The organism is Ruegeria sp. BG5, from assembly GCF_056538425.1.
The window spans coordinates 225010-275071 of record NZ_JBQFTC010000004.1; the positions used below are offsets into that span (position 1 = coordinate 225010).

Annotated in this window: 55 protein-coding genes, 2 tRNA genes and 1 pseudogene (1 of these 58 cut by a window edge); 31 read left to right on the plus strand and 27 right to left on the minus strand. The window is 58.2% G+C overall.

Annotated features, from left to right (window positions below):
• Nucleotides 1–940: the 3' portion of a pirin family protein gene (locus tag ACR0KX_RS14575; protein ID WP_170623686.1), read on the plus strand. The gene continues 29 nt to the left of window position 1, outside the view; only the last 940 of its 969 coding nucleotides appear in the window; its start codon lies beyond the left edge, outside the window; its stop codon occupies nucleotides 938–940.
• Nucleotides 941–1008: 68 nt separating this feature from the next.
• Nucleotides 1009–1983 carry a 2-dehydropantoate 2-reductase gene (locus tag ACR0KX_RS14580; protein WP_480708546.1) on the plus strand — a complete coding sequence of 325 codons (975 nt, stop codon included), beginning with the start codon at nucleotides 1009–1011 and terminating at the stop codon, nucleotides 1981–1983.
• A gap of 11 nt (nucleotides 1984–1994) precedes the next feature.
• Here ACR0KX_RS14580 and ACR0KX_RS14585 read toward each other — a convergent pair whose 3' ends face one another.
• The 3 genes from ACR0KX_RS14585 to hrpB all read right to left on the minus strand — a co-directional run bounded on the left by ACR0KX_RS14585 (nucleotide 1995) and on the right by hrpB (nucleotide 6639).
• A complete protein-coding gene (locus tag ACR0KX_RS14585) occupies nucleotides 1995–3473 on the minus strand; it encodes an inorganic phosphate transporter (RefSeq protein ID WP_170623682.1) in 1479 nt (492 codons plus the stop codon).
• 72 nt (nucleotides 3474–3545) lie between these two features.
• Nucleotides 3546–4022 (minus strand): NUDIX hydrolase, encoded by a 477-nt coding sequence (locus tag ACR0KX_RS14590; protein WP_170454141.1) that lies wholly within the window; start codon nucleotides 4020–4022, stop codon nucleotides 3546–3548.
• Nucleotides 4023–4176: 154 nt separating this feature from the next.
• Complete coding sequence (gene hrpB / locus ACR0KX_RS14595; RefSeq protein WP_170623680.1) at nucleotides 4177–6639, minus strand: ATP-dependent helicase HrpB; 2463 nt, start codon at nucleotides 6637–6639, stop codon at nucleotides 4177–4179.
• Nucleotides 6640–6762: 123 nt separating this feature from the next.
• Here hrpB and meaB point away from each other — a divergent pair, with 123 nt between their 5' ends.
• From meaB to ACR0KX_RS14620, 5 genes are all read left to right on the plus strand, one after another.
• The gene (gene meaB, locus ACR0KX_RS14600) at nucleotides 6763–7740 is read left to right on the plus strand and encodes a methylmalonyl Co-A mutase-associated GTPase MeaB (RefSeq protein WP_170454137.1); all 978 of its coding nucleotides are present in this window, start codon (nucleotides 6763–6765) and stop codon (nucleotides 7738–7740) included.
• Between the two features lie 155 nt (nucleotides 7741–7895).
• The gene (locus ACR0KX_RS14605; RefSeq protein ID WP_170623678.1) at nucleotides 7896–9029 is read left to right on the plus strand and encodes a Hint domain-containing protein; all 1134 of its coding nucleotides are present in this window, start codon (nucleotides 7896–7898) and stop codon (nucleotides 9027–9029) included.
• A 191-nt stretch (nucleotides 9030–9220) separates the two neighbouring features.
• Nucleotides 9221–9508 (plus strand): 50S ribosomal protein L28, encoded by a 288-nt coding sequence (gene rpmB, locus ACR0KX_RS14610; protein WP_170454133.1) that lies wholly within the window; start codon nucleotides 9221–9223, stop codon nucleotides 9506–9508.
• A 406-nt stretch (nucleotides 9509–9914) separates the two neighbouring features.
• A complete protein-coding gene (locus tag ACR0KX_RS14615) occupies nucleotides 9915–10265 on the plus strand; it encodes a hypothetical protein (RefSeq protein ID WP_170454131.1) in 351 nt (116 codons plus the stop codon).
• Nucleotides 10266–10308: 43 nt separating this feature from the next.
• On the plus strand, nucleotides 10309–10800 hold the full coding sequence (locus ACR0KX_RS14620) for a copper chaperone PCu(A)C (protein WP_170454129.1): 492 nt from the start codon (nucleotides 10309–10311) through the stop codon (nucleotides 10798–10800).
• Nucleotides 10801–10902: 102 nt separating this feature from the next.
• Here the strand turns inward: ACR0KX_RS14620 and ACR0KX_RS14625 are convergent, their stop codons facing one another.
• On the minus strand, nucleotides 10903–11511 hold the full coding sequence (locus ACR0KX_RS14625) for a DUF308 domain-containing protein (protein ID WP_170623676.1): 609 nt from the start codon (nucleotides 11509–11511) through the stop codon (nucleotides 10903–10905).
• 45 nt (nucleotides 11512–11556) lie between these two features.
• A complete protein-coding gene (locus tag ACR0KX_RS14630) occupies nucleotides 11557–12249 on the minus strand; it encodes an NAD-dependent deacylase (RefSeq protein WP_170520679.1) in 693 nt (230 codons plus the stop codon).
• Nucleotides 12250–12277: 28 nt separating this feature from the next.
• Here ACR0KX_RS14630 and ACR0KX_RS14635 point away from each other — a divergent pair, with 28 nt between their 5' ends.
• Nucleotides 12278–12721 (plus strand): low molecular weight protein-tyrosine-phosphatase, encoded by a 444-nt coding sequence (locus tag ACR0KX_RS14635; RefSeq protein WP_170520681.1) that lies wholly within the window; start codon nucleotides 12278–12280, stop codon nucleotides 12719–12721.
• Here ACR0KX_RS14635 and ACR0KX_RS14640 read toward each other — a convergent pair.
• The 4 genes from ACR0KX_RS14640 to ACR0KX_RS14655 form a co-directional block, all read right to left on the minus strand.
• Nucleotides 12718–13671 carry a LysR family transcriptional regulator gene (locus ACR0KX_RS14640; RefSeq protein ID WP_170454121.1) on the minus strand — a complete coding sequence of 318 codons (954 nt, stop codon included), beginning with the start codon at nucleotides 13669–13671 and terminating at the stop codon, nucleotides 12718–12720. The two genes, ACR0KX_RS14635 and ACR0KX_RS14640, sit on opposite strands and share 4 nt — an antisense overlap.
• A gap of 64 nt (nucleotides 13672–13735) precedes the next feature.
• Nucleotides 13736–14044, minus strand: a complete 309-nt coding sequence (locus tag ACR0KX_RS14645) for a hypothetical protein (RefSeq protein WP_170454119.1) — start codon at nucleotides 14042–14044, stop codon at nucleotides 13736–13738.
• A gap of 164 nt (nucleotides 14045–14208) precedes the next feature.
• The gene (locus ACR0KX_RS14650; protein ID WP_170454117.1) at nucleotides 14209–14502 is read right to left on the minus strand and encodes a hypothetical protein; all 294 of its coding nucleotides are present in this window, start codon (nucleotides 14500–14502) and stop codon (nucleotides 14209–14211) included.
• Between the two features lie 89 nt (nucleotides 14503–14591).
• On the minus strand, nucleotides 14592–15347 hold the full coding sequence (locus tag ACR0KX_RS14655) for a hypothetical protein (RefSeq protein ID WP_170623674.1): 756 nt from the start codon (nucleotides 15345–15347) through the stop codon (nucleotides 14592–14594).
• Between the two features lie 88 nt (nucleotides 15348–15435).
• Here ACR0KX_RS14655 and lepA point away from each other — a divergent pair, with 88 nt between their 5' ends.
• The 4 genes from lepA to ACR0KX_RS14675 all read left to right on the plus strand — a co-directional run bounded on the left by lepA (nucleotide 15436) and on the right by ACR0KX_RS14675 (nucleotide 19647).
• Nucleotides 15436–17235, plus strand: a complete 1800-nt coding sequence (lepA, locus tag ACR0KX_RS14660; protein ID WP_170623672.1) for a translation elongation factor 4 — start codon at nucleotides 15436–15438, stop codon at nucleotides 17233–17235.
• 3 nt (nucleotides 17236–17238) lie between these two features.
• The gene (locus ACR0KX_RS14665) at nucleotides 17239–18636 is read left to right on the plus strand and encodes a hypothetical protein (RefSeq protein WP_170623670.1); all 1398 of its coding nucleotides are present in this window, start codon (nucleotides 17239–17241) and stop codon (nucleotides 18634–18636) included.
• A gap of 111 nt (nucleotides 18637–18747) precedes the next feature.
• Entirely contained in the window at nucleotides 18748–19068 is a 321-nt protein-coding gene (locus tag ACR0KX_RS14670; protein WP_170623668.1) for a hypothetical protein, read from the plus strand.
• A 129-nt stretch (nucleotides 19069–19197) separates the two neighbouring features.
• Nucleotides 19198–19647 (plus strand): hypothetical protein, encoded by a 450-nt coding sequence (locus tag ACR0KX_RS14675; protein WP_170623666.1) that lies wholly within the window; start codon nucleotides 19198–19200, stop codon nucleotides 19645–19647.
• A 908-nt stretch (nucleotides 19648–20555) separates the two neighbouring features.
• On the opposite strand, the gene ACR0KX_RS14680 is transcribed toward ACR0KX_RS14675, so the two are convergent.
• Both ACR0KX_RS14680 and ACR0KX_RS14685 read right to left on the minus strand, forming a co-directional pair.
• A complete protein-coding gene (locus tag ACR0KX_RS14680) occupies nucleotides 20556–20693 on the minus strand; it encodes an entericidin A/B family lipoprotein (protein ID WP_170623664.1) in 138 nt (45 codons plus the stop codon).
• A 61-nt stretch (nucleotides 20694–20754) separates the two neighbouring features.
• Nucleotides 20755–21096, minus strand: coding sequence for a metalloregulator ArsR/SmtB family transcription factor (locus ACR0KX_RS14685; protein ID WP_170623662.1), 342 nt, complete (start codon nucleotides 21094–21096; stop codon nucleotides 20755–20757).
• A gap of 348 nt (nucleotides 21097–21444) precedes the next feature.
• Here ACR0KX_RS14685 and ACR0KX_RS14690 point away from each other — a divergent pair, with 348 nt between their 5' ends.
• The 6 genes from ACR0KX_RS14690 (at nucleotide 21445) to ACR0KX_RS14715 (ending at nucleotide 25322) form a co-directional block, all read left to right on the plus strand.
• The gene (locus tag ACR0KX_RS14690; protein ID WP_170454101.1) at nucleotides 21445–22077 is read left to right on the plus strand and encodes an ATP-dependent Clp protease proteolytic subunit; all 633 of its coding nucleotides are present in this window, start codon (nucleotides 21445–21447) and stop codon (nucleotides 22075–22077) included.
• A gap of 135 nt (nucleotides 22078–22212) precedes the next feature.
• On the plus strand, nucleotides 22213–23481 hold the full coding sequence (gene clpX, locus ACR0KX_RS14695) for an ATP-dependent Clp protease ATP-binding subunit ClpX (RefSeq protein ID WP_170454099.1): 1269 nt from the start codon (nucleotides 22213–22215) through the stop codon (nucleotides 23479–23481).
• Nucleotides 23482–23667: 186 nt separating this feature from the next.
• Nucleotides 23668–24030 (plus strand): RidA family protein, encoded by a 363-nt coding sequence (locus tag ACR0KX_RS14700; protein WP_170454567.1) that lies wholly within the window; start codon nucleotides 23668–23670, stop codon nucleotides 24028–24030.
• A 78-nt stretch (nucleotides 24031–24108) separates the two neighbouring features.
• The gene (locus tag ACR0KX_RS14705) at nucleotides 24109–24492 is read left to right on the plus strand and encodes an NADH:ubiquinone oxidoreductase subunit NDUFA12 (RefSeq protein WP_170454097.1); all 384 of its coding nucleotides are present in this window, start codon (nucleotides 24109–24111) and stop codon (nucleotides 24490–24492) included.
• A 12-nt stretch (nucleotides 24493–24504) separates the two neighbouring features.
• Nucleotides 24505–24957, plus strand: a complete 453-nt coding sequence (gene mlaD / locus ACR0KX_RS14710; RefSeq protein WP_170454095.1) for an outer membrane lipid asymmetry maintenance protein MlaD — start codon at nucleotides 24505–24507, stop codon at nucleotides 24955–24957.
• A complete protein-coding gene (locus ACR0KX_RS14715) occupies nucleotides 24954–25322 on the plus strand; it encodes a DUF2155 domain-containing protein (RefSeq protein WP_170520694.1) in 369 nt (122 codons plus the stop codon). The genes mlaD and ACR0KX_RS14715 overlap by 4 nt, the downstream gene beginning before the upstream one ends.
• Here ACR0KX_RS14715 and aat read toward each other — a convergent pair.
• The 4 genes from aat to ACR0KX_RS14735 form a co-directional block, all read right to left on the minus strand.
• Nucleotides 25277–25909 carry a leucyl/phenylalanyl-tRNA--protein transferase gene (gene aat, locus ACR0KX_RS14720; protein WP_170623660.1) on the minus strand — a complete coding sequence of 211 codons (633 nt, stop codon included), beginning with the start codon at nucleotides 25907–25909 and terminating at the stop codon, nucleotides 25277–25279. The two genes, ACR0KX_RS14715 and aat, sit on opposite strands and share 46 nt — an antisense overlap.
• A gap of 48 nt (nucleotides 25910–25957) precedes the next feature.
• Nucleotides 25958–27307: an acetyl-CoA carboxylase biotin carboxylase subunit gene (gene accC / locus ACR0KX_RS14725; protein WP_170520698.1), complete on the minus strand. Its 1350-nt coding sequence runs from the start codon at nucleotides 27305–27307 to the stop codon at nucleotides 25958–25960.
• Between the two features lie 9 nt (nucleotides 27308–27316).
• Nucleotides 27317–27814: an acetyl-CoA carboxylase biotin carboxyl carrier protein gene (accB, locus tag ACR0KX_RS14730; protein ID WP_170520700.1), complete on the minus strand. Its 498-nt coding sequence runs from the start codon at nucleotides 27812–27814 to the stop codon at nucleotides 27317–27319.
• A gap of 150 nt (nucleotides 27815–27964) precedes the next feature.
• Entirely contained in the window at nucleotides 27965–28501 is a 537-nt protein-coding gene (locus ACR0KX_RS14735; RefSeq protein WP_170454086.1) for a LuxR C-terminal-related transcriptional regulator, read from the minus strand.
• Between the two features lie 193 nt (nucleotides 28502–28694).
• Here ACR0KX_RS14735 and ACR0KX_RS14740 point away from each other — a divergent pair, with 193 nt between their 5' ends.
• The 5 genes from ACR0KX_RS14740 (at nucleotide 28695) to ACR0KX_RS14760 (ending at nucleotide 34590) form a co-directional block, all read left to right on the plus strand.
• Nucleotides 28695–29984, plus strand: a complete 1290-nt coding sequence (locus ACR0KX_RS14740; protein WP_170623659.1) for a helix-turn-helix transcriptional regulator — start codon at nucleotides 28695–28697, stop codon at nucleotides 29982–29984.
• A 78-nt stretch (nucleotides 29985–30062) separates the two neighbouring features.
• A complete protein-coding gene (locus ACR0KX_RS14745) occupies nucleotides 30063–30443 on the plus strand; it encodes a response regulator (RefSeq protein WP_170623657.1) in 381 nt (126 codons plus the stop codon).
• The gene (locus tag ACR0KX_RS14750) at nucleotides 30440–30748 is read left to right on the plus strand and encodes a hypothetical protein (protein WP_170623655.1); all 309 of its coding nucleotides are present in this window, start codon (nucleotides 30440–30442) and stop codon (nucleotides 30746–30748) included. The genes ACR0KX_RS14745 and ACR0KX_RS14750 overlap by 4 nt, the downstream gene beginning before the upstream one ends.
• A complete protein-coding gene (locus tag ACR0KX_RS14755; protein WP_170623652.1) occupies nucleotides 30748–33426 on the plus strand; it encodes a sensor histidine kinase in 2679 nt (892 codons plus the stop codon). Before ACR0KX_RS14750 ends, ACR0KX_RS14755 begins: the two co-directional genes overlap by 1 nt.
• 78 nt (nucleotides 33427–33504) lie before the next feature.
• The gene (locus tag ACR0KX_RS14760) at nucleotides 33505–34590 is read left to right on the plus strand and encodes a FliM/FliN family flagellar motor C-terminal domain-containing protein (RefSeq protein WP_170623651.1); all 1086 of its coding nucleotides are present in this window, start codon (nucleotides 33505–33507) and stop codon (nucleotides 34588–34590) included.
• Nucleotides 34591–34606: 16 nt separating this feature from the next.
• On the opposite strand, the gene ACR0KX_RS14765 is transcribed toward ACR0KX_RS14760, so the two are convergent.
• From ACR0KX_RS14765 to ACR0KX_RS14780, 4 genes are read right to left on the minus strand one after another with little or no spacing between them, the layout of a single operon-like run.
• Complete coding sequence (locus ACR0KX_RS14765) at nucleotides 34607–35038, minus strand: TIGR01244 family sulfur transferase (protein ID WP_170520708.1); 432 nt, start codon at nucleotides 35036–35038, stop codon at nucleotides 34607–34609.
• 9 nt (nucleotides 35039–35047) lie between these two features.
• Nucleotides 35048–35479: a DUF6691 family protein gene (locus ACR0KX_RS14770; RefSeq protein ID WP_170623890.1), complete on the minus strand. Its 432-nt coding sequence runs from the start codon at nucleotides 35477–35479 to the stop codon at nucleotides 35048–35050.
• A complete protein-coding gene (locus ACR0KX_RS14775; RefSeq protein ID WP_170623649.1) occupies nucleotides 35479–35907 on the minus strand; it encodes a YeeE/YedE thiosulfate transporter family protein in 429 nt (142 codons plus the stop codon). Before ACR0KX_RS14775 ends, ACR0KX_RS14770 begins: the two co-directional genes overlap by 1 nt.
• A gap of 18 nt (nucleotides 35908–35925) precedes the next feature.
• Complete coding sequence (locus tag ACR0KX_RS14780; RefSeq protein WP_170623647.1) at nucleotides 35926–36789, minus strand: MBL fold metallo-hydrolase; 864 nt, start codon at nucleotides 36787–36789, stop codon at nucleotides 35926–35928.
• A 244-nt stretch (nucleotides 36790–37033) separates the two neighbouring features.
• Between ACR0KX_RS14780 and ACR0KX_RS14785 the strand changes: the two genes are divergently transcribed.
• Nucleotides 37034–37249, plus strand: coding sequence for a hypothetical protein (locus ACR0KX_RS14785; RefSeq protein WP_170454068.1), 216 nt, complete (start codon nucleotides 37034–37036; stop codon nucleotides 37247–37249).
• 10 nt (nucleotides 37250–37259) lie between these two features.
• On the opposite strand, the gene ACR0KX_RS14790 is transcribed toward ACR0KX_RS14785, so the two are convergent.
• The gene (locus ACR0KX_RS14790; RefSeq protein WP_170454066.1) at nucleotides 37260–37478 is read right to left on the minus strand and encodes a hypothetical protein; all 219 of its coding nucleotides are present in this window, start codon (nucleotides 37476–37478) and stop codon (nucleotides 37260–37262) included.
• Between the two features lie 154 nt (nucleotides 37479–37632).
• On the opposite strand from ACR0KX_RS14790, the gene ACR0KX_RS14795 reads away from it, so the two are divergent.
• Nucleotides 37633–37899 (plus strand): DUF2312 domain-containing protein, encoded by a 267-nt coding sequence (locus ACR0KX_RS14795; RefSeq protein WP_170454064.1) that lies wholly within the window; start codon nucleotides 37633–37635, stop codon nucleotides 37897–37899.
• Nucleotides 37900–37905: 6 nt separating this feature from the next.
• Here ACR0KX_RS14795 and ACR0KX_RS14800 read toward each other — a convergent pair whose 3' ends face one another.
• Nucleotides 37906–38781: a hypothetical protein gene (locus ACR0KX_RS14800; protein WP_170454062.1), complete on the minus strand. Its 876-nt coding sequence runs from the start codon at nucleotides 38779–38781 to the stop codon at nucleotides 37906–37908.
• A gap of 176 nt (nucleotides 38782–38957) precedes the next feature.
• Here ACR0KX_RS14800 and ACR0KX_RS14805 point away from each other — a divergent pair.
• Both ACR0KX_RS14805 and ACR0KX_RS14810 read left to right on the plus strand, forming a co-directional pair.
• Nucleotides 38958–39033: transfer RNA gene (locus ACR0KX_RS14805), tRNA-Thr, on the plus strand.
• 295 nt (nucleotides 39034–39328) lie between these two features.
• Entirely contained in the window at nucleotides 39329–40813 is a 1485-nt protein-coding gene (locus ACR0KX_RS14810; RefSeq protein WP_170623645.1) for a BCCT family transporter, read from the plus strand.
• 110 nt (nucleotides 40814–40923) lie between these two features.
• On the opposite strand, the gene ACR0KX_RS14815 is transcribed toward ACR0KX_RS14810, so the two are convergent.
• The 4 genes from ACR0KX_RS14815 to ACR0KX_RS14830 form a co-directional block, all read right to left on the minus strand.
• Nucleotides 40924–41940 (minus strand): DUF2955 domain-containing protein, encoded by a 1017-nt coding sequence (locus tag ACR0KX_RS14815; protein ID WP_170623644.1) that lies wholly within the window; start codon nucleotides 41938–41940, stop codon nucleotides 40924–40926.
• Complete coding sequence (locus ACR0KX_RS14820; protein WP_170623642.1) at nucleotides 41930–42994, minus strand: HlyD family secretion protein; 1065 nt, start codon at nucleotides 42992–42994, stop codon at nucleotides 41930–41932. The genes ACR0KX_RS14815 and ACR0KX_RS14820 overlap by 11 nt, the downstream gene beginning before the upstream one ends.
• Nucleotides 42991–44070 carry an AI-2E family transporter gene (locus tag ACR0KX_RS14825; RefSeq protein ID WP_170623640.1) on the minus strand — a complete coding sequence of 360 codons (1080 nt, stop codon included), beginning with the start codon at nucleotides 44068–44070 and terminating at the stop codon, nucleotides 42991–42993. Before ACR0KX_RS14825 ends, ACR0KX_RS14820 begins: the two co-directional genes overlap by 4 nt.
• A 185-nt stretch (nucleotides 44071–44255) precedes the next feature.
• Nucleotides 44256–44570, minus strand: coding sequence for a potassium channel family protein (locus ACR0KX_RS14830; RefSeq protein ID WP_170525133.1), 315 nt, complete (start codon nucleotides 44568–44570; stop codon nucleotides 44256–44258).
• A gap of 354 nt (nucleotides 44571–44924) precedes the next feature.
• On the opposite strand from ACR0KX_RS14830, the gene ACR0KX_RS14835 reads away from it, so the two are divergent.
• The 3 genes from ACR0KX_RS14835 to ACR0KX_RS14845 all read left to right on the plus strand — a co-directional run bounded on the left by ACR0KX_RS14835 (nucleotide 44925) and on the right by ACR0KX_RS14845 (nucleotide 48303).
• A complete protein-coding gene (locus ACR0KX_RS14835; RefSeq protein ID WP_170623638.1) occupies nucleotides 44925–47567 on the plus strand; it encodes an AsmA family protein in 2643 nt (880 codons plus the stop codon).
• Between the two features lie 139 nt (nucleotides 47568–47706).
• A tRNA-Leu gene (locus ACR0KX_RS14840) sits at nucleotides 47707–47792 on the plus strand.
• 133 nt (nucleotides 47793–47925) lie between these two features.
• Entirely contained in the window at nucleotides 47926–48303 is a 378-nt protein-coding gene (locus ACR0KX_RS14845) for a rhodanese-like domain-containing protein (RefSeq protein WP_170454048.1), read from the plus strand.
• Nucleotides 48304–48338: 35 nt separating this feature from the next.
• Here the strand turns inward: ACR0KX_RS14845 and ACR0KX_RS14850 are convergent, their stop codons facing one another.
• On the minus strand, nucleotides 48339–49097 hold the full coding sequence (locus ACR0KX_RS14850; protein WP_170623636.1) for an alpha/beta fold hydrolase: 759 nt from the start codon (nucleotides 49095–49097) through the stop codon (nucleotides 48339–48341).
• Nucleotides 49098–49185: 88 nt separating this feature from the next.
• Between ACR0KX_RS14850 and ACR0KX_RS14855 the strand changes: the two genes are divergently transcribed.
• Entirely contained in the window at nucleotides 49186–49560 is a 375-nt protein-coding gene (locus ACR0KX_RS14855; protein WP_170454046.1) for a hypothetical protein, read from the plus strand.
• 140 nt (nucleotides 49561–49700) lie between these two features.
• Here ACR0KX_RS14855 and glyA read toward each other — a convergent pair.
• Nucleotides 49701–50062, minus strand: a pseudogene (glyA, locus tag ACR0KX_RS14860) (serine hydroxymethyltransferase); the annotation flags it as partial.

Sequence of the window (50062 nt, forward strand, 5' to 3'; positions counted from 1 at the left end):
ATGCGTGTCCGAAAACCCGGCGCTGGATACTCTGATCATCCCGCGCGCGCGCGATCTGGGCGGGTTCGAGGTGCGTCGCGCCCTGCCATCGGTTCAGCGACAGCTTGTAGGCCCGTTTATCTTCTTCGACCAGATGGGCCCGGCGGAATTCATCACCGAAGGCGGCATCGACGTGCGGCCGCATCCGCATATCGGTCTGGGCACTGTCACCTACCTGTATAAGGGCGAGTTCGAACACCGCGACAGCCTTGGCACCCATCAGATGATCTACCCCGGCGAGGTTAACTGGATGGTCGCCGGGCGCGGGGTGACGCATTCCGAGCGCACAAGCGACGAAACGCGCGGCAAAAGAAACAGCCTGTTTGGCATTCAGACCTGGATCGCGCTGCCGGAACAGCATGAGGATATGGCCCCGGATTTCGAACATCACAAACAGGGTGCGCTGCCTTATATTCAAGATACCGGCGTCACCGCGCGGCTGATCCTTGGCTCGGCCTACGGCGAAACAAGCCCGGTGACCATGATGTCCGAGACCTTCTATCTGGATGTCCAGCTTGATCCCGGCGCGTCCTTCCCTCTGCCCGACGACCACGAGGACCGCGGCGTCTATGTCACCGAAGGTTCGGTTGAGATCGCGGGCGATGCGTTCGAGGCCGGGCGCATGATGGTCTTTCGCCCCGGTGACAAGCTGTCCGTCAAGGCAGGGCCTTTGGGCGCGCGGCTGATGCTTCTGGGTGGCGCGACATTGAATGAAGATCGTTACATCTGGTGGAATTTCGTCTCTTCTTCGAAGGAAAAGATCGAAACAGCGACGCGGGAATGGAAGACGGCTGATTGGGCCAACGGCGCCTTTCACCTGCCGCCCGGTGACGATCAGGAGTTCATTCCGATTTCCGAGGATCTGCAACGCACAAAACCAAGGCTCGCGCGTCGAACGTGACGTCATACGGCGGCAGGGTTGTCCTGCCCCCGCAACGCTGTGATCTTTCCCTGAACGGAGGGATCGCCATGAAAATTGTCGTCGCAGGCGCTGGCAGTATCGGGTGCTATTGCGGGGCTTTGCTTGCCGCCTCGGGGCATGAGGTCACTTTGCTGGGGCGCGCGCGCGTGCTGGACCCGATCCGGAAGGACGGTCTGACAGTCACCGATTTCACCGGGCTGCGCCGCACTGTGTCGGCTGAGGCCCTTGTGTTGAGTGAAGACCCCGCATGTCTGGGCGAGGCCGAGCTTGTCATCGTGACCGTGAAATCCGGAGCCACGTCCCAAATGGCCGAGTTGATTGCGTCGAACGCTGCACAATACATCCCCGTCCTGTCCTGGCAAAACGGGATGGAGAACGCTCGGGTCATGAAAGACATCCTGCCCGGTTTTGACGTTCGCGCCGGGATGGTGCCCTTCAACGTGGTGCCGACCGATCCGGGGGCCTATCACCGGGCAACCTCGGGCGACATTGTTATCGAAGACGGCCCCGGCGGTTTGGCCACACGGCTGAGCAGCCCGGACCTGCCCGTCTCGGAAAGCGACCGGATCGAGGCGGTTCAGTGGGGCAAACTGGTTATCAACCTCAACAACGCCCTGAATGCGCTGTCAGGTTTGACGCTGGTGGATCAATTGACGGATCGCAACTGGCGGTGTCTGATGGCCGACCAGATGGCCGAGGCTTTGGCCGTTCTGAAAGCGGCGGGCCAGCCAGTTGCCTCGACCACCCCGTTGCCTGCCGGGATGACGCCGCACGTTCTGCGCCTGCCGACGCCTCTGTTCACCCGCATCGCGTCAAAAATGCTGACCATCGATCCGGCGGCGCGAACCTCGATGGCCTATGACCTGATGGAGGGTCGGGCGACGGAAATCGACTCGCTGCAGGGTGAGATCATGCGTCTGGGTCAGAAAACCGGGGTGCCGACACCGATTTGCACGCGCGTTTCAGACCTGATCCTGCAACAGCCTTCGACCCGGCTGACACCGGATCAAATCCGGCCCTGACGGCTCTGGCCTCACGCGAAGGCTGTCAAGACCCAGAAGATCAACGCAGACATGGTCGCCGCTGCCGGTACGGTGACGACCCACGCGGCAACAATGGTCATGAAATGCGACCGCCGCACCAGCTTGCGCCTTTGGTGTTCTTCGCGCGCCAGTCGCTTTTCGCTGGGGCGTTGCAGGTTCGACTGTTTCCAGCGTCGGTCCGAGTGCCATTCGCGGTAGAACCCAACACCGAACACGGCACCCACCGCGATGTGGGTCGAACTGACCGGTAAGCCCAGCCAGCTTGCAACGATAACCGTGATCGCGGCAGAGAGGGCCACGCAAAAGGCGCGCATCGGGTTCAGCTTGGTGATTTGGCTGCCAACCATCCGGATCAGTTTCGGGCCGAACAGGAACAGACCAAAGGAAATCCCGAACGCGCCGATGACCATGACCCAGATCGGGATAGAGACCTTGGCGGCGAAATCACCGAACTCTGCCGCGTGTACAATCGCGGCCAAGGGGCCAACAGCGTTGGCCACGTCATTTGCCCCATGCGCAAAGCTCAGAAACGTGGCAGAGATCACTAGCGGCAGGCCGAACAGGGTTTTCAGGGACCGCGTGCGGTTCTCAAGCCCTTCGGATTTTCGTTTGACCCATGGCACGGTGACCGACCAGGCCAGCGCACCAGTGGCCAAGCCGATCAGCAAGGCGGTCTCCGGTTCGATCTTGATGATCCGTTTCAGGCCCTTGACGGCCAGATAGGTGGCAAACGCACCGGCCATCAGCGCCACAAGGATAGGTACCCAGCGGCGGGCGGCGGCGATCTTGTCGTCCTGATATTGGATTTTGGCTTTGATCAGCGCCAGAAAGGCGGCCGCGATCAACCCGCCCAGAACCGGAGAGATCACCCAGCTTGCGGCAATCGCGCTCATGGTGCTCCAGTTCACGGCGCTCATCCCTGCGGCTGCGATACCGGCGCCCATCACCCCGCCGACAACCGAATGGGTGGTCGAAACCGGCGCACCGACCCATGTGGCCAGATTGACCCACATCGCAGATGAGATCAGCGCGGCCATCATGGCCCAGATAAAGACATTGCTGTTCTGCACCGACATCGGGTCGATGATGCCCTTGGATATGGTCGAGACCACATCGCCCCCTGCCAGCAGCGCGCCAGCGCTTTCGGCGATAGCGGCGATGGCAATTGCTCCGCCCATGGTCAGCGCGTTGGCCCCGACCGCAGGCCCCATGTTGTTGGCCACGTCGTTTGCGCCGATATTGATCGCCATATACGCGCCAAAGGCTGCCGCAGCGACGACGATCAAGCCCCCGTCGAAGCGCCCGAAAAAGACTGCGGCGGTCAGTCCGGCCAATGCCATGAAGGCCAATGCCAGACCAGGTCCCAGCAGCGGGCGCGCGACATGAGAGTTCGCGGTTTCGACGCGCGAAATACGGTGGAGGTCAGTGTCCAGCGACTGCCAGCGGGCTTTGGATTGTGTATTCGACATGGGCTCGATCAGATCATCTATGCGATCACAGGCCGCTATCGGTTTACGGACAGCAGGGCAACGTGTCTGTCATCAAATTTTTGCAATCTCGTTACATTTGGCAAGCAATGACTGCAATTCCGGCTCGGCAACCAACGTAGCCGCCGTTTCGGGCGAGACCCAGTTGCGGGTGCGCTGATCGGCTTCGGGGAAATCCTCGGACAATTCTGCGACGGTGACATGGTAGACCGTGGTCAGAACCGGTTGTGCAGACCCGTCTTTGAGGATCTTGTCATAGGTGTAGTGACCGACCGGCTCTTTCCGGACCGCCTCGGACCGGACACCAGCCTCTTCCCACGCTTCCTGCGCAGCCGTTTCCGCCCCGTCCAGCCCATCGATGGGCCAGCCTTTGGGGATGACCCAGCGACCGGTGTCGCGGCTGGTGATCAGCAAAATTTCCATCCCGGTTTCGGTCTGACGTGTGCACATGGCTGCGAACTGCACCCGACGCGGGCGCAGGAACAGGGGTCTTGCGACCTCTTCCCAGATGTTTCGAAACCAGTGTGTCATTGGCACAGTCTAAAAAAGCCCCGGTCTTTCAGAGCGGCTGAGGTAACAATTACGTCAGGTAATTTCAATGAAATCGTAAAGTTTCGGTGAATTTTAGCCTGTTTTGGCGGAAATATGTGACTTTTTGTGGGGTATAGCCGTGCATCGGGCTGGTTCAGCCTTTCGACTGACCCTGCCTGCGTTTGGCGCGCAGGGTCGGATCGGCCTGCGTTGGGTCTTCGGGCCAGGGGTGTTTCGGGTATTGCGCGCGCATGTCCTTGCGCACGTCCGCGTAGGACCCGGCCCAGAAACCGGGCAGGTCGCGGGTGATCTGAATGGGCCGCTGTGCCGGAGACAGCAGGGTGATCTTCAACGGTGTGCCCCCAACTACCGGGTGCTGAGTAACCCCAAAAAGCTCCTGAAGGCGCACCGCAATTTCCGGGGCTGCGCCACTGTAATCAATGGGAACTTTACGACCCAAAGGCGTGACAAATGAACCCGGCGCGCGCCGGTCCAGTTCCTGCGTTTGCGTCCAGTCCAGACGGGCGCGCAGGGCGGGCAACAGGTCAAACCGTTTCCAGTCTTCGGCCGAGCGGACGCCGGTGAGCATCGGCAGCAGCCAATCCTCAAGCGCGTTCATCAAGCCGTCCACCGAGAAATCGGGCAAATCGACCCCGTCCGCGCGCACCAGTTCCACCCGCGCGGCAAGGCGCGCGGCGGCTCCGTCCAGGCGCAGCCCCAGATCACGCACGCCGTCCAGCATGGCCTCAGCTACCGCGTCCTCAGGCACGTCCTTCCAGATACGATCCCCAAGCGTGATCGCGCCGAATTGCTCCTGCCGTCTGGCGACGACGCGACGATCCCGTTTGGACCAGACGCAACTGTCGACCCAACGGATCTGATCGCCGAATTGATCGCGAATCTCACGTTCCGAGATCTGAACTGCCATCCGAACCCGTGCCTCGCGCGGGTTTCCGTCGGTGTCTAGCGCAACTAGATAGGGGGCTTCGGCCAGTGTGTCGTCGTTTTCCAGAATAACCCCTTTGCCTCCTGACAACACATATCGCGGCGCATCGCCCTTGCGTCGCTGTCCAATCCTGTCGGGATAGGCCAAGGCCGCCATCGCGGCGGGGCTTTGGGTTTCGGTCTGGGGTGGGGCGACGGCCCGCAGGCGTTTTGCCTCGGCCTTGATCCGGTCCAGCGCACTCACGTTCACCTGCCAGGGCTTCCCCCTTTGAAATGCGCGCAGGTCTTTCATTGCATCCAGCCGCAACGCCAAATCGACCGGAGCGCCACGCAGCGGGTCCCGCTCGGCCAGCAAGGCAGCAAGCGGCGCGGCCTGAGCCCCGGCGCTTACCAGCATATGCCCCAGACGCGGATGCAAAGGCAGAGCCGCCAGATGACGCCCGTGATCGGTGATCCGTCCTTTGCCGTCGATGGCATTCAACATACCAAGCAGGGCTCTGGCCTCGGTCAACGCGCCTTCGGGCGGCGGCGTCAGAAAGGCCAGATCGCCAGGGTCCGCACCCCAAAGGGACAGCTCCAAAGCCAATCCCGTCAGGTCTGCCGACTCGATTTCGGCAGGTGGGTAGGCGGCCAGCGCGCCCTCTTCCCCCTTGGACCACAGCCGGTAGCAGACGCCTTCGGTCACACGCCCGGCGCGGCCCATGCGTTGGGTTGTTTCGGCCCGCGTGACCCGCTCGGTTACCAGACGCGACATGCCCGAGCCCGGATCGAACCGTGCCCGGCGCGCCTGTCCCATGTCCACGACCACGCGAATATCGGGAATCGTCAGCGATGTTTCGGCGATTGAGGTGGCCAGTACGATTTTGCGCCCGTTTTCAACCGGAGCGATGGCCGCGCGCTGGGCGGCAAAGGGCAGGGCACCGAACAGGGGTCTCAGAACACAATCCTTCGGCAAGCGTCGCGCCAGCGTTGCCTCGGCCCGCCGGATTTCCCCCTCGCCGGGTAAAAAGACCAGCACGCCGCCGCCTATTGAGCGAGTCTCGTGCACTGCGGTTTCAACCAGATCGCACAGCGCATCCAAACGGCGGGCTTGGGTGCCCAAAGGCCGATCCAGCCACCGAGTTTCGACCGGATAGCTGCGCCCTTCGGATGTGACCAGCGGGGCGTCCATCAACTGCCCGACGGGCTCGGCATCCAGTGTTGCGGACATGGCCACCAGTATAAGATCGTCACGCAGCGCCCCTGCAACCTCAAGACACAGCGCCAGACCCAGATCGGCATTCAACGAGCGTTCGTGGAACTCATCGAAGATCACGGCTCCGACCCCGGGCAGGTCCGGGTCGGATTGCAGCATCCGGGTCAGAATGCCTTCGGTAACGACCTCGATCCGCGTCTGTTTTGAGACCTTGGCATCGCCGCGCACGCGGTAACCGACGGTTTGGCCCGCGCGCTCGCCCAGCGTTTCGGCCATCCGTTCGGCGGCGGCACGCGCGGCCAGTCGGCGGGGTTCCAGCATCACGATCCTGCCGTCGCACAGCCCGGCCTGCAGCATGGCCAGCGGCACGCGCGTGGTTTTCCCCTCGCCCGGTGGAGCCTGCAACACCGCACGGCGATGGTCGGTCAGGGCCGAGAGCAGTTCGGGCAGGGCGTCATCGATAGGCAGTCGGGTCATGTCGCCTTATCGCCAAAGCTTGCGGCAAGGTCCAGAAGGCCCGGCGGGAACCACGCATAAGTGCTCTGGACAAACAGGGTTCCGACCCTTCATTTAGGGCAAAATTCCAAAAGGGTCGCACGCATGGATATTGCTGAACTGGGTGAGAGGATTTTGCAGGGCGAACGCCGTGCTTTGGCGCGTGCGATTACTCTGGTCGAAAGCATCCGGGCCGATCACCGGGCACAGGCGTCCGAGCTTTTGGCCTACCTCGCCAAATCTGGCCGCCAATCGCTGCGGATTGGTCTGTCAGGCACACCGGGTGTCGGCAAATCCACGTTTATCGAAAGCTTCGGCATGATGCTGATCAGTCAGGGTCTGCGCGTCGCGGTTCTGGCGGTAGATCCCAGTTCGGCCCGGTCGGGTGGCTCGATTCTGGGCGACAAGACCCGGATGGAACGCCTGAGCCGCGAGCCAAACGCGTTCATCCGCCCCTCACCCAGTCAAAGTCATCTGGGCGGCGTCGCGCGTCGCACCCGCGAAGCCATTGCGCTGTGCGAGGCGGCAGGGAATGACGTTGTGCTGATCGAAACCGTCGGCGTCGGTCAGTCCGAGACGGTGGTCTCCGAACTGTCTGATCTGTTCCTGCTGCTGCTGGCCCCGGCTGGCGGGGACGAGTTGCAGGGCGTCAAGCGCGGCATCATGGAGATGGCGGATATCATTCTGGTCAACAAGGCGGATGGCGATCTGAAGGCCACGGCAACGCGCACCTGCGCCGATTATGCAGGGGCCCTGCGGCTGCTGCGAAAACGACCTCAGGACCCCGAGGGGTTTCCCAAGGCCATGACCGTTTCTGCGGTTGAAGAACATGGGCTGGATCAGGCTTGGGACGAGATGCAGGCCCTTAGCCAATGGCGACGCGACAAGGGGTATTGGGCCGCAAGCCGGGCAACGCAAGCGCGGTACTGGTTCGATCAGGAGGTTCGGCATGCCCTGCTGGCCCGGCTGGACACGCCCTCGGCCCGCGCCGAAATGGACCGGCTGAGCACTGAGGTCGGCGCAGGCACGCTCAGCCCCTCGGTTGCGGCGCGGCAGATGCTGACCGCCCTGGCGGCGGACTGACCCGGCCGCCCTTGCGCGCAACGCTTGGCTAGGGACCGGTTGTCGGTGTAGTCTGAACGCAATGTGTTGATACGTTGCTTTTTACATTGATTTTAAACGGTCTTGGCCCCGGCGGTTTTGTCTGGTGCTAAGCTGACAGACGGGAACTGCCGACCATGCCCAATATTCGCGGCACCAATGGCAATGACATAATCGACGTCACCGATGACAACGGGACGTTGAACGGCACGCCGCAGGGAACGCCGATTGACAACGTTCGCGGCCGACGCGGTGATGACGAGATAACGGTCACCAACAGCACGGTTGTTGGCATCGTAGGCGGTGGGGGCGGTGATGACGACATCACAGTCACCGGCAGTACCGTGGGAACCGTGGGCGGCGGAGGCGGGGCCGATACCGTCGTTGTGCGCGGATCGGACATCTCGAACATCAATCTGGGCAATGGCAACGACACGCTGGACTTTCAAAGTTCAACCGTCTCGGGTTCGATTGATGGCGGCGGGGGCACCGATACGCTGAACCTGCCGGAAGGCACGGTGATCAATGACAGCACATTCGGGACGATCACGGTTGTGGCGGGGACCAGTTACTCCCTGTCCAGCGGATCGTTTACGCTGCCATCGGGCACGACGGTCACCTATACGGCGTTCGAAAACGGGGCCGGGTTTCCCTGTTTCACTCGCGATACCCTGATCCGGACGGATCAGGGGAACCGCCCCATTCAAACCCTGACGACCAGTGACATGGTTCTTACCATTGGCAATGGTCTGCAGGCTATCCGCTGGGCGGGCAGAAGGCGGTTCGACCTGGCGGCGATGGAGCGTGACCCCAAGCTGCGTCCGGTTCGGATATTGGCCGGTGCCTTGGGGCAAGGGGTGCCGGACCGGGACCTTTTGGTGTCGCGGCAACACAGGATGCTGGTGCAGTCCGAGATCGCCCAACGGATGTTTGGCGCGGCCGAGGTTTTGATCCCCGCGATCAAACTGACTGCGCTGCCCGGTATTTTTGTGGACCAAGAGGTGCAGGAGGTTGAGTATTTTCACCTTCTCTTCGACCGGCATGAAATCATCGAAGCCGAAGGCGCACCGACCGAAAGCCTTTTCACCGGCCCCGAGGCGCTGAAATCCCTCAGCCGCGACGCGCGGGCCGAGATTTTCGGGATATTCCCGGAACTGGCGGACATAAACCACCAGTCGGATCTGGCGCGCTTTGTGCCCAAGGGGCGGCATCAGATGAAACTGGTGGCACGGCATCTGAAAAACAACAAACCCCTGTTGCAGCGCCCTTGATCCCGATACAGGTTCTTGGGGCCGGGCAATGCCTGCCGACATAGTGCAAAGAATTCGTGCTGGCTGTCTTGACCCTTCCTGCGATTCCCACTACACGCATCCAACCAGTTTTCGGGCGCGACTTCGGGTTGCGCCCCTTGTGATTTGGCCGCAGGCATTTTGCCCGGCCTCCAGAAACAAAGGAAGAAACCATGTCGCGCCGTTGCGAACTGACCGGAAAAGGCCCGATGACTGGCAACAATGTCAGCCACGCCAACAACAAAACCAAGCGTCGTTTCCTGCCGAACCTGAACGACGTCACCCTGCAGTCCGAAGCTCTGGGCCGTGGCGTCAAGCTGCGCATCTCGGCTGCTGCTCTGCGTTCGGTTGACCACCGCGGTGGTCTGGACGCGTTCCTGGCCAAAGCCAAGGACGAAGATCTGTCGGCGAACGCGCTGAAAGTGAAGAAGGAAATCGCCAAGGCACAAGCCTCGGCCTGATTGCTTCCACTGCCAAGCATTCTTGACCCCGTACCAGTCTGGTGCGGGGTTTTTCTGTGTTAGGGGTGCTCTGGCGTGGTGCTATTGTTGACGATTTGGAAATAAAATCACCAAACCGTGAACTAGTTCACATACAGTCAGGCGGGCGCGACGTACCGTTGATGTATTCTTCTGGCGGGGGCCGTCCGATGTCATTTAAAAGTTTCTATATTTTTCTGTTGCTTACCAGTGTTTTCAAAAAGGCATACTTGGCTTGTACCCGTATGCAACGCCGGGTGAATCATTCCCACACCAGCCTGACCAAGGGCACCGTCAAACGGCCCGGGCTGGACTACTAAAATCCGCTTCAAGCGCGACCCTTTGGCGCTTGAAGCGTTTTCGTTCTGTGAATTATATGCGGATCAGGATGAGATCTGCTGTTCATAGCCTGTTCCCCATTGTGCTTTCCCTGTTTGTGGTTCTGACCGGGCAGGGTGTCGCCGTCTCGCGCGGCGTGGACAAGGCTGTGGGTCAGATGGTGCTGTGCACCGGAAACGGGCCGGTTGTCGTTTACATGGACGAGAACGGGCAACCGACGGCCCCCCCGCACTATTGTCCCGACTATGCGCTGACGCTGCTGGGGGCGGTTGCGATTGCGCAACCGTCATTGCCCCAAGCCCCGTTGCCCGAAATGCCGCCCCTTTTGCGGGCCTCAGAAAGCCTGATTGCACCGCCTGTTCCGCAAACACCGGCGCGCGCGCCTCCTTCGATCGTCTGACTTTTTCCAAAAAACTCAAATCGCGAGAAAAAGGAGACGTAAGATGTCCCTCAAAACCACTCTGTTTGCTGCCCTTGCAACCGCCATTCTGGCTGGTCCTGCCCTTGCCGAGGGCACAATTGTTGTCGACGACGCCTACGCCCGGTCTGCAGGCAAGGCCGCCAAGGCGGGGGCGGCGTTCATGATGATCAAGAACACCGGCGACACGGATGATCGTCTGGTCAGTGTCACTTCGGATGTATCGGCCCGGGTCGAACTGCATACGCACAAGATCAACGATGACGGGGTCGCCCAGATGATCCATGTCGAGGAGGGCTTTGTCATCCCGGCGGGTGAAACGCACATGCTGAAACGTGGTGGTGACCACGTCATGTTCATGGGTCTGAAAGAGCCGTTCGAACAGGGCGCGACGGTTCCGGTCACGCTGGTTTTCGAACAAGCGGGCGAGATTGTGATCGAGGTTCCGGTCGATCTGGAGCGGCAGGATAAGCACGGCCACGAACATAAGCACGAGCACGGATCGGAGTCGAACTAAGACTTCGCCTGTCTTCGGGCCGCTCTGCGGCCGTCATCCATGCGACAGGCCGGGCGATGCCCGGCCTGTTGTCGTTTTTGGCCGGTGTCGGTGAGTATGTGTTCAGCGGTTCACCGTCTTTAGTCCCACGCGACTTTTGGCATTGCGAAAACGTATCGCCAGCCAGACCATGACGGCTGAAATGGCCAGGGCCGAGAACGCGATGGCCCATCCCAGCGCCACGAGCGCAATGGCGGGCCAGATCATCAACACCAACCCGACAATCAGTGCAGCAAACCCCGACCCGCGCATCGAGCCGCGCTGTGGGTCGCGTTCGTGCATCTGACCGGCTGCCGCCAATGAACCGATGCCGATGATAAGCGCCCAAGCCCCCAACAGGAAAAACGCCAGTTTGACGGTGCCTTCGGGCCAGATCATCAGGATCAGACCGATCAGAACACCGCCAATGGCGGCCCCGCCCAGCAGCCCCCGACGCCCAACACCGAACAATGTCAACGCGCCATCCAGGATCAGCAACGCCCCCACCAGCCTCAGCAACAAGGCGATACTGCCCGAGGGCCAGAACAGGGCGGCGATGCCCACAGCCCCGGCCAGCACCCCGCGCAGCAGAAAGGTCCACCACAGGCTGGCCAATTGCGCGCTCAGCATGTCGCGGTCCGCCATGCTGCCTTCGTCCATGATTTCACCGGTTCGGGGATCTTGGTCTGTCATGACGTGGTCTCGCTTTGGTTATGTGGTCCGCTTATAGATGGTTTGTTATGTCTTGGCCTGTAACAGCCGATCAACCCATAGCGGCACAGTTTCGGTTGCCTTGCCGACCAGCCTGTCATCAAAGCTGTTGTCTGTGGGTTCGAGATTGATCTCGATCGTATGCGCCCCGAATGCCTGTGCCTCGCTCGCAAAAGCAGCGGCGGGATAGACCTGGCCGGATGTTCCGATTGTGGCAAAGATCGAGGCTGTCGCCAGATGGCCGAAGATGTCATCCATGTGATAGGGCATCTCACCGAACCAGACCACATCGGGCCGCGCGGCAGGGGCGTTGCAGGCCGGGCAGGGCTCGGTCACGGCCATCTCGGGCGGCGCGGTCCAGCGATGTCCGCAAGAGGCGCACAGCGCGCCAGCCAAAAGGCCGTGCATGTGGATGACGCCCTCGGCCCCTCCGGCCTCATGCAGGCTGTCGACGTTCTGCGTCACGATCACGACCTCGCCGGGCCAGTCCCACTGTAGCCGGGCCAGAGCGTGATGGGCTGCGTTGGGCTGCACCTGCGCGGCTTGAACACGGCGAGCGTTGTAGAACCCCTGAACCAAGGCCGGATTGCGGGCAAAAGCTTCGGGCGTTGCGACATCTTCAATCCGGTGCTGCGCCCACAACCCATCTTCGTCGCGAAACGTGCTGAGACCGCTTTCGGCGGAAATACCGGCCCCGGTCAGAATGACGATCTTTTCCATATGTCCTCGGCGCGTTAAGAGATGAGTTATGACACACCGTATCCTCTTTGTCTGTCTGGGCAATATCTGCCGGTCCCCTGCGGCCGAAGGCGTGTTTCGCGCCCGTGCCCCTCAGTACAAGTCCGACAGTGCCGGAACCTCGCGCTGGCATATCGGCAGTCCGCCTTATGGCCCGATGCAAGAGACCGCCCGCGCGCGCAACATCGACCTGAGCGATCTGCGCGCGCGCCAATTCGTGGCCGAAGATTTTGACCGGTTCGATCTGATCGTAGGGATGGACGCGAACAATATCGCCGATATTGAAGCCCTACGTCCTTCAGGAAATGAAACCCCTGTGCGGCTGCTGACCGAATTCGCACCGCAGACAGGGGCGGATCAAGTGCCTGACCCTTACTACACGCGGGATTTCGACGGGGCTTTGGATTTGATCGAGGTCGCGGTTGACGGCCTTTTGGACCATTTGGGCGATTAGCCGTCCATCACCTTCAACTGACCGCTCAACCACGGCAGTTTCGCCATGGCGGGATCGATGATCTGGCTTTGCATCAGACGCCGCATCATCCCGGCGACCTCTTGCGGAACCTGATCGGACCAGTCTGTCCGCGTGAACAGCGAGATTGTTCGGGAAAACGCGCCAAACGGGCAGGGATGGGCCTGCAGATCATCATGGAACCGCGTCGCGCGCATATAGCCCAGCGGTGTCGTGATCGCCCAGCCCAACCCCCGCGCGACCATGGCCATCAGCGCCAGATGCGAGCCGATCTCGAACCGTTCCTCGAATTCCATCTGCTGTCGGGCCACATGGCTTTCGATCTGGCGGCTGATCAGTTGCTCGCGCGCATAGCGCAGGAATGGCAGCTCCTGCACAACGGCATCCGCTGAGCCTGCGCCGTTAGGGGCCACCAGAATGAACGGATCCTGAACCAGGGGGTATTCGACCACACCTTCCAGCACTTCGCCGCTATGGGCCGAGACCGCCAGATGCAGTCGCTGCGCGTCCAGCTCGGCAAACAGGTCCAGACTGGGCAGGGTGATCAGCTTGAATTTCGACCGGGTCAGGCTGTCGGCCAGCAAGGTGGCCAGCCGTGGTGTCAGGTCATTGTCGAAATCGTCGATCAACCCGATGGATAGCGTGGTCAGATGCCCCAAATCCATCACGGTCAGTTCGCTTTGCGCCATTTGCAGCTCGGCCAGAACCGCTTCGGCCCGCGACAGGAAGCTGCGCCCGGCCTGCGTCAAGCGCATGGGCCGCCGCCCGTGATCCACCAGATCGGTGCCCAGAGCCTTTTCCAGATTGCGCAACTGCTGGCTGACCGAAGGCTGGCTGAGCCCCGTGATCTCGGCCGCTTGCGCCACCGATCCCGTCCGCGCCAACGCCTCGAACACTTCGAGACCGCGCAGGGTCAACCCTTTCATTACCATGCAACGTCCTTTCGCTGCGCCTTTTCTGAGGGGCAGCGGGCGTCAGGTCAAGAAGGGGAAGCGCTTAGCTGCAGATTGCCTGCGCCATTTGGCCGAAGTTCTGATACCGATCCCACAACGCATCATCGCGCGCCGTGCGCGACATCTTCAATTCCTGCGCCTGATGGGGGTCTTCGAACCATTTCGAGACGGTTTTCTGATCGCTGCGCGTCAACGCCTGATCCGCCACGCGTTGAATGCAACTGCACCGATCCCGCGTCGCCGCCTGACGATCTGACGCCAGACATGCCCGTTTGATCTGCGATGCATCCACAGTCGGAGCAACCGCCGTCAGCGACGTCGCACAAAATGCGATTAAGAGGAACTGTTTCATACTCGAGCCTCGTTTTTTGCCTGCCCGGACGGGTCTTGTGCCCCTCTCGGTCTGCGGCGGAGTATGAATCAAAGTGGGGAGCGGATCAATTGGGTGGATCGAAAAAGTGATTGCACGAGCCGAAGACACCTCACCCCGTAGGCCGGGCTTCAGCCCGGCACCCGTTAGGATAGGAATGGTAGCCACCGTTCGATGGCTTCAATCAAGGCTTCGAGTTTCTCTGGATGTTTTGCAATGTAGGCATCCACAACGACCGTTGCGCCCTTGGTGGTTCCAACCACGATTGCGGTGCCAACAGCCAAATTGACCTTCCTCGCGCACCATTTGAGAAGACTAGTCAACCCGGATTTTAGTTTATCCAGAATGGCTTCGATCCACTCGCGAGCAGGATTTTCCTGCTCCAAAGCCTTCGAGAGTTTTTTCTCCGCATCCCAAATCAGTGTGACAGCACTAGACAAATGCTTGTCTTGAATGCTCTCAGGAGGGTTGTTCCCTCCTATGCCATGGCGTGCAGAGGTCTGAACTTTGAAGCTGCCCTTGAGACTTTCTAGTGCGCTCTCGACCCGGAGCTGAGCCTGAATGCGTTCGATTTCGTCTGCAACCGCTTTGGGCCCGTTTTCCAAATTGTATCGTGAATCTGAGCTATCCGGCGTTGGAGTGCCACATCAACTGGCGAGCCATCTACAAATCCTCGATACCAAGTTTGCCAAAAGGCCCATATTTTCTCATCGTAGCTCCAATAGCTTAGTAGCGGTGCGGTTTGAGGTTGGTTGGAGAGTATCCATTGATCTGGCTCTTCTGCTGTTGCGTCATCGTTGGCCCAGAGTGGAATCCTAAAATCGAGATCCGCTGGAGGCACAAACTGGATAAGTTCGTTGTTACTATAGCGAAGAGATTTCCAACCTATTGAGCCGGGTAACACCGACGAAATTCCGTCAGCGAGTGCGACGACCGAGTCATCTTGATCGGTATTGACGCTGAAGCCCGGCGCACAAATGCCCAATAAAACTTCTTCAGCTACTGAGGCTATGGATTTCAGATCAACAATTGCCTCTTTATCTGGCGCACGCTTAGTAGCCTTTCTATGTCGTCTCATGTGATCCAGAGCGAAGAGCGCAGAATCTTCATCCCCCGCGACACAATTGATCAGCGAACGCAGTACAACGAGTAGCCAAGTATCGAGTTCGTTTTCACCAAAAGCATCCGAGCCGGTTGGTGCGCTGAACAGACCCAGCGCTCGCAAACTCTCTCTGCTCGCGACAGTCCTTGCTTGCTGAAAAACTAGGTCATCAAATGCAATCATTGGCCCCCCATTTTTCCGGATAGCTTGCTAGGTTTCGGCTAACATGACGCCTTGACCAACCCACGATTCCTCTACATATCCCCAACCCATGACAGACCTCGCTCATATCCGCAATTTCTCCATCGTCGCGCATATCGACCATGGCAAATCCACCCTTGCTGACCGGCTCATCCAAGAGACCGGGACGGTCAAGGATCGCGACATGAAGGAGCAGTTGCTCGACAGCATGGATATCGAGCGCGAGCGCGGCATCACCATCAAGGCCAACACGGTTCGCATCGACTATACCGCCGATAATGGCGAGGCATACGTGCTGAACCTGATCGACACCCCCGGCCATGTGGACTTTGCCTATGAGGTCAGCCGGTCCATGCGCGCGGTCGAGGGGTCGCTGCTGGTCGTGGACTCGACCCAAGGGGTCGAGGCGCAGACGCTGGCGAATGTGTATCAGGCCATCGACGCCGATCATGAGATCGTGCCGGTGCTGAACAAGATCGACCTGCCAGCCTCTGATTGTGACCGCGTGGCCGAACAGATCGAGGATGTGATTGGCATCGACGCCACTGACGCCATTCAGGTCAGCGCCAAGACGGGGCAGGGCATCCACGAGACGCTCGAGGCCATCGTCACCCAACTGCCCGCGCCGCAGGGCAATCTGGACGCGCCGCTCAAGGCGATGCTGGTGGATTCGTGGTACGACGCCTATCTGGGCGTGATCGTTCTGGTCCGCATCATGGACGGCACGCTGAAAAAGGGCATGCGGGTCAAGTTCATGTCGAACGGCACCCTGCATCACGTCGACCGCGTCGGCGTGTTCCGGCCCGAGATGGAGATGGTTGAGTCCTTAGGCCCCGGTGAGATCGGGTTTCTGACGGCATCCATCAAACAGGTCCGCGACACCCGCGTCGGCGACACGATCACCAATGATCGCAACGGCACCGAAGTTGCGCTGGACGGCTTCAAACCCGCGCAGCCGGTGGTGTTCTGTGGCCTCTTCCCCGTCGACAGCTCTGAATTCGAAGACCTGCGTGACGCCATCGACAAACTGGCCCTGAACGACGCCTCGTTCTCGTTCGAAATGGAAACCTCGGCTGCACTGGGCTTTGGCTTCCGCTGCGGCTTCCTTGGCCTTCTGCACCTTGAGGTCATCCGCGACCGCATCGAACGCGAATATGATATTGAGCTCATCACCACAGCGCCCTCGGTGATCTATCACGTCTACATGAAGGACGGCGAAACGATCGAGCTGCACAACCCCGCCGACATGCCCGACCCGTCCAAGGTTGACCATATCGAGGAACCGCGCATCAAGGCGACCATTCTGGTGCCTGACGAATATCTTGGCGACGTGCTGAAACTCTGCCAGGACCGCCGGGGCATCCAGCTGGACCTGACCTATGCGGGCACCCGCGCGATGGTTGTGTACGACCTTCCCCTCAATGAAGTTGTGTTCGACTTCTATGATCGCCTGAAATCGGTAACAAAAGGTTACGCCAGCTTTGACTACCAGATGACCGGTTATACCGAGGATAATCTGGTCAAGATGTCGGTGCTGGTGAATGACGAACCCGTTGACGCCCTGTCAACCATGGTTCACCGCGACCGGGCCGAGATGCGGGGCCGGGCGATGTGCGAAAAGCTCAAGGACCTGATCCCGCGCCACATGTTCAAAATCCCGATCCAGGCCGCCATCGGAGGCAAGGTCATCGCCCGCGAGACCCTCTCGGCCCTACGCAAGGACGTGACCGCGAAGTGCTACGGAGGCGACGCCACGCGGAAACGTAAGCTGCTGGACAAGCAGAAGGCGGGGAAGAAAAAGATGCGCCAGTTTGGAAAAGTTGATATACCTCAGGAGGCGTTTATTTCGGCGCTTAAGATGGATGGGTGAGTTTTGCTCGACACTAGTGGTATTGATTTTGCAGCATATTCCGTTCCAGTAGTATTTTTTCTGGCGATTGGGACATTTTTAGACCGCGCTTTAGTGTCAGAGCGTAAAGGTCAAGATGATAGTAAGGTTGATGAAATTGTAGACCTGCCTACATTGCTCCGGGTTACATATTTTTCTTTTTTTGTCAGGTTTCTGAGGGGGCATCCATTTTCACCTCAATTCTTGTTGAAATCCACAGTGGTTTCAATTGTGCTTATGGGTACTTTTGTTGTGTTTCTTCAATCTGGAGAGCAACCATTCTTTGATCTCTCAGATCCGTTTCAGCGTCTATTAATTCTCACCGCTGTGATGGCAAACATCCCAATCGATGTTTTTTGCTTGAGTATTACTCGATCCATTTTGAAATTTTTATCGAACAACTACTCAACCAGAAACTTAGTGTACGCTATATACATAAATATTACGGTTGCGCTGGTGATATTTACGATAATAGGAATAGCGTCTGTAAAGGTTGCGTTTCTTTTACCAGCGTATTTCTTGGAAAAAGATCTCAATAATACTCAAGTTGAATTAGTTTATGAAATAAAGAAGAATCCAACTAGGAAAGACAGCGCCTATCATATCTTGAGTGTCGTCGAAGAGAGTGGTGAACAAAAGGAAAGAAATTCTTTTCTAACTTTCGAGGCACAAAGAATAGGTAGTTTCGACGCCCTCTTCCCAATTGACCAATTGATCCTCGTAAGTGATGTCTATGTGGAGGGTTTTATTGGAAAGGATCGAAAAACAGTTGAAACCCTTCATATGAGCTTGGAGGGTGCGCGCGAGAAAGTTGAAGAAATTGATCTCGCTTTTCCTAATTTTTCTCTCAGAGTTTCTGCGAGAGGGGCTTTGAATACGGGAAGACTGACTGACTTCAATTTGGAGTACGCCCCTAACGAGGTCCTCTTCACGGTTTTTGATATTGAGAAAATAAATAAAATTGAAGCTTATAGCATATATTTTCGAGATTTTCTTGGTCGTTTGACTTTTAAACCTTATGTCGGAAGGTCAATTTGTTATGATAGTCAAATTGTTGATATCGATGGCGCTTTTGGTACTGGTAGTTTAGAAGACTGTGAAGTTGTTGCGTTGAATGCATCTGGTGTTCAGCGGAGTTATTTTTCGATGATAGAGCAACTCCATGATGGGTTTTCGGCTAAAGTTCCGTTGATGGCGATGCTAGGTACGACAATTTTGTCAGTCTCCTTGATTTATTTGGTTTTGCTGTTTTTTATAATTTATTGGGTGTTTGCCCATTGGTTCAAATCTGTTCAATTTTTCAGAGTTTTTCGCCGCGTACCTTTTTCGACAATCGGCATTGTTTTGGGCGTTACGGCTTCAATTCTCTTGAATCTGTCGTGACAAAACGTTCGGCCTTTACGCCAATCACCCGATCGAGGTGACCAACCTCGCAGCGCGAAACGTCTCCTCCTGCCATTTTTTTGTGTAGGAAACTCTCCGGAGGAGGCTATAATGTCGACATCCATAATTCCCCTCATCGCGCTTGGATCGGCTGGTCTCTATTCCGTTGCCATGATCGCGATGAAGTTCTGGTGGAAAATCCCCGGCGTTGGCCTCGGCCTGTTGATCGTCGCCACGTTATTGGCGGGCGCGACGCTGGAGCTTGCCGCGCTGCGCGAGGAGCGGTTGGGGATCATCTACACCGGCATTCTGGGGGCTGAGGTCATCCTGATCGCCGTCGCCTCATATTTCCTGTTCGGCGAGAATTTCTCGTATCGTGAGGTGTTTGGCATCAGCCTTGTCATCCTCGGCACCGCGCTGGCCTGGGCCTGAGAGCGCGCGTCATATAACGCCAAGCTGAACCTGCCGTTAAGTTTCCTTTAGGTAAGTTGTAACCTCCTCTCCCCCTCCCAATCTGTTCGACAAGGCCAGTGACGGCCACGATCTGACGGAGGAGAGACCATGACCAGATATATGACTGCCGGAGCGGCCGCTTTGGCCTCGACCCTCGCCCTTGGCAGCGCGGCTGCCCAAACCACGCCCGATCTGCGCGGCACCTGGACGGCCAGCCAGACCACCGTGTCGCCGTCGAACGCGGCCACGGGCGATGCGCCTCGGTTCAACCAGTCGGAATGGGTGCTGGAGATCCAGACGCAGCAGGACAACGTGTTCTGGGGGCCCAGCATGTGGCGGCGCAATGCGATGGATGACTGGACGCTGTATGAGGCGACCGGTTCGATCAGTCAGGACGGCTCGGGCAAGATCGGGATCGTCGAAAGCTCGGCCGAGCCAGCCGTCGGAGTGAACGCGCTGATCGATGCGCGCTATGAGGATGGCAGGATCTATGCGGATTTCCGTAGCCTGCGGACCGGAACGACCTACAGCACCGTTCTGGAACGACAGGTGAACTGAAGCGTTTCCGGCCTGATCGCATGTAGGGGGTACCTGCCGTCCATTCCGGCGGCCTGTAATAGGTAGCTAAGGTCAGGTCGGAACGCTTCTCAGATCAACGGCCCCGAGTCGTTCGATTCGGGGCGGTTTTGGGGTGGATTCGGCTGCGTGACCGTCTGTTTTCAAGTTCGCACCTGCAGCATCGGGTGATTTTTGGGCCTGCGTCCGGTGTTTCGACTTTTCCGGCACCAAGCCTGCGCGGTTGCAAAACTTCTCGATTTATCCACATCGCCCTCCAGCCAGATATCAACAGGTTATCCCCGTCTAATTTCCATGCTGCAGTGCTATTTTCTTGCCGGATAAAGGGCGCAATGTAACAGTCTTATTACCGCAGCACTTCTTCGGATAGGGCGGCGGGGCGCAAGGGCCAAGGTGGCCGAAGCAAGTTAAGTAGATCTTAGGGTTTGGCTTAGTTTGCAAAGGTTTGCCAGGCGGTGATCGGTCAGTGTTGGGTGTCCGCCCAGTGGTGAGAGGTCAACGTTTGAAACGGTTCAGGCGCGCTGCGGAGGCCTTCGGGTTCAAAGCGGCAGCCACAGTTTCGCAAGGGGCTGAGGCAACTGGATCGGCGCACCCCTCGGGGCAAGTCGGACCGGCAAGGCGTCAGGAGTGTCCGAAAGGATGCATGCAAAGACCGCGTCTGCGCACCTGACGCCTTTTCCTATTCCAGATCAGGGTTCCATACAGGCTACCACTTACGACCCCCGCAAATGGCAACGGGGTTCTTTCGCGCGAACGAAAGAACCCCGTCTTAACGTCAGAAATGCAATGCCGCGTCTATGCACCTGTGCCTGTCAGCCTAGCGCCTTCGGATCAGGTTTTCAACAATATGTTGATGCAATTCTACGCGACCCCGCAATATGCTGGGCGTGTCAGATGTTCTCCTGAACCTCGGTCGCGGCGTTCTGGATCGCGTCTCCGGCCTTTTCAATGTCTTTGCCAGCGCCTTTGGCGGTTTCGCAGGCGGTCAGTGCAAACAGGCTCAGGCCAATCAGAATTGCGCGGATCATGCTTGTCTCCTTAGTGCTCGATCCTGTGTTCGGTAGCACCTTTTCCAACGGCGGGCCAGCGTTAGGCTGCGTCGTCCTGACAAAACAGTTCGTAGACGGTTTCCAGCATCTTGCGGGGGCGATCATCCGCAAGCCGATAGTAAATGGCTTTGCCCTCACGTCGCGGCAAGACCAGACCTTCCAGCCGCAGCCGGGACAGTTGTTGCGACACGGCGGCCTGACGGGCGGACAGCAACTCTTCCAGTTCGGTTACAGATTTTTCGCCGGACACAAGATGACACAGGATCATCAACCGACCTTCGTGGCTGATCGCCTTCAGAAAGTTTGAGGCGCGGGTCGCATTGTCGACCATTCGGTCTAGATCATCTCGAGTCATGTCCGAAGATAGCTGGGGAAGGGCCATCACTTCTATTCCTTGCAGGCCCGATGAGCGGGCGTTGTTTTCATTCCTTAAGTGCTTTGCGTGCGAAACACTCCGTTGCGTAGTTTGGACGTATTTTCCTATATGCATGAATCAAAATGTCGTGATGAATGAAAGGGGAATTTATCGTAACCCTTGTCCTTTATGATCCAGGGGCATTCGCGGAACAGGTCGGTTTCAGGCATGTCGGCTGTCGCAACCCACCAACATTTCCACAATCGGGGGCCGATGTTTGCAGCCCCCCTTGCAGCCCCCCAGTGGCGACACTAAGACTCGGGTAATACTTGTTGGGATAGTCTCCCGAACCATAGCAAATCAGGCAGGTTACGAATGTTCGATCCAGTAGACACCTACATGAATACGCTTGTCCCCATGGTGGTCGAACAGACCAGCCGCGGCGAGCGCGCATATGACATCTTCTCGCGTCTGCTGAAAGAGCGGATCATCTTTATCAACGGCCCGATCCATGACGGGATGAGCCATCTGGTGGTGGCCCAGCTGCTGCATCTTGAGGCGGAAAACCCCAACAAGGAAATCTCGATCTACATCAACTCGCCGGGTGGTGTGGTGACCAGCGGTTTGTCGATCTACGACACAATGCAGTACATCAAGCCGAAATGTTCGACGCTGGTGATCGGTCAGGCGGCCTCGATGGGGTCGGTTCTGCTGGCCGGTGGTGAAAAGGGGATGCGGTTCTCGCTGCCCAATAGCAGGATCATGGTGCACCAGCCCAGCGGTGGTTATCAGGGTCAGGCCAGCGATATCATGATCCACGCGGCCGAGACGCAAAAGCTGAAGGATCGTCTGTATGACATTTACGTGCGTCATACCGGCCAAACCAAAAAGGCGGTTGAAAAGGCGCTGGATCGTGACAATTTCATGAGCCCGGAAGAGGCGAAAGAATGGGGCCACATCGACGAGATCGTTGAAAACCGTGCCAAGATGGACACGGAAGAGGCCTAAGAGACGGACCCCGCGCCCATCGCGCGGGGGTCATTTTGAGATTGTAGCCGCCACAGTGCTGGCCTAAGCTGCACGAACATGCGCAAGGGCGCCCCGGCAGACAGGGGCGCAGGGACGAAGCCCGAAAGGTAGATCATGGCGACGAATTCAGGCGGTGACGGCAAAAACACGCTCTACTGTAGCTTTTGTGGAAAAAGCCAGCATGAGGTGCGCAAGCTGATCGCAGGACCGACCGTTTTCATCTGTGATGAATGTGTCGAGCTGTGCATGGATATCATCCGCGAAGAGACCAAGGCCAGCGGGCTGAAGTCATCCGATGGTGTGCCGACGCCCAAGGATATCTGCGAGGTTTTGGACGATTACGTGATCGGTCAGGCCACCGCCAAGCGCGTGCTGTCCGTGGCGGTGCACAACCACTACAAACGTCTGAACCACGCCCAGAAAGCGGGCAGCGATATTGAACTCGCCAAGTCCAATATCCTGCTGATCGGCCCGACGGGCTGCGGTAAGACGCTTCTGGCACAGACTCTGGCGCGTATTCTGGATGTACCGTTTACCATGGCGGACGCAACCACGCTGACCGAAGCTGGTTACGTGGGTGAAGATGTCGAGAACATCATCCTGAAACTGCTCCAGGCCAGCGAATACAATGTCGAGCGCGCGCAGCGCGGTATCGTCTATATCGACGAGGTCGACAAGATTACCCGAAAGTCCGAGAACCCCTCGATCACGCGCGACGTCTCCGGCGAAGGTGTTCAACAGGCGCTGTTGAAGCTGATGGAAGGCACCGTGGCCAGCGTTCCGCCGCAAGGGGGGCGCAAGCACCCGCAGCAGGAGTTCCTGCAGGTGGACACCACGAACATCCTGTTCATCTGTGGCGGGGCCTTTGCGGGGCTCGACAAGATCATTGCGCAACGTGGCAAGGGTTCGGCCATGGGCTTTGGCGCCGATGTGCGTGACAATGATGACCGCGGCGTGGGTGAGATTTTCAAGGATCTCGAGCCTGAAGATCTGCTGAAATTTGGCCTGATCCCGGAATTTGTCGGCCGTCTGCCGGTATTGGCGACGCTGGAAGATCTGGACGAAGATGCTCTGGTCACCATCCTGACCAAGCCCAAGAACGCTCTGGTCAAGCAGTACCAGCGCCTGTTCGAACTGGAAGATGCCGAGCTTGGCTTTACGGACGATGCGCTGAAGGCGATTGCCAAGAAAGCGATCGAACGCAAAACGGGCGCGCGGGGACTGCGGTCGATCCTTGAGGATATTCTTCTGGATACGATGTTCGAGCTGCCGGGCATGAAGAACGTGACCGAAGTTGTCGTCAATGAAGAGGCGGTCAGTTCGGACGCGCAGCCCCTGATCATTTACGCAGATGCAGCACCGGAATCTGCATCCGCAGGTTAACCCAAGCGACGGTTCAGGGGGGCTCTGCCCCCATCGTGGCAAGCCACGATTCCCCCGAGGTATTTTGAAACAGAAGAAGTGCGGATCCTTTCTTCATCTGGCTAAAAATATCTCGGAGCGCGAGGCAGAGCCTCGCAATGAATCCGGTTTGCGTGGTGGAGTCCTTTTAAGTTCTCGGTACGGTGGATCGCAGTGAAACGTATTTCTTCAGGTGGCGAATTCGAAGCCAAGGCCGGGTATTGCCGCGCCGTGGTTGCAGGTGGTTGGGTACATGTTGCCGGGACCGTCGGGCAGGGAGATGACGTTGTCTCACAATGCCGGTCTGCGTTGTCCATCATAGAAAAAGCACTGGCAGAGGCCGGAGCGGAATTCTCAGACGTTGTTCGCGTCACCTACATGTTGCCGGATCGTCATGAATTTGAACCTTGCTGGCCCATTCTGGCCGAAACCTTTGGCGCAAACCCTCCGGCGGCGACGATGATCGAGTGTGGTCTGATCGATCCGAAATACCGTATTGAAATCGAAGTGACGGCATTCTTGCCCGAGTGACGCAGTCACGCGGGTGGTACTGGACCTTTGCCCGCCTTTCGGTCATATCTTGCCTGACGAACACGCCGGAGATCACCTATGGGACTTCTGAACACTCTTTTGCAGGCTGTGACTTGGTGGAACGGGGCGACCCTGAACACGAAACTTTATACAGCGCGCAAAGGTGTCAAAGTTGGTGAAGACAATGAAGGCAACGTGTTTTACCGCAATGCGGATGACAGCAAACGCTGGGTGATTTTCAACGGTGAGGCAGAGGCGAGCCGCGTTGATCCGGACTGGCACGGTTGGTTGCACCGGACTTGGGATGAGCCGCCGACCGACAAGCCGCTGCCCCACAAATCCTGGGAAAAGCCGCATCAGGAAAACCTGACGGGCACTGCATTGGCATACACTCCGGCAGGATCGTTGCGCAGGCCTGATCCGGTCGAGCGCAAAGATTACGAGGCCTGGAGCCCCGAATAACAGAGGCGAGCAATGTCGACCCATAATTGGACCGAAGTTTTCGTCGGTGGCGCCGTATTGGCCGTTGCCGTTGCATTTGGCGTTTATGCCAGCCAATCGACCGGCCTGTCCCAGGGCGGCACTGGTTACGAGTTGGGCGCGTCCTTCCGCTCGCTCGAAGGGGTTGGTGTTGGCACCGATGTCCGTCTGGCTGGCGTCAAGATCGGCACCGTAACCGGTGTTGAACTAAACGCGGACACGTACCGTGCGGATACGACCTTCACGATTTCTGACGGGATTCTGGTGCCCGATGACAGCGCCATTGTGATTTCGTCCGAGGGGTTGCTGGGTGGCAACTTTGTCGAGGTGATGCCCGGCGGCTCTCCGTTCTTTTTTGAGCCAGGGGACGAGATTGAGGACACACAGGGCGCGGTCAGCCTGATCTCATTGCTGGTCAAATTCGTTGCCGGAGACGGCGGCGAATGAGGGGGCTGGCGCTGACCGCTCTGCTGCTCTGCGCGACGGGCGCGGCGGCACAGCAGAAGGTTGAATCCGGGCCCGGGGCGATGCTGCGTGGCCTGGACAAGGTCAGCGGTCAGACGGTCGATGTCGAAATGCAAAGCGGCGAGACTCAGCCGGTGTTTGGTCTGGACGTCGCACTAGGGGATTGCCGCTATCCGGCGGACAACCCGACGGGCGATGCCTTTGCCTATCTGACGATCTGGGAAACGGGCAAAGCCGATCAGCTGTTTGATGGTTGGATGATCGCCACGTCGCCCGCGCTGAACGCTTTGGATCACGCGCGTTACGATGTCTGGGTGATCCGCTGTATCACACCCCCAGCCGACTGAGTTATCGGGGCCGTAAAATCGGCGCTGGCGCTGATCGCATCTTCCAATGCTTTCCTGTAGCGGCTGCGCGGTATTTCGATGGCCCCGAGTGAGGCAAGGTGGGCCGTCAGAAACTGGGTATCGAACAGTTGAAACCCGGTTTGGCGAAGCCGATCGACCAGATAGGCCAGGGCGATTTTTGAGGCATCGGTGCGGCGCGAAAACATGCTTTCCCCAAAGAAAGCTGTGCCCAGAACAACCCCGTAAACGCCGCCGACCAATTGGTCATGGTCCCAGATTTCAAGCGAATGCGCGTGGCCGGCCTGATGCAATTGGCTATAGAGATCTCGCAGTTCGGCGTTGATCCAGGTGTCGGCCCTGTCGGCGCAGCCGTCGACGACTGCGGCAAAATCCCGGTTGATAGTGACGTCGAAACCGCAATTACGGATACGCCGGGCCAGACTTCGTGAGATGTGAAATCCGTCCAGCGGGAACACGCCCCGCAGTTTCGGGTCGACCCAGAACAGGTTCGGGTCATCCCGATGTTCGGCCATCGGAAAAATGCCGATGGAATATCCATGCAGCAGAAGTTCAGGGGTCAGGCTCATCGGATATGCCCGGAGCCCGGACGGGTGGACCCGTCCGGCCTTGCGACTTTATTCGCCCATATTCTCCGCAAGCCAGTGCTCCAGCCAGTGGATGTTATAGTCGCCGCTATGCAGGTCGGGTTCCTGCAACAGCGCGTGAAACAGGGGCACGGTTGTGTCGATGCCGTCCACGATCAACTCTCCCAAAGCGCGATCCAGACGGGCCAGAGCCTCGGCCCGGTCGCGGCCTTGAACGATCAGCTTGGCGATCAGCGAGTCGTAATAGGGTGGGATCGAATAGCCGTCATACAGCGCCGAATCCATCCGTACGCCCAGACCACCCGGCGCGTGATACGCGGTGATCTTGCCGGGGCAGGGAGAGAAGTTTGGCAGCTTTTCGGCGTTGATCCGAACCTCGATGGCGTGGCCGTTGATTTCCAGATCGTCCTGACCGAAGGACATCGGCTCACCAGCTGCAACGCGGATTTGTTCGCGCACCAGATCGACGCCAAAGATGCCTTCGGTGACAGGGTGTTCCACCTGCAGGCGGGTGTTCATCTCGATGAAATAGAACTCGCCATTTTCGTACAGGAACTCGATGGTGCCCGCGCCGATATAGTTGATCTTGGCCACCGCATCGGCGCAGATCTTGCCGATTCTGGCACGTTCTTCGGGGGTGATGCAGGGGCCGGGGGCCTCTTCAAACACCTTCTGGTGGCGGCGTTGCAAGGAACAGTCACGCTCGCCCAGATGGACGGCGTTGCCTTTGCCGTCGCCGAAGACCTGAATCTCGATATGGCGCGGCGTGGTCAGGTATTTCTCGATATAGACCTCGTCATTGCCAAAGGCGGCTTTGCCTTCGGCCCGGGCGGTCATGAAGGCGCTTTCCATCTCGGCGGCGTTCATCGCGACTTTCATGCCGCGGCCGCCGCCACCTGCGGTGGCCTTGATGATGACGGGATAGCCGAATTCCTCACCGATGCGTTTGGCGTCTTCCAGCGTGGGAACGCCACCGTCCGAGCCGGGAACACAAGGCACACCCAGTTCCTTCATCGTGTCCTTGGCGGTGATCTTGTCGCCCATGACGCGGATATGTTCAGCGGTGGGGCCGATGAAGGTGATGCCGTGGTCTTCGACGATCTGCACGAACTCGGCATTTTCGGACAGGAAGCCATAGCCGGGATGGATCGCCTGCGCGCCGGTAATCTCACAGGCCGAGATGATTGCAGGCACCGACAGATAGCTTTGCGGGCTGGGCGGAGGGCCGATGCACACCGATTCGTCTGCCATGCGCACATGCATCGCGTCGCTGTCGGCGGTGGAGTGCACGGCGACCGTCTTAATCCCCATCTCGCGCGCGGCGCGGATGACGCGCAGGGCGATCTCGCCTCGGTTGGCAATCAGGATCTTGTCGAACATGGGCCCGCCTTACTCGATGATGACCAGAGGGGTGCCGAATTCCACAGCATCGCCATCGCCGACCAGAACACGCTTGATGGTGCCCGATTTGGGCGCGTGGATGTGGTTCATGGTTTTCATCGCTTCGACAATCAGCAGCGTATCGCCTTCGGACACGGACGCACCGACCGAGATAAAGGCAGGCGCACCAGGTTCGGGCTGCATGTAGACCGTGCCGACCATGGGTGACGTCACAGCGCCGGGGTGGCTGGCCGGATCTTCCTGTGCGGCGGGGGCTTCCGCGGCGGCCGGGGCTGCTGCGGCAACGGGTGCGACGGGTGCAGCCGCAGGAACGGCAACCTGCACCGGGGCGGCAACCGCCTGAGCCGCACGGCTGACGCGGACATTCAGGCTGTCGTCGTCGCCATATTCGCGCATGACTTCCAGTTCGGTCAGGTCGTTTTCGCGCAGCAATTCGGCCAGTGCCTTGATGAACGCCACATCCGCTTCGTGTTTGGTATCTGTCATGAGTGTCCTCGACGGTTCCCCTTTGGCCCGTCTGTTCGCGCGGGCTTTGGTATGATTACGCAGCGTTATAAGCCAAGCGACCGGTCATGAAAAGCGCAGTCTGACAGGAGAAAACGAACCTTTTGCCCCTGCTGCACAGGCAGTTTCGCGTCACAGGGGCATGCCTGACAGTTTCGCCACCAGTTCCGGCAGTTTACGCGCCCCGAATTTTTCAAGCAGGCGGGCGCGATAGGCCTCGATCGTGCGGTAGCTCAGCCCCAGTTCCATGCCGATTTCTTTTGCCGAAAGACCCCGGCAGGACAGGATTGCGACCTCGCGTTCGCGCACGGTCAACTCGACGAGGGGGCGCTCTTCAGAGATATCGGAGAAGCTCCAGATTCCATGGCGAAACGGGTCGTCTGGTGTCAGCGACCGTCCTCGCGCCCGGCACCAGAACAGATCGCCATCGCGCCGACGCATCACCCGTTCGTCGGTATAATAGCCGGTGCTGCGCATCACCTGCAGGCTGCGTTCCCCGATCCGTTCCCAATCAGCGACCGAAGGGTACAGATGCAAAAGCGGCATGTTGCGATAATCGACTTCCTCGCCCCCGAAGGTGCGTGCGAATTGCAGATTGCACCGCCGGATGATCCGGTTTTCCAGTTCAACCAGACCGATGGGGGCGTATTCGAATGCGGGGTCGCTCATGGTCTTATCGTGCCGGGAATTGAGGCGGATTAGAAGGGGCCTTGCGCAGTCGCCGGATATTCTGCGCCATCGTGCTTTTCGCCGTCGGTGTCAAAGTTGTAAATCCATAGTGAAAAGTACGGCTTAACTGAATGCAAAAAATAGAATAATCTGAAAACAACTAGATCATTCGCAGCGCTCAGGAGGTGGTGCTATGCGCGACACTCTTACCGGAAGCCGCATACGTGAACGGCGCCAGATTGCCGGGTTGCGACAGGCTGAACTGGCGCGTCGTGTCGGAATTTCTGCGTCCTACCTGAACCTGATCGAACACAATCGCCGCCGGATCGGGGGCAAATTGTTGGTCGATATTGCCGGGGCACTGGCAGTTGAGCCATCGCTGCTGACGCAGGGGATCGAGGCAACGCTGATCTCGGCCTTGCGAGAGGCGGCGGTTGATGCGGTCGGGCAAGAGGCCGAGGTTGACGGGCTTGAGGAATTCGCCGGGCGCTTTCCGGGCTGGGCGGGTGTCTTGGCGCAAATGCATCAGCGGGTGATCTCGTTAGAGCGCACGGTAGAAACCCTGTCAGACCGTTTGACCCACGACCCGCATCTGGCGGCCGCGATGCACGAGGTTCTGTCGACGGCAGCCGCGATTCGCTCGACGGCGGGCATTCTGGCGGACACGCAGGACATTGATGCCGAGTGGCAGGAGCGATTTCACAAGAACCTTCATCAGGATGCCGAACGGCTGGCCGACAGTTCCAAGGCGCTGGTGACCTATCTGGACGAAAGCGACTCGGCCACCGACCCGCGGGGCGTACCCCTGGAAGAGGTCGAAAGTTTCTTTGCCGCGCGTGGTTACAGTTTCCCCGAACTCGAGGAGGGCGGGTCCGCCGATGTCAATCTGGACGGGCTGAACACAGCCGCCGCGCGCACCGTGGCGCGCGAGGTTCTGGACCTGTGCGCACAGGACGCAAGGGCGATGCCGCTTGCCCAGCTTGAAAAGCTGATGGAGGCGAAAGAGCCGGACCCAATCGAACTGGCCCGCCTGCTCTCGGTCGATGTTGCAACGGTTCTGCGGCGGATGGCCTTTCTGCCGGAAAGTGTACTGCACCGCCCGGCCGGTTTGGTTCTGTGCGACGCATCCGGCAGCATCCTGTTCTTCAAGCCGCTTCCCGGTTTTGTTCTGCCGCGTCATGGCGAGGCCTGCCCGTTATGGCCGCTGTTCACCGCGTTAAGCCGTCCCTTGGTACCGGTGCGAAAGCAAATCGCGCAGCTTGGGCGCAGTTCTGCTGAATTTGAATGCCACGCCTATGCGTGGCTTCATTCTACGCCCGGATACGATCAGGACCCTGCTTATCGCTCGGCCATGTTGGTGCGCCCGGTCGGGGATGGGGTACAGGGTGTCGCCTCGACCCGGGTTGGGGCAAACTGCCGGGTGTGCCCCAGCAAAGACTGCGCGTCCCGGCGCGAGCCTTCGATTCTAAACGAAGGCTTTTGACAGTATCCTGACTGAGCGCTTAATCTGGCGGTGGCAGCGGGCTTTGTGCGCCAGTTGCCATGGGGAGGAACTGCAAATATGAGCCGCAAGGTTCTGTTGATCGAGGATGAGCCGAACATAGCTGAGGCAATCCGATTTCTGCTGACCCGCGAAGGGTGGCAGGTTGAAACACATGCCGATGGGGCAGACGCCGTTCAGGTGATCCGGACAGCGAACCCGGACCTTGTGATTCTGGACGTCATGCTGCCCGGGAAAAGTGGCATGGATATTCTGCGCGACTTGCGAGACCTGGACGACATGCAAAGCCTGCCGATCCTGATGCTGACCGCGCGCGGACAATCCAGGGATCGGGAAATGGCCGAGAATGCGGGTGTCAGCCGCTTCATGACCAAACCCTTTTCCAATGCAGAGGTGCTGACTGCGGTGCGGGATCTGCACGCGCAGGCATCCCGATTATGAGCCCCCCGGAAGAAACAGACCCCAAGCCAAAAGGCACGCGCCCCTCGCTGTTTCTGGGACGCCAAAGCTATCGCCGCCGCAGGCTGACCGACGCGGCGCGGTTGTTGCCTTTCATGGGGGCCGCGTTGCTGGCGATCCCGCTGCTGTGGCCTGACCGGGCGTCCGGGGATCAGGCGGTGCCGTTGTCTTCGGCGATGTTCTACATCTTCGTCTGCTGGGGTTTTCTGATCGCCGTTGGCCTGATCTTTGGCCTGACCGCCCGTCGCCTGGGCATGCGCGGCGACTTTGACGCGGACACCGAGTGATGGCCACGCTCAACATCCTGATCCTGGTCAGTTTGGGCTATGTAGTGCTGTTGTTCGGCGTTGCCTTTGCCGCCGACCGAATGGCTGCGGCAGGGAAGGGGAAGTGGCTACGCTCACCTCTGATCTACACGCTGTCCCTGTCGATCTACTGCACCGCCTGGACGTTTTATGGTGCGGTCGGCAACGCGGCCCGATCCGGGTTGGAATTTGTGACGATCTATCTGGGCCCGACGCTGGTGATGGTCAGCTGGTGGTGGGGATTGCGTAAACTGGTCCGCGTCGGGCGCAGCCAGCGGGTGACATCCATCGCGGACCTTTTGTCGTCGCGTTATGGCAAATCCAATACGCTGGCGGTCTGCGTCACCATTCTGGCCGTTCTGGGCGGCACGCCCTATATCGCCCTGCAGCTTCAGTCGATCACACTGTCCTTCTCGATCTTTGTCGAGGCTGATCCCTCGGGCCTCTATCGCGGCGGGTCGAACGTGTTCTGGGTTGCCGCCGGGCTGGCCGTCTTTGCCATTCTGTTTGGCACCCGAAATCTAGATGCGAATGAGCGCCATCATGGCGTGGTCATGGCGATTGCGGTTGAATCCGTGGTCAAGCTGTTTGCCCTGATTGCGGTTGGTGTCTTCGTTGTCTGGGGCATTGCTGGCGGCATCGGTCCGATGATGGACAAGATTGATGCGTCCGAGATTGGCCAGTGGCATGTGGATGCCGGGCGCTGGACCACCTTCATCTTTCTGTCTGCCGCCGCCTTCGTCTGCCTGCCACGGATGTTTCAGGTCATGGTCGTGGAAAACGACGACGAAGGCCACCTGAGAACCGCCGCCTGGGCCTTTCCGCTGTATCTGCTGTTGATGAGCTTGTTTGTCGTCCCCATCGCTGTCGTCGGGCTGGACCTGTTGCCGCCCGGATCAAACCCGGATTTGTTTGTTCTGACGGTGCCGCTGTCTCAGGGCAATGACTGGCTGGCCATGTTGTCCTTTATCGGCGGGTTTTCCTCGGCCACATCGATGGTGATCGTGACGGCTATGGCCTTGTCGACGATGGTATCGAACCATGTGGTCATGCCGATCTGGCTGAATACCCATGAAAGCGCGGGCTCGGTTTCAGGCGATGTCCGCAACATCGTTTTGATGGCGCGGCGCGTATCCATCGCGGTTATCATGGCGCTGGGGTATTTCTACTACAGCCTGTCCGGGGGTGGCGCGGCGCTGGCCTCGATCGGGTTGATCGCCTTCGCCGGTATCTCACAAATTCTGCCCGCTCTGGTCGGTGGCCTGTTCTGGCGAGGGGCGACGCGGACGGGCGCTTTGGTTGGGCTGTCGGTCGGGTTTGTTCTGTGGATTTACACGCTGCTTCTACCCGGGATGGGCGGGGCTTGGATGCCGCAGTCGGTGTTGGACTACGGGCCGTTCGGGATCAGCTGGCTGCGCCCGCAGGCGATGTTCGGCATCGAAGGAATGGACCCGATGGTCCACACCGTGATGTGGTCGATGTCCCTGAACACAATCGCATTCTGCGTTGCCTCGCTGCTCAGCTTTCCCAGCCCGCTGGAACGCCTGCAAGGCGCGCAGTTCGTCAACGTCTTTGATCATTCCGTCGCCCCGCGCGGGTGGACCGGATCGGTGGCGCAAAGCGAAGACCTGATGATCATGACCCAGCGGATTCTGGGCACAGGTCCCGCGCAGGAGTTCTTTCTGGCCGAAGCGGAACAACAAGGGGCCCGTTCGCACATGCCCGAACCGACGCCGGGCTTCCTGAACCGGCTGGAGCGGGAACTCAGCGGTTCCGTCGGGGCGGCGACGGCCCATGCGATGATTGGCCAGATCGTCGGTGGCGCGTCGGTGTCGGTCGAGGATCTGCTGGCTGTGGCCGACGAATCCGCTCAGTTGCTTGAATATTCCAGCCAGTTGGAAATGAAATCGGCCGAGCTGAGCCGTACCGCCCGTCAACTGCGTGAAGCGAACACAAAGCTGACGCTGGTGTCTGAACAAAAAGACAGCTTCCTTAGCCAGGTCAGCCATGAATTGCGTACGCCGATGACGTCGATCCGAGCGTTTTCCGAGATCATGCGCGACACCGAGGGGCTGAGCGCCGAAGAGCAAACGCGCTATGCGGCGATCATTCATGACGAGGCGCTGCGACTGACCCGATTGCTGGACGACCTGCTGGACCTGAGCGTTCTGGAAAACGGGCAGGTCAATCTGAACATGGGTGAAGGCACTTTGCGTTCAATTCTGGATCGCGCGGTGTCCAGTGCCCTGGCCGGGTCGGACAGGGGCCTGACCGTGCGTCGCAGCCGGACGTCCGAACGCTTTGCTCTGCATACCGATCTGGATCGGTTGGGGCAGGTGTTTATCAACCTGATCTCGAATGCGCAAAAATACTGCGATGCGGACGAGCCTGTTCTGACTATCTCGGCCCATGATGTCGGCGGGCGCTTGGTGATCGATTTCATCGACAACGGCGGCGGCATCCCCGCCGAGGCGCAATCGCTGGTTTTCGAGAAATTCGCCCGTGTCGGCGCCGACAAGGCCGGGGGCGCAGGGCTGGGTCTGGCGATCTGCCGCGAGATCATGCAGCGACTGGGGGGCGAGATCACCTATCTGCCGGGGCAGGGCGGGGCCGCATTTCGTGTCAGCCTGCCGCTGGCCTATCAGCAGGCGGCGCAGTAGGGGTCGTCTAAAGAACTTCGTAACACTCGCCGGGTTACACCAGTGGTCAGGGACACGTCAAATTGGTGAACTTTGGGCATGGCACAGACTGTGAATGCGGCTTTGGCGCGCAAGCTTTCAGCGGGGCGGGAGGATTTGAAGAACCGGCCCCGCTCGATTCTGCGGGCCTTGCGTCTGGGTTTTGCGCGGGCCGCAGCGGATCGGCTGAACCTGCCCTTGGCGGTTATCGGGGCCAAACAGTCCAACCAGCCCGCTGCCGATCTGGTTGCGGATGTGGGTGACGATTGGTTGCTGTTGTTCTTCCAGGGTCCTGACGGGGTTGCCGCAGCTTGTCTGGACCCGAACACTGTGTCGGCAATTGTGCAGACCCAGACGATTGGACAGCTCTCCGCCACACCGCCCGAGGCGCGCGCCTTCACCAACACCGATGCGGCAATGGTTGCACCTTTGGTGGAAGAAGCGTTGGTCAAGGCTGCGGAACTGGCCGAGATGGCAGAGGAAGAGGTCGACCTGACCGGTTACGAGTACATGGCCCGCGCCGGGGATTTGCGGTCGCTTTGCCTGACACTGGTGGAAGAGGTCTATTGCGGTTTCGAACTGACAATCGATCTGGCCGGAGGGGTCCGGCAGGGCCATATCGCAATCCTGTTGCCTCAACGCCCCTGCGACGTCGAAGAGGATGCCTGGGCGCAACCGGATGCGGGGGCACGCCTTGAGCAATCCTCGGGCGTTGTGCGGGCCGAGTTGAACGCCGTGCTGTGCCGTATGAATGTGCCGCTGTCCGATTTGTCAGGGCTGGGGATTGGTGACGTTTTGCCCTTGGAACGGGCCCGTCTTGATCGCACCGAGGTTCTGGCGATCGATCGCACGCGGGCTGCAGTGGGGCGACTTGGGCAAAGTGGCGGTCTGCGGGCCGTCCGCATCAATGAACACGCAGCTTTGCCCGCCCTGTCCGATATTGAAGCACAAGATTTCATCGCAAGCCGCGCCGGGACGCCGAACCGGGGCGCTGACGCAGTGGATGTCACCCCATATCCCAATGTCACCGAAATTCCCGATCCGCTGGACACCGATCTTTCATTTGCGGATTCGGATCAGATGGTCGCGGAAATCTCGCAACTGGCGGGCCTGACCGGCCCGGATGATGGCGCAGATCCGATGTGACCGAAGGGCCGCAAGATCACTCTGCGTTGTTGCGAATTTGATCCAGGGCTGGGCGCAGGTTTTCCAACTGGTAGCCCGCGTTGGTTGTTGCGGTGAGAATCTCATCCGTGCTCATCCGGTCGCACTGCCCAAGCGCCCAGACGACCGAGCAGCGTGTACCGGACGCGCAATAAGCCAGCACCGGGCCACTGCAGGTCTCGGCCATGTCGCGCTGACGCGACACGTTTTCAGGCGTCATGGTCTGATGGGTCAGTTCCAGAACTTCATATTCCAGACCCGCTGCGCGCACGGCATCGCCGATTGCATCGGACTGCATGTCAGCCGGAACTTCGGCATTTGGACGGTTGCAGATCACCTTGACGAAACCGGCTTCGGCGATGGCCGGAACATCCTCGACCGTGATCTGGGGTGAGACGGCGTAGCGGGGGGTAATAGGTCGAATCTCCATGCCAATTCCTTAGGCCGCGTTTGCAGCACTGTCTAGCTGTGGCCCCACGTGAGGGGCGAGGAACATTCCCGTGATCATGGCCAGCAGAAACACCACCCCGCCGCTGCCGCCAAAGCTGAGCGAGGCCAGCGCCGGACCGGGGCACAGCCCCACCATGCCCCATCCCATCCCGAACAAGATCGAGCCCACAATTAACCTCTGGTCAAACTCGGCGCGCGTCGGGGCCGGAAACTCACCGCCTGCCATGGGGTGCCGTCCGGTCGTAAGACGCCATGCAAGGATCATTGGCAGGATTGCACCACCCATCACAAAGGCAAGGGTCGGGTCCCAATCCCCGAAAACGTCCAGCCAGCCTTGCACTTTGGTCGTATCGGTCATGCCAGAGACCAGAAGGCCAATGCCAAACAGGGACCCGGCAAGTGCTGCGATCAATACTCGCATCATGCGATCCCCAGAATATGCCGCAAGCCCAGCACGGTCAGCCCGCCTGCTGCAATGTAGATCAACGTGGCCACGATCCCACGCATTGAAAACCGGGAAATGCCACACACGCCATGCCCCGAGGTGCAGCCATTGGCAATGCGCGTACCGACGCCCACCAACAGCCCCGCCACAATCACCAGCACCAGATTGCCGGTCAAATGCGTTTCGGCCCCCGGTGCGATCCATGGCCGCAGCAGCAAGGGCATCCCGATCACCCCGGCGAGGAAAGCCAAACGCTCGACCGCTTCGTTGCGCGCACTGCCATCGACCAGCCCACCCAAAATGCCGCTGGCACCCATGATGCGGCCATTGCCCAACAGGTATACCGCGCCGCCAAGGCCAATCAGCACACCGCCAATCAAGCCCATCACCCAAGCCGTCATCATGTTCGATTGATCCTTTTGTTAAAGCTTGTTGATCGGCAGCTTCAGCATCACATCGCCCTGTTCATCTGCCGGCGGCATCTGACCTGCGCGCATGTTGACCTGCAAAGACGGCAGGATCAGGCGCGGCATTGCCAATGTCGCGTCGCGCGCATCCCGCATTTCGACAAACTCTTCGATGCTGCGCCCCTGGCCGATGTGGATGTTCAGCGCCTTCTGCTCACCCACCGTGGTTTCCCAGGCAAATTCATCGCGCCCGGGGGCTTTGTAATCGTGTCCGACGTAAACGCGAGTATCATCGGGCAAAGACAGGATCTTTTGGATTGAGGCATATAGCGTAGATGAGGAACCGCCCGGAAAATCGCATCGCGCGGTGCCGAAATCGGGCATGAACAGCGTATCCCCGACAAAGGCCGCATCCCCGATCACATAGGTCAAACAGGCAGGCGTATGACCCGGCGTGTGCAGCACGTCGCCGCGCATCTGCCCGATGTGAAAGCTGTCGCCTTCCGCAAACAGGGCGTCGAACTGGCTGCCATCCCGCTGAAACTCGGTCCCTTCGTTGAAAACTTTGCCGAAGGTGTCCTGCACGGTCACGATCTGGTCGCCAATTCCGATCTTTCCGCCAAGCTTATCCTGCAAGTAGGGGGCCGCCGAAAGATGGTCGGCATGCACATGGCTTTCCAGGATCCATTCGGTCCTGAGCCCCTGGGACCGGACGTAGTCGATAATCTCATCCGCCGATTTGGTCGTGGTACGACCGGATGCGTGGTCAAAATCCAGAACACTGTCGATGATGGCACAGGCCGCTCCATCGGGTTCGTTCACCACATAGGACACCGTGAAGGTTTGATCGTCAAAAAACGCTTTCACATTTGGGGTCATGGGGTCCTCCGCTCCTGTCCATACTTCATATATTGACCATGGAATGTGTTGCAATATCCGATTTGGTTTTTGATGTCCGTCAAGGCAGGTTTGATTAATTTGGCTTAAACTTTAACCGTACCGCGCCGGATTGCCGAAATTGACGGACTCTCCGGCGGGTTTCCGCACAGTATCAGAGTAATCTGTTCCGGTCTTAATCCCGTTACCTATATCGGAGATACTGGCATCACTGGGGAGGAGCGATATGGAACCGAAATCCATCTATTCCGAAGTCGAGAAGCTTGAACAAAAGCTGGAAAACGCGTGCCTGGATACGCGTCTGGCTCTGCAACCAAGTGTCAGCAAGATTGTCGATCATATGCGCCGACAGGGCATGCATGTTCCATCCCGCCTGCGTCGGTTGGATTCCGCTTTGTGCGAAGATGCAATGGAAGCGCGGTTCGACAATATGCCGATCTAGCGCCGGGCGGTCATCCGAAGGAGATCCCGAGGATGACCAGCATCAAGCCAATCACGGACAGAAACAGGGACCCCAGGTTCCATGGCAGAACGCCCTGAACCACGGCACGCAATTCATCATCTGACAATCCGGCCTTGCGCGCCTTCATCACGCGCAGAATGCACCAGACCAGTCCGGCAAGCCCGGCCAGTGACAGGGCGGCCCCGCCCCAGGTGATGACTTCAAACATGGCGCCCCAAAAAGTTGCTGCGAATTGAACCTGCGCTTACTGGATCGCACCGGCACAGACAAGCCCGGTGACGGATTGGGTGCTTGCGACCTGCGCGGACCCGATGTATCCGCGAGGTAACTGCATCCAATTCAAGCCTTAGGGAAAGACGTCGATGGAAGATATGACCGAAGATCAGGCCACCGCAAATTACCGCGTAACCGCTGGCGAATTGCGCCAGTTTATCGAGCGGTTCGAGCGTCTGGATGCCGAAAAGAAGGACATCGCCGAACAGCAGAAAGAAGTGATGGCCGAGGCCAAGGCCCGTGGCTATGACACCAAGGTCATGCGCAAAGTGATCGCGCTGCGCAAGCGCGACAAAGACGACATCGCCGAAGAAGAAGCGGTTCTGGAGATGTATAAGGAAGCGCTGGGGATGTAACCCGGCCTAGACGTCCAGAACCCGAATGTTTGGCAGGGTTCGGATTTTCGCCATATCCTGCGCGTAAAGTTCTGAAAACGCGCTGACGATATCTGCGTTCCAGCCCGGCAGATCCAGTTCCTCTTCGATCTGGTCGGGCTGCGCATAGTCTTCAAACAAGGCGATCAACTCATCGCGCGAGGCAAGCCTGGCCCCCGATTGTTCCTGTTGGATCAGCGGCAGAAGCTGGTGTTTGCCTTGCTCGGTCAACAAAGAGGCCAGCAGCGTATGCTCGCCCTTTATCGCAACGTCATTCCCCAAACCGGCCATGGCACGCACGATGTCGCCCCAGATCAGGGGTGTGTCCTCGTTTTCCCACAGCGTGATCTTCACGTTGGGCGCCAGGTCGCTCAGGTCTTCGATCATGCTGACCCAGCTCAGGCAGCTCAGGTCCGTGGTGTCCAGAATTGACCGCGCGCGGTCAGGGTCCATTGCCGTCAGAATCTTCGGAATGAACGATCCCGGGTTCATCAGCCCGGCAAAAACCTCGACCTCTGCCCCTTCCAGAACCTCTTGCGAGTATGCAATGCGCCGTCCGGCAAACGGATACATCTGGCCATGTTGCAAGGCAGTCTTGATCGGGCCAAAGAATTTCTCGCTGGACACGATCAAACGCCCGAAACCCGAGGTATCTGGCAGAAGCGCCCGCAACTGATCCCGGGTGTCGGCGAGAGGCAGGTTTTTCAGGATCGAATCCGACATAATCCTTTCAAAATGCCGACACTTGCGCGGCCCCAGCGGAAAAGCCCCGGTCTGAGTGATGACGCCTTTGTTGGCGACCAGCGAGTCCAGCAATTGCCCTTCATCCGTGAAGGCGACCCCAGCGTGAATGACTACCTGCATATTTTCCTTACGCCCAAAGGTTTTGCCAAGCGTTCCTCGACCCGCATCACATAGAACGAAGCCCGCCGCTTCGATAGGTTGAGTTTCACACAATCGCAGAAATTTCGGCAATCCCCAACCGAATGCTGAAATTCCGACTTGCAGTCCTGTTCCGAAGGCAGTAATCGGCAGCCAGTGCCCCTATAGCTCAGCTGGTAGAGCAACTGATTTGTAATCAGTAGGTCCGCGGTTCGAGTCCGTGTGGGGGCACCACTATCACGCCTCAGAACCATTTACATGATTTCAATGGACTGCCATCCCTAAAATGGGGGTAAATTGCAGACAGTTTTGATATTCAAAAGTGATTATAGTGTGAACAACAAGCCGCTGCATCCGTACGATTGACACCGCAGTCAGGTCTGCCGCGCGTGTTTTTGGAAATCTGTGCCACTAACCCGCTTGATTAAGGTCGGTCGCCTCGCAACGCCGTCCAAATTTTGCAGCTTTGAGCACAGATGATTTGTGAGTACGGTGCTACCACAGACGCAGTTATTCAGTGTGTTAAGCGATGAAAATCAACGCTCTACTTGTTTCCGCGCTGCTGGTGAGCAGCGGGATTGCCATATGGGGGATTATTGACCCTCAAGGCTTGGGGTCCGTCTCGGCCAGCATCGTGGCGGTGCAGTTCGAAAGCCGAGGCTGGTTTATCATGCTCGAAGCCAGCGCGCTTTTGTTGCTGGCGATCTATCTTGCATTCTCCAAGTTCGGCTCGATCAGAATTGGCCCTGAAGGATCCGAGCCCGAGTTTTCTACGCCCGCGTGGATTGCGATGCTTTTTGCGGCGGGTATGGGGGTTGGGTTGCTGTTTTTTGGCGCATCCGAGCCGCTGACGCATTTCTCGGTCATTCGCCGGTTCAGTCCTGATCCGCAAGCGGCAAGTCAGGCTATCTTTGTCACCTATCTGAACTGGGGTTTTCACGCCTGGGCGATATACGGGGTCGTCGGGTTGATCATTGCCTATTTCGCCTTTCGACGGGAACGCTCATTATTGCTGAGCGCGCCAGTGTTGGATGTGTACGGAGACAGGGCGTGGACCCGTGCATTGGCTTGGGTGTTCGATTTCTTGTCGGTTGTTGCCATTGCAGTCGGCTTGGCGGGTTCCTTGGCCATGGGCGTGTTTCAAATCCAGACGGGTTTGGCCGGGGTGCTAGGAATACCCAACTCGTTTTACCTGACAGCGCTCATCTTTGTCGTCATGTGCGTTGCCTTCCTTATCCCGCTCAGACGGGATCTGGGCGAGGGGATGTCCAAGCTGTCAAATCTGGCGATGAGTATCGCGATCATCCTGTTGGTCTTTCTGTTGGTTGTCGGGCCCACGTCTTTTGCAATGAACACGATCGTTTCAGGGTTTGGGCGGTATGTTTTCAACGTCCTTCCCGCCGGGTTTTCGACAACCGAGTTTTTCGACCAAACCATATCGACCTGGTTCCAGGACTGGACACTGAATTACATGATCTGGTGGCTGGCATGGTCCCCGTTTGTGGGCATCTTCATTGCCAGAATTTCACGCGGGCGAACGATCCGAGAGTTTTTGACCGGCGTCATTATTGCGCCAACGCTGTTTTCAATCTTTTGGTTCGGTGTTTTCGGCGGGATCGGCATTTTCGACGTGCTGCAAGGAAACGGACAGTTGTTGGAGGTCAACGACCAAAGCCTTGATGCGACGACCTTTGCGTTGCTTCAACAGTTTCCCCTGCAATATGTGACGCAGTTGGCGACAATTGCAGCGGCGTTCCTGTTTGTTGTGACCAGCGTTGTCAGCGCGGGCTTTACGCTTGCAATGATTGGAACAGGCGGGGACGAAAACCCGTCGCCCGGCATTCGCACGATCTGGGGCGCGGTGCTTGGGGCCCTTGGTCTGGCCATGATCTTTGTGAATGACGTTTCTCTGGTCCGGTCGATCATCGCGCTTTCAGCCATCGCCTTTGTTTTTATCGTACCGATTCTGGTGATTTGCCTTCTCAAGTCTCTGTCAAAGGAGGTTTCGAAATGACTGGCACAATTGTCGATACGGTTCTGAACGTTACCGTTTTTGTGTATATCGGCTTTCTGATCTGGCTGGCGCTTTATCGCGTTTGATTAAGGACGGCAGGCAACACCCCGTCAGGTGCTTGTCGACATCTGTCGTTTCTTTTCCGGCCAGAACTCATCCACCACGACATAGGCAACGATCACAAAAATCGCAGCACTGGCGACTTGCAAAACGCGGGTGATGCTTTTGACGTCGGCCTCATCCGAAAACGGAGAGATTGATCCACCATAGACGATCAGCACCGTTGTCAACGCCGAGCCTGCCGCGGCGGCGAGCGTAGCCTGAGATTTTCCGAGTGCTCCAAGCGTTATGCAGAAGAAAAAGCACAGCAGAATTGGCGTCAGAATAATCGGGGCGATGACGTTGATTTCATAGCAAAGGATCGACACTGCCGCACCCAGCAGGTTTGCCGTCAGCATTGCCTTGGCCACGGTTTTGCCCGCGGCAGGCATTGCCGCCAGCTGCTGGCTGAGAAGTGCCACAAAGAACAGAACCAGCAACGCCGATGCGCCGGACACGAAAAACGCCAAGGCAAATGGAACCGTGACAACCGACATTCTGACAATCCGGCGGTGCGGGTCAAAGTCAGTTGGGGATGCTGCTTTTTTCTCGGCCGCTGTCTGGGGTGCGGCTGGTATCACCACAAACATCAATGTCGAAACGAACCCTGCAAACAGCAGGTTCAGTGGTATCCAGAATACTAGCACCAAAGCCAGATCCTGGGATTGCAGCGCAAGGTTGGGGATCATCAATGCCCCCATCAGCGCGATGACTCCGGGCAGAACACCTGCGCCGGAAACCGACCAAATGAACGACAGGATAATCCCGATGGCCACCAGAATGAGGAAAACCACCGGATAGGGCGCGAAGGTCGATGACAAAAGGAAGGAAATGAACATCAACCCAATCGAGAAGACAAACAGCTTCGCGAAGGCCGCCAGTGGCAAAGCGGCTGGGGCCTGAAGAAACAGGGCCGTGAACACGGCCCCGACAACGGCCAGAGGCCACCCCAGAAAAAGCCCCAGCGCGAAGACGCCAGTTACACCCAGCGCAAGTCTGTGTACTGCGCGCCGATCCTCAGTACGCATAGGACAGGATCGAAACCACGCGAATGTAGGCGCGGCCCACCGCGTTCAGCAGAGAACTGTCGCTGAGGTACATGATCACGTCGGCTTGCCCGTTGAGCTGAAAGCGCAAGTCATCCTCGGTGCTTCCGGCCTCGTAACCCGGCAGCACGATACGGACCGGGAAGCGCTCGGGTTCGCGAAGAAACCCCTTGGTGCTTGGGGGGCTGGCCAACTGTCCGGGTGTGTCGCCGCCGCTTAGGGAAACGGCTGCGCTGAAGCTTTCGATGACGCCTGGAACAATTTTGCCGGGATGCATGTCCAGCACCACATCTACAGGCGATCCAACGGACGCCCGGCCCAGGTTGTTTTCGGTAAAATACGCCTCGATCCAGACATCCGTCGCATCCAGAAAGGTCAGCAGGTCCTGCCCGGACCGGGCATAGGTTCCCGGTGCGATCAGCAGATTTGAGATCACGCCAGTCGCCGGGGCGCGCAGTTCCGTCCATTCAAGGTTAAGTTCTGCATCCGCCAACGCGGCCAACGCGCGCTGAATCTTTGGGTTTTCAATACCCTCGTCGCCGAGCCTCTGCTTGGCTTTCTCCAGATCTGCTTTGGCGTTTTCAAAATTCGCCTCGGATTCGGCCAGTTGCCCCCGCGCATCATCTGCTTTCGAAACGGCAATCAGCCCTTTCTTTTCAAGCGCAAAAACGCGTTCTGTCTGGATGCGCATGGTGTCCAGATCACTTTGCGCCCGTGCCAGTTTGGCCTGAGCGGCGCTGACCTCTGCCGACGAAGCGCCAACCTCTTGTGTTGCGGCTTCCAGGTCCGCTTCGGCTTTGTCGCGGTCAATTTCGTATGGTCTGGGGTCGATCCGAACCAGTACATCACCGGCCGAGACGACCTGACCATTTTCGACCAAAACCTCGATCACCGTTCCGGTGACTTGCGGGACGATCTGGGTTGCAACGGCCTTGACCCTGGCGTTTCCCGTAAATGGCGTTTTTCGATCAGCAACCAGATACCAGACGAGAAGAACCAAAATGACGGCCAGCGTCGTCCATATTGTCTTCCTCATTGCGCCGCTCCGTCCGCGGCGTCATTGCCTTCCGGCGAGGCATCGATCCAAACCTTGAACAGTTCGTAGAAAACGGCAAACAGAACCGGTCCCATGAAGATGCCGATCAATCCATAGGCCATCATGCCGCCGAGAACACCGATCAGGATCACCAGTATTGGCGTTTCGAGACCTTTTGAGATGAAGACGGGCCGCAGGAAGCTGTCCATTACCGTCGTGGGAATGGCCAGAATGGTGAATGCCAGGGCCGCACCACCTGACATCGAACTCCACGCGTAGATGATGACCGGTAACAGAACCAATCCCGGCCCGATCTGGATGATCGAGAGGATCAGGCAAATGAATGCCAGTGTCGCAGCAGAAGAAATCCCGAACAGTGCCAGCAAAATCCAGACAACCACGGCCTGAATGGCTGCAACACCGATGACACCTTTGGTCACATTCCGGATCGTCGCCCCCGCCAGCGTCACGAATTCGCCGCCTCGCGGTGCGAACACCCGGTTGGCAAAGCGCTGAAGACCTTGCACCAAAGTCGGTCCGGGGCTGAACAAGCCCCCCATGATCAACACCGAAAGGGCAAGACCCAACAACCCGATTCCGATGCCCAGAACCTTTCCGAACAGCGATTTTGTGATCTCGAGAATCTGTGCCCCGTATTTTGCAAGCGCACCATCCAGATTTCGTTCAAACAACCCCCAGACTTCGGCAATTCTTTCTCCGATCAGAGGCAAGTCCTTGATGCTGTCCGGGGCAGGTGGAATTTCCAATTCGCCGCTGTCAGCCTGTTCGGCAAACTCGGACCCAAGTTCAGCAGCCCCCGACACCGCAGTTGCAATCGGCCCCAAGGTCAGCACAAGGCCCAGCAAAACCAGGATCGTTGCGGCAAGCGACTTTCGCCCGCCCAGCTTGGACTGTAGCCAATCGAATACCGGGTAAAGCGCCACACAAAGGATCGTGGCCCAGATCACCACACTCGCCAGCGGGGCGACCATTACCAACGCGCTGTAAAGGAATAACCCGAGAAAGATCAAACGTATTGCGAGATCGACGATCTTGGCGTCCTGTGTCTTTTCCATTCCATCCCTCCGTTCCTTTGTTAACAATACACTCAAAAAACTTAATATGAATATCTTTTGTGAATTCCGGGCTTTGGTCGTAATTTGGACCTTTGCGCCGCCTTGGACGGCGATCAGCCTAATCAATAAAGTCCAACCTTCAGGCGACCTTGCTGCGTTTGAATCCCATGGATTTTTTTGGGTGACTATTCGTCGTCCTGAGACAGGATCGTGTTTGCGATTGTCGTCGCCGTAGCCACAAAGATGCCCAGACCTACGATGATATAGGCCATCGTAAAGATCTTCCCCGCCGCAGTCTGAGGGGAAAAATCACCAAACCCTACGGTCGAGATTGTCACGACAGAAAAGTAGATGGAATCCAGCCAGCTCCAGCCTTCAACATAGTGGTAAAAAACGGATGCCCAGAGGATCATTCCAAGCGTGAAAGCAAGCAGGCTTTTGACCCGGCCGTCCCGAAACGCGACGCCTATGCCCCGTGTAATTCTTTTCAGTGAGTTCATTGGTCCCTCATATATATTGGAAATCGTATATATCATTAATTTGATGATATGAAAAACCGGGACGAGTTGGCCGTCAGAACCGTCAGAAAGATCGCGCATAAAATGACTGTTCGTTTTCAAAAAATCCCAAAAGGGCGGGTGTTCCCGTTTTTTTGGTACTGGGCCGCCCGGCATCACGACAGCGCAACTGTTCACGCGAACCGAAGTTGATTCCTGTTTGATTAAGTCACTGGAAATTGGCAACTTATCCCTCAGGTGCGCCCAGTTCTCAGAACATCAGCAGAGCCGCGTATTCAAGTGTCGCACGTGGAATTGGCCCGGCCACACAGTGCATCGAAACCAAAGGAGTAGAACGTGCGTTTGATTTTCAAAGGCGTTTTGATTTGCTGCGCGATCGCGTTTGTTGCTGTTTTGGCGGCTTGGCTGTTCCTGTCCTCGGCGCTGTTTTCTTCGCTTAGGACCGGTTTCGTTGAAAACCTGATCTCCAAAAAACTTGGTCAGGACGTCTTGATCGAGGACGAGGTGCGTTTGGGCCTTGGTCGGCAACTGCAGGTCTCGGCGGCGGGGCTGGTGCTTCCCGGTTCGTCCGGGACTGACGTGAATTTGGCGGCTATCGACACGATTGAGTTCGAAATCTCCGCCCGCGATCTTTGGAACAGCAAGCTGTCGCTCAGCAACCTTGCCATATCGGGTATTCACCTGAACCTGATCACCGACAAAGACGGAAATACGAACTGGCAGTCGCTTTCTACGGTGGAAACCGAAAAGCCTGCGAACTCTCAGAAACCCTCTGTCGGCGGAATTCTGGCGGATGGTCGAGTTGACCTGACCGACGTCACCATTCTGTACCAGAACGGCCTGAACGGACTTGATCTGGATCTTCAGCTTAAGGATCTGGTGCTGGCGCGTGATGAGGGAACGAACACCGCGTCTGCCATTGGGACCGGTTCGCTAAATGGCGAGCCGTTTGACCTGAATGGGACATTCCCAGCGCATGACCCGTTTCAGATGGCGATGGACTTCGAGCAGATATCGATTTCGGGTGAACAGATCCCCCAAGAGAACGGGTTGCAGGTCAAGACGACCGTAGAGATTGCAGAACTTGGACAGCTTCTGGACGTGCTGAAACTTAACCGCGTGCTGGAAGGGTCGGGCAATGTGGCGGCAACCTTCAAATCGGCTGATGGCATAGCCCGGATTGATGATCTGAGCGTATTGGCTGAATTGGATGGCGGGCAAAGCCTTTCGCTGACGGGCCAAATCGGAGAGTTGGGGAACCCCGCAGATGTGTCGCTGACAACTCGCATCCGGCTTTATCCCGAAAATGCGGAACCGGCCCCTGCGGCATCTCGCTATGACCTCAAGCTTATTGCGGTTGATATGGTTATGGACAGCGTGCCGGGGCAGGTGCCACAGCGGCAAATGGTCATTAAAACCAATGGGTTCACGTTGGACACCGCGGGTGAAGGGCCGCCGCCGGTCAAATTTTCGGAACTTTCCAGAACGTCGGACGGTGCTTTGCGGGTCGGAAACATCAATCTGCGGATCGGGAACCCGGCTGATCCGTTTGTCATTTTGAATGGATCAGTTGATGACGCGCTGCAATTGCAAGGCGTATCGGCCGAAGGTCTGATGGATATTCCCGCCAGCAGCTTGATCTCGCCCGAACTCATGGGGCCAGACGATCAGCTTGGCCGGTTTTCGGGCGACTTTCATTTGAACGGGGACATTAATCAACTTTCACTGACCAACCTTGATGGCAAGACGAGCGAAACAGATGTCTGGTCCCTTGAGGTGCACGGCACTGTCAAGAATGTCCTCAAGTTCGAAAATCTGGATCTGGCAATCGATGTTGACGTTCCGTCCGGTGCAGACCTGATGGCTGCATTGTCGCTGGACCCCGTTGAAACCGGGCGCGCGCGCTTTGGGATCGATTTGGTGAGTGAAGGCACTGATTGGAACGCAAACGCCAGCGTCCAACTTGCCGAGTCCGTATTGCTTGTGAAGGCCGATCTTGATGACGCGACAAGCGATCCTGTGCTGCGGGGCACGATTGAAAGTGACTTGATAAAGATCGATCAACTGCGTGATATCGTTCAGGCCGCCGCGCAATTGAGAAAGCTTGGCAGCGCATCGCAGGATGTCGAAGACCCCAGCGCCGAAGCCGATGAACCCGACGCATTGAGGGATGTGACGCTGAAACCCATCGGACGTTCCATTCTTCTGTCGGGCATTGATATTGATGTTGATATCGACCTTCGGCATATCGAAGGGGCCAAAGGCGTCAGCAGCTTGCAAAGCGAACTGACGCTCGACGAAAACGAACTCCGCGCCGGTCCGCTGGAATTTGAATATGGCGGGGCACAGTTCGACGTAAGTGGGCAGATGGATCTTTCGGATGAGGCGCATCTGCTGACCCTGACCGGCAAGGCGGGCGGTTGGCAGTTGGACGACATCCTTCACACCCTGAACTTCAAAAAAGGCGCTAGCGGCACGATCTATGCAGATTTTTTGGTGACCGGAGGAACCGAGTCCGCCAAACACTTTGCCAGCACGATGAGCGGCAGTGCGACGGTTTCCATGCGCGACGGGTCAATCGAAACGCAGTTGTTGGATCTGGCAGGGCTGGGCGTTTTGCCCTGGGTATTTTCAAAGGAAAAGCAGAAGGTTGCGCCAATCGTATGTCTGCGCGCACCCCTCAGCATTTCCAACGGCAACATTTCGACCAAACAAACCACGTTGGAAACGGATCAGGTTCAGGTCATCGTCTTTGGCGGTGTCAATATGGCCGACAAGGCCCTGGACCTGAACCTGCAACCGCGCAAGATAGGCGAGCCGCTTTCGCGCAGCCCTTGGCCGGTCACGTTGAAAGGCCCGCTGGCCAAGCCGAACGTCAAGGTCAAGGACGGGCCAAAGCGGCTCAAGCGTTCCGACGGTGCGGATCAAATGCCGGCGCAGCGGAAGCTTTGCATTCCGGATATCCTGCAATTGCAGTAGCGATGCCGTGGAAAAATCAGTTGGGCGCGGGCGTGTTCGAAATCTCGCGATTTTACCACATTGCCTTGGCTTACCGCATTGTTTTCATTTATTCGCGCCTGTAATGAGGGCGGACGGGGTTCGCCCCTGATCACGACATGCCCGCGTGGTGGAATGGTAGACACAGGAGACTTAAAATCTCCAGGCGGAAACGCCGTGCCGGTTCGAGTCCGGCCGCGGGTACCAATCTTGTTTCGATCAGAGCTTTGGCAACAAGTTCCAACTTCTGTTTTCGGCGCAGCCCAAGCGATCTTGAGGCTACACCTTCCAGTTTTTGCATGTTAGCCTTTTGCAGAAGGCAAGAAATCACGAGGTGCATATGCCGGTTACAGTGAAAGACATGATGGCGGCGGCCAACGCTGTCGTCCCACGGGTTGATGCGGTCAAGGCGCGCGAGCTGATCGAACACGGCGCGTTACTGTTAGATATTCGCGGCACTGCTGAGGTGCAGAAAACCGGCCGGGCAAAAGGGGCGGTGCATATACCCCGTGGAATGCTCGAATTCCGGGCAGATGAAGGCCTGGAGTCTCATGACCCAAACATGCGCAAAGACCGGCCTGTTGTGATCTATTGCGCCTCCGGCGGTCGCGCCGCTTTGGCGGGCAAGCTGTTGAAAGATATGGGCTATGAACAGGTGTTCAATCTGGGCGGTTTCGCCGACTGGGTGAATGGCGGCGGCGAGGTCGAAGACACATGAAGCGTGGCCTGCCCGATCAACAGACGGCGATTGATTCAGGCGTTCAGAAACGCCCGGACGGCGGCTTCGAACTCGCGCGGTTTTTCGGCATGCAGCCAGTGTCCGGCACCCGGAATTTTGGCAAAGCGCGCGCCGGGGAATAGCGCTCGGATTTTGTCGCGGTGTTCCGGCAGGACGTAATCCGACGCGCCACCCGACAAAAACAGGGCAGGGCCATCCCATGCGCCATCCAGCTCTGGAAAGCTCATGATGTTTGGCATCTGATCGGCCAGCACATCCAAGTTCAACAACCACCGTTTCCCAGCGACATCCAGCGATTGGGTGAAAAAGCTCTGCAGTGCTTTTTCAACGCCTTGATCCGCCAGCTGCTGTTCTGCGTCTGACCGGCGGGTGATCGTTGAAAAATCGACGGCCCGCATAGCTTCGATGAACTGAATCTGGCTGTGCCCATAGGCGACCGGGGCGATATCGGCGACCACAAGCTTGCGCACCAGCGCGCCGTGCCGCAAGGCCAGCGTCATCGCCGCTTTGCCACCCATGGAATGCCCCAGCACATCGACCGGGCCACCGACGTTTTCGATCACCTGCGCGATATCCTCGGCCAATGCAGGATAGTCGTGCCGGGGGTCCCAAAAGCTGTGCGCATGGTTTCGCATATCCACCGCGATCACCTGCCGTTCATCCGACAACCTTCGCGCAATCACACCCCAGTTCCGGGCCGATCCATACAAGCCATGAGCGATTATAAGGGGCGGCAGCGCAGTGGGTTCGCCGTGAATGATCGTGTTCAGCATAGCCGCGTGATACCGCCCTTACTCCAAAACAGCCAGCCCCATTGTCGCGCACAGCATCAAAGGCTAGTGTCGCGCGTCAGGAGGGGCCATGGCGCAAGACACCGACATTCAGGACCGGATCACGGAAACCGTCGCATTGCTGCGGGCCAAGCTGGGTGTGCGGGACAAAACGCTCGAGGCATCGATCCGCCGCGCCCGACACCGTTTGCCGCGCCGGGTGTTCAAACAGGCGATGATTCTGGCCAGGGCCGAACAGATGGCGGCGCACCCCAAACTGCGCCGCGTTCTGGATACGCCTGCCTTGACGAAAGCCTCGGACGAGGTTCAGTCGCACCTGACGGCGATCAATCTGGCGGATCGGCGCTGGGGATGGTTCCTCGGCATGTTGGGCGGTCTGGCCTTCAACTTGCTGGCTTTGACCGTGTTGGTTCTGGTGTTTCTTCTGTGGCGCGGCTTGATCTGATCGCAGGTTTTGTCCTTTGCGCGGCGCTTGCCCTAGCCTTTTCTTCGCATTTTTGATGCATGCCAAAAGGGGCGGGAACGTCTACTGAAAAAAAACGGCGCCCGTTCTGGGCGCCGTTTTCTTTTTCCAAGCCGATCCGATTACAAATTCGGATAGATGGGGAACTTGGCGCAAAGGTCTGCGACCTCGGCTTTGACCTTGGCCTCAACTGCGCTGTTGCCGTCTTCGCCGTTGGCGGCCAGACCATCGACAACCTCGATGATCCAGTCGGCGATCTGGCGGAATTCGACCTCGCCGAAGCCGCGCGTGGTGCCCGCAGGGCTGCCCAGACGGATGCCCGATGTGATGGTCGGCTTTTCGGGGTCAAACGGCACGCCGTTTTTGTTGCAGGTGATATGCGCCCGGCCCAGGGCCTTTTCGGTGGCGTTGCCCTTGACGCCCTTGGGGCGCAGGTCGACCAGAACCACATGGGTGTCGGTGCCGTGGGTCACCGTGTCCAGAC

Coding starts and splice junctions, on each gene's coding strand:
- ACR0KX_RS14580 (WP_480708546.1), top strand. CDS start 1,009: ATGAAAATTGTCGTCGCAGGCGCTGGCAGTATCGGGTGCTATTGCGGG.
- ACR0KX_RS14585 (WP_170623682.1), bottom strand. CDS start 3,473: ATGTCGAATACACAATCCAAAGCCCGCTGGCAGTCGCTGGACACTGAC.
- ACR0KX_RS14590 (WP_170454141.1), bottom strand. CDS start 4,022: ATGACACACTGGTTTCGAAACATCTGGGAAGAGGTCGCAAGACCCCTG.
- hrpB (WP_170623680.1), bottom strand. CDS start 6,639: ATGACCCGACTGCCTATCGATGACGCCCTGCCCGAACTGCTCTCGGCC.
- meaB (WP_170454137.1), top strand. CDS start 6,763: ATGGATATTGCTGAACTGGGTGAGAGGATTTTGCAGGGCGAACGCCGT.
- ACR0KX_RS14605 (WP_170623678.1), top strand. CDS start 7,896: ATGCCCAATATTCGCGGCACCAATGGCAATGACATAATCGACGTCACC.
- rpmB (WP_170454133.1), top strand. CDS start 9,221: ATGTCGCGCCGTTGCGAACTGACCGGAAAAGGCCCGATGACTGGCAAC.
- ACR0KX_RS14615 (WP_170454131.1), top strand. CDS start 9,915: ATGAGATCTGCTGTTCATAGCCTGTTCCCCATTGTGCTTTCCCTGTTT.
- ACR0KX_RS14620 (WP_170454129.1), top strand. CDS start 10,309: ATGTCCCTCAAAACCACTCTGTTTGCTGCCCTTGCAACCGCCATTCTG.
- ACR0KX_RS14625 (WP_170623676.1), bottom strand. CDS start 11,511: ATGACAGACCAAGATCCCCGAACCGGTGAAATCATGGACGAAGGCAGC.
- ACR0KX_RS14630 (WP_170520679.1), bottom strand. CDS start 12,249: ATGGAAAAGATCGTCATTCTGACCGGGGCCGGTATTTCCGCCGAAAGC.
- ACR0KX_RS14635 (WP_170520681.1), top strand. CDS start 12,278: ATGACACACCGTATCCTCTTTGTCTGTCTGGGCAATATCTGCCGGTCC.
- ACR0KX_RS14640 (WP_170454121.1), bottom strand. CDS start 13,671: ATGGTAATGAAAGGGTTGACCCTGCGCGGTCTCGAAGTGTTCGAGGCG.
- ACR0KX_RS14645 (WP_170454119.1), bottom strand. CDS start 14,044: ATGAAACAGTTCCTCTTAATCGCATTTTGTGCGACGTCGCTGACGGCG.
- ACR0KX_RS14655 (WP_170623674.1), bottom strand. CDS start 15,347: ATGATTGCATTTGATGACCTAGTTTTTCAGCAAGCAAGGACTGTCGCG.
- lepA (WP_170623672.1), top strand. CDS start 15,436: ATGACAGACCTCGCTCATATCCGCAATTTCTCCATCGTCGCGCATATC.
- ACR0KX_RS14670 (WP_170623668.1), top strand. CDS start 18,748: ATGTCGACATCCATAATTCCCCTCATCGCGCTTGGATCGGCTGGTCTC.
- ACR0KX_RS14675 (WP_170623666.1), top strand. CDS start 19,198: ATGACCAGATATATGACTGCCGGAGCGGCCGCTTTGGCCTCGACCCTC.
- ACR0KX_RS14680 (WP_170623664.1), bottom strand. CDS start 20,693: ATGATCCGCGCAATTCTGATTGGCCTGAGCCTGTTTGCACTGACCGCC.
- ACR0KX_RS14685 (WP_170623662.1), bottom strand. CDS start 21,096: ATGGCCCTTCCCCAGCTATCTTCGGACATGACTCGAGATGATCTAGAC.
- ACR0KX_RS14690 (WP_170454101.1), top strand. CDS start 21,445: ATGTTCGATCCAGTAGACACCTACATGAATACGCTTGTCCCCATGGTG.
- clpX (WP_170454099.1), top strand. CDS start 22,213: ATGGCGACGAATTCAGGCGGTGACGGCAAAAACACGCTCTACTGTAGC.
- ACR0KX_RS14705 (WP_170454097.1), top strand. CDS start 24,109: ATGGGACTTCTGAACACTCTTTTGCAGGCTGTGACTTGGTGGAACGGG.
- mlaD (WP_170454095.1), top strand. CDS start 24,505: ATGTCGACCCATAATTGGACCGAAGTTTTCGTCGGTGGCGCCGTATTG.
- ACR0KX_RS14715 (WP_170520694.1), top strand. CDS start 24,954: ATGAGGGGGCTGGCGCTGACCGCTCTGCTGCTCTGCGCGACGGGCGCG.
- aat (WP_170623660.1), bottom strand. CDS start 25,909: ATGAGCCTGACCCCTGAACTTCTGCTGCATGGATATTCCATCGGCATT.
- accC (WP_170520698.1), bottom strand. CDS start 27,307: ATGTTCGACAAGATCCTGATTGCCAACCGAGGCGAGATCGCCCTGCGC.
- accB (WP_170520700.1), bottom strand. CDS start 27,814: ATGACAGATACCAAACACGAAGCGGATGTGGCGTTCATCAAGGCACTG.
- ACR0KX_RS14735 (WP_170454086.1), bottom strand. CDS start 28,501: ATGAGCGACCCCGCATTCGAATACGCCCCCATCGGTCTGGTTGAACTG.
- ACR0KX_RS14740 (WP_170623659.1), top strand. CDS start 28,695: ATGCGCGACACTCTTACCGGAAGCCGCATACGTGAACGGCGCCAGATT.
- ACR0KX_RS14745 (WP_170623657.1), top strand. CDS start 30,063: ATGAGCCGCAAGGTTCTGTTGATCGAGGATGAGCCGAACATAGCTGAG.
- ACR0KX_RS14750 (WP_170623655.1), top strand. CDS start 30,440: ATGAGCCCCCCGGAAGAAACAGACCCCAAGCCAAAAGGCACGCGCCCC.
- ACR0KX_RS14755 (WP_170623652.1), top strand. CDS start 30,748: ATGGCCACGCTCAACATCCTGATCCTGGTCAGTTTGGGCTATGTAGTG.
- ACR0KX_RS14760 (WP_170623651.1), top strand. CDS start 33,505: ATGGCACAGACTGTGAATGCGGCTTTGGCGCGCAAGCTTTCAGCGGGG.
- ACR0KX_RS14765 (WP_170520708.1), bottom strand. CDS start 35,038: ATGGAGATTCGACCTATTACCCCCCGCTACGCCGTCTCACCCCAGATC.
- ACR0KX_RS14770 (WP_170623890.1), bottom strand. CDS start 35,479: ATGCGAGTATTGATCGCAGCACTTGCCGGGTCCCTGTTTGGCATTGGC.
- ACR0KX_RS14775 (WP_170623649.1), bottom strand. CDS start 35,907: ATGATGACGGCTTGGGTGATGGGCTTGATTGGCGGTGTGCTGATTGGC.
- ACR0KX_RS14780 (WP_170623647.1), bottom strand. CDS start 36,789: ATGACCCCAAATGTGAAAGCGTTTTTTGACGATCAAACCTTCACGGTG.
- ACR0KX_RS14785 (WP_170454068.1), top strand. CDS start 37,034: ATGGAACCGAAATCCATCTATTCCGAAGTCGAGAAGCTTGAACAAAAG.
- ACR0KX_RS14790 (WP_170454066.1), bottom strand. CDS start 37,478: ATGTTTGAAGTCATCACCTGGGGCGGGGCCGCCCTGTCACTGGCCGGG.
- ACR0KX_RS14795 (WP_170454064.1), top strand. CDS start 37,633: ATGGAAGATATGACCGAAGATCAGGCCACCGCAAATTACCGCGTAACC.
- ACR0KX_RS14800 (WP_170454062.1), bottom strand. CDS start 38,781: ATGCAGGTAGTCATTCACGCTGGGGTCGCCTTCACGGATGAAGGGCAA.
- ACR0KX_RS14810 (WP_170623645.1), top strand. CDS start 39,329: ATGAAAATCAACGCTCTACTTGTTTCCGCGCTGCTGGTGAGCAGCGGG.
- ACR0KX_RS14815 (WP_170623644.1), bottom strand. CDS start 41,940: ATGCGTACTGAGGATCGGCGCGCAGTACACAGACTTGCGCTGGGTGTA.
- ACR0KX_RS14820 (WP_170623642.1), bottom strand. CDS start 42,994: ATGAGGAAGACAATATGGACGACGCTGGCCGTCATTTTGGTTCTTCTC.
- ACR0KX_RS14825 (WP_170623640.1), bottom strand. CDS start 44,070: ATGGAAAAGACACAGGACGCCAAGATCGTCGATCTCGCAATACGTTTG.
- ACR0KX_RS14830 (WP_170525133.1), bottom strand. CDS start 44,570: ATGAACTCACTGAAAAGAATTACACGGGGCATAGGCGTCGCGTTTCGG.
- ACR0KX_RS14845 (WP_170454048.1), top strand. CDS start 47,926: ATGCCGGTTACAGTGAAAGACATGATGGCGGCGGCCAACGCTGTCGTC.
- ACR0KX_RS14850 (WP_170623636.1), bottom strand. CDS start 49,097: ATGCTGAACACGATCATTCACGGCGAACCCACTGCGCTGCCGCCCCTT.
- ACR0KX_RS14855 (WP_170454046.1), top strand. CDS start 49,186: ATGGCGCAAGACACCGACATTCAGGACCGGATCACGGAAACCGTCGCA.